This is a genomic window from Vibrio penaeicida (assembly GCF_030689305.1).
Classification (GTDB): Bacteria; Pseudomonadota; Gammaproteobacteria; order Enterobacterales; family Vibrionaceae; genus Vibrio; species Vibrio penaeicida_B.
Genome location: NZ_JAUYVM010000002.1, coordinates 576,716 through 634,386, shown reverse-complemented (window position 1 = coordinate 634,386; position 57,671 = coordinate 576,716). Strand labels below are relative to the sequence as shown.

Sequence of the window (57,671 nt, the reverse complement as noted above, 5' to 3'; positions counted from 1 at the left end):
CACATTTGAGCAACAATTTGTGCTCCGGAACAACCTTGTGCATCAACCACGGCGCCATATTCTGTATCCGAACAGTAGTCATCCGCATCTTCTATACCATCTTGATCTGAGTCCACAACTGGGAAGCTAGTATCATCAAGTGGATCTGAACCCGCCGAGACTTCTTCACCATCGGATACTCCATCTGCATCTGTATCTGGGTTTGTCGGTGAAGTACCAACCAAAATTTCCTCTTGATTAGACAATCCGTCACCATCATCATCCGAATAGGTTCTTCCAGTGTTGGTCTCTAGTTTGAACATTCCGCCAGCCAAACCCCCACCATCAAAAATGATGAAGTCTAAAGAATGTGTGCCGGAAAGCTGAACTGGATAGGTTAAGTTGTTAACATTCCAATAAGCTGATTGAAAGCCCACCAAGTTTCCATCGAGATACACCCAAGAACAATTGTCTGCAAGAAGAGAAAGGTCAAAATCACCTACTCCAGTAACCTCAAGAGTGTAGCGAGTCCAACTGTGTCCACCCGGGCCTTGAGAGCCTAAATTTGCCCATGCGTTGATCCATTGAGCATCTAACTGAACGCCTGGTTGCCATGGGTGAGCGTTAGTCCCAAATTGGTACGCGTTTCCGTTTGCTAGCCAGTTCGCATCTAACCCGATCGATGAATCAACGTTACATACGGAGTTAGTCCAATTTCCATCGGCGTATGCCGGATATATGGGCTGATAAGTACCAACAGTATTATCACTAGTGTAAACCACAACTTCACTGGCATTCGCAATATGCGAAAGCCCAAAGAAAATCGTTATTATAAAGCTCAAATATAACTTAGTTCGACCAAACATTTTCTGCCTCCAACAGTTTTTCACACCCCGATTACTGACTAAGGTGTCAGTAATATTGAAAGACTAGTACATGAGACAGGAATGTCGATTCCATAGAAAAAAGTACGTTGCAATTTGAGAATCATAATAAAACGCAACTGCAACACAATTAAGTACTTACATAATTAGCTCAAACACTAAAAATAACAGAGAACAATCTACTTAATTGAAATAGCAAAAATTTTAAAAAAATATTTTTTTTATTGTCAAACTCAACGTCTGTATTGGTACAACACCAAGATCATACCTAACCAGTGCTTTCTCCTTGTAAAGTAAGGGGCAATGCATAAGGTAAATCTAGAAATCAACAACTTATAATAACGGCAGCAACTAAACCTAATACCTAAACTGCCCAACGATCATTTCTAATCGCCCTGCGGCCTGACTGACCTCTCCACTGTTTTGGACTGACACATTCACAGCTTGCTTGGTATTGTTAGCCAAATCGGCGATGTGAGTAATGTTTCTGTCTATATCTGCCGAAACCATGGCTTGTTCTTCCGATGCCGTTGCAATTTGTGAGTTCATATCAAAAATGGCACTCACTTCTTCGACGATACGCTGAATCGCTTTAACTGCATTGATGGTTTGCTGATTAGTATCTCCGGCTTGCGACAAGCTTTCTTGCATTAAGTTTACGGTGTTTTTTACGCCTATTGATAAACCACTGATGGTTTCTTCGATGACTTTGGTGGAATCGGTGGTTCGTTTTGCCAGTTGCCTTACTTCATCTGCCACGACTGCAAAGCCTCGTCCGTTCTCACCGGCACGTGCAGCTTCAATCGCAGCATTTAACGCTAGTAGATTCGTTTGTTCAGTAATTTCGCTGATCACCGAGACAACGGATTGAATCTCCGTGCTTTGCTCTTCTAGCTGCAACACCAAGTTTTGTGAGTTGGTGATATTATCGGTGAGCCCTTGAATGCTGTCTCCAGCAATGTGGCTAAGACGCATACTTTCTTCTGCATCCATCTTCACTTTGTGGGCAGTACTTGCTGCATTTTCAATGTTCGATGCAATCTCATTCGTAGTCATCAACATCTGGTTGACGGCAGTGGCGATAGAAGAGGATTCTAACTGCTGCTGCTCCGCATTATCCATGCTCGTATTGGCGGCAACTTGGGAGGATTCGGCAGCGTGAGCAAGTTGTACAGTCACTGCTGCCATTTCGAGGATGCTGTCTTGAAGCTTACCAACAAATTGATCGAACGACTGGCTAAGCTGAGCGAGTTCATCTTTCCCATCATCATTCATGCGAACGGTTAAATCGCCTTCACCTTCCGCGATGTTGCGCATCATATTTCTTACGTTGATAAGGCGATTGGAAATCTGGAAACTTAACAAGATAAGCAATGACGAAATAAACAGCCCAATGCCAATACCGAAACTGCGAAGTTTGACTTTGGCTTCACCACGTAACTGATTGACCAGAGCGTCTATCTGAGCTTGCATTTTGTTTAAGCTGTCCTCTGTTCCGTGCACATTCTTTCGTAGCTCACCACGCATACCGTTATTGTGATCTAAGCCCAATGCTTTACAGGCTTCATAAAGTTCACCAAATGCTTCTCGATAATCGTTTGATGCCAAGCTGAGTGCATCAACCATTGCCGTTGATAATGGTTGAGCCTGAATTTTGCTGTGGAACGTTTGCCAATGCTTTTGAACCTGTAGGAATTGTTCGTGACGTTGCGTCAAGAAAAATCGATTTTGGCTGTCTACCAAGCGTAAGAAATCATTGGAGAGGCTAGGGCGGTCCGCAGATATTAGCAGGTTATTGAGCTTTACTTCTGTAGCATTGAGATCCCCAAGTAATCCAGAAGTTTCATCTAGCCCAATATAAGACATCTGGGTAGCCAGTCGATTGAACTGGTTTAGGTACTGCTCCAAAGTACGTTCAATATGGTCGAAATCGGTATTACTTTGGGTTGCGTATTGTGCCAGCTGGCTATCCAAGTTACTCACCCTAGAAAGTAGTGAATTGTAACTAGATTCAAATTTCTTAATGTATTTCGGGTCTTTACGTGCCAAGAAGTCTTTTTCATGTCGTCGGAGTAAGAGAAGCTCTGTTTCACTTTGTGCATTTTGCTCTGCTGCAAACTGAAGGCTTTCTAGCTCTTGGTTGACGCTGCTTTCATAAGCCGCATAGGCAACAATACAAACCAATAGCGATACAGTGACCGCCAGAAGCTTTGTTTTAATCTTAAATTGCGAAAGTGCACTTGCGCTGTTTTTTTTCAATGGCATACCTAGCTCCTTGACCCCAAAAGATGTCATTTACCGTATGCACTCGCACAGGTAAATTCGCTTTCATTGGTTGGACTGACGTTAAATAAAACGATACGGCATGATTCGTTAAATCAAATAAGCGACTGCCGGCTAAGATCAACCGATCTCAAATGTTACAGTTATATTTATTTTTTATGACAGGCAGTACTATTAACAGATAGCATGATATTTATAGAATGCAAGAAGGTGCTTATTAGTACCTTCTTAAATAGGAAGAAAGTTTATTTCCTGGTAGGGCTTTATTGATTTCCTTTTACATCAAACTCCATTTTTTCTGCCCCAGTAAACACTTGAAAACGCAATCCTTTTGCTCGTGCAATAGTCGTGATCCCAAATTTTCTGGCCAAATCTAACCCCATTTGGGTGACACCAGATCGTGATAGCAAAACAGGAATACCCATTTGAGCCACTTTAATGACCATCTCTGATGTCAATCGCCCCGTTGTATAGAAGATCTTGTCTTCTCCCGACTCCTGATTTAGCCACATCTCCCCAGCTAAGGTATCCACAGCATTGTGACGCCCGACATCTTCAACAAAAGAGAGAATGTCTTCTCGTCGGCACACTGCGCAACCATGAACACCGCCTGCTTTTTTATACGTGTCGTTGTGATGGGTTAGCGCTTCTAACGAGGCATAAATATCAGACTGTTTAGTCACTACGTTCGGAACTTGATAGTTTTCCAGCTTTTTCATTACATTGCCGTACATGGTGCCCTGACCACATCCCGACGTGACTGTTTTCTTCTTTAGCGCTTTTTCTAAGTGATCGATATTTTCTTTGGTGATCACCGCTGCCGTACCAGTTTCCCAATCAATAATGACAGACTCAATGGCCGACGGATCCTCAATAAAACTTTGATTTTTTAAGTAACCCAAAACCAGAGCTTCAGGTCGCGAGCCTAACGTCATCAAGGTTACGATTTCCTTCCAGTTCAGCATTACGGTGATAGGGCGTTCACATGCGATTTCTTTAACCATGCGCTCCCCATACTCATCAAACACCTCAACTTCTTGAGTTGGAGATGGGGTATTTCCGCTTTTTATTATTTTGGGTTGGTAAGACACAGAGATTCCTTAACAGAGTATTCTTTTTGAGTTCATTACAGCACAGCAATAACCCTGCCATTTTGTTTTGCCTTAATGCTCGTGCGTAGCTTTTGTTCATAGCGTTGGCGTAAGAATTGCTTCGACTGCTATGAGTATCAAAGTCTGAGTATAAGATGAGAATTGAAATGTCATTGGAAAAGAGTGAAAACCTTTGGACAATTGAATGCCAACTCGAGAGCCAGAACGTAGGAGAAGGGCGCTGGGTAACCCAACAATGGGAATGGAAAGGTGTGGATCTAAAGCCAACCGAACCAAACCCATTAACTCTGGCATTAGAGCTGTATAAAGATGAACGGACAGACTATCGGTTTAATCTAAGCTCGGTTCAACCCAAGCTATTCCTCGCTTTAGAAAACCTAGACACCTTAGAACCAGTGAAACTCACTGCATCTCAATCGGTTGCTGCCAGTTACCTTGATGGCGATTATTTAGTGCTTTCCATCGAAATGCCCTTGCCGATTCAAGCGTGGATGGAAGCGTTCATAGGGCGGCATGGTGAACTTTTAGAACAGAAACGTAAAAAACGTAAAGGGGCGGGCAGAGCCAGTGGCAAGTGATTTTTTAAAGCGTTGGTCGCAGCGCAAATTACAAGAAGACGACAAACAACAAACGTTGCTTACAAGCGAAGAAAACAGCCTTTTAGGCAAAGAAGACGAGGACATAGTCGATATCGCGGATACTGACGCCATTGAAAATACTGACGTTTACGAAAATGCGGGCGCTTGCGAAAGTAAAACGTCTACAGAACTTCCGCTAGAAGATGAAGATCCATCGGATGAGCCATCTGTAGCAAAGTTATTGAGCAAAGGAGCAGAAACAGCCGTTAAGAAAGCCGCATTAAGAAAGCTTTTCCTAAGTGGCAAATTCAGTGAGGTCGACGCCTTGAATGACTACGATCACGACTATTCGAAGGTAGGCAACCTCACCCAAGAAGCCGCTGAAAAGCTAAGAGGCTGGGTGAAAGAGCAGTTAGACGAAGAGACTGAAGAAGAAGAAAATAAAGAAATAGCTAAGAAAGACAGGGAATTAAAGGAAAATGAAAGTACAAGCTCTGAAGAATTATTACCGCAGTCAGAAGCGCTTGAAGCAAACTCTGGTGAACCAAAAATAGAAGAAAATAAGCCTCAAGCTGAAGAAATTGAGCCTAGTTCAGGAGTGAACGAGACAAAATATACCACATAGAAAGTAGGTACATTTTGACTCCTTGCTTATAAAACAACCTGCGACAAATTGTCACAACCATTTAACCTTGCGCACAAAACGCAAACATCAAATACACCATTCTTTCAATAGACTGCGGTTGGATCGCTAATTGCTTTACTGGTTCTTAAATGAGCGGAATACACGCTCACACATGGAACATAAAGCGATGTTAGAACCAAAAGCAATGTTAAAACAAAAAATTCAAAATGCTTCTAGCGTGAATGGACGAGCAAGAGCAGCAGCGTTAACCAACACTGTGGAGCTGACCAACCTAATTCCCCCAACGGTCAGCTACCACAGTGGGGGTCACACACTCGTGATTGGTCCATTTTCAATCCTTTCTGAGATAGAGGCGAAGCTCGATTCGCTTTCATCTCTTACACTGCTGTGTACCGAACAAGATGCAGATAGAAGCCAACTGATCAATCCATCTCGCCTCTATTTTGGGCAACAACCCAACGTTCAAGGTTTTCTTGGTGCCTTTAAGGTTACCGTGAACCATGATGGAACTAACGTGAATTTAGCTACTGCAGCTATTGGTCACGACTGCTTCGATATTGTGCTGGATATGACCCTAAACGGTATTATGAGCGAAGAAGTACCTGTACCCGGTTATTTCCCATGCGGACGTGGATACCCAACGTTACCTGAAGCCTTAGAGTCCATACCAGATCTTATGGGTACGTTTGATAAGCCTAAATACTTCCGATTAGATACCGACAAATGCGCCCACAGCTCGCGGGGTATTAAAGGGTGTGACCGCTGTGTAGATGCCTGCCCAGCAGGTGCACTTACGAGCGATGGTAATGATCAAATTGGGCATAAGATTCAGATAAACCCTTACTTATGCCAAGGCGTTGGAACTTGTGCAACAGCCTGTCCAACAGAAGCGATCCACTACGCAATTCCCGAACCCGTTCAAACCCAATCGTTCGTTGAAAAGCTGCTAGCCAATTATAAAGAGGCGAGTGGGGAGAACCCCATCATTTTGTTCTGTAGCAATCGACACGAAAGTTACAACGTCATGGCTTTAGATTCGCTACCAGACAACGTTATACCCGTTGAACTAGAGGAACTGCCTTCAGTAGGAATGGATACGTGGTTCGCAGCATTGGTCAATGGCGCATGTCAGGTAATGTTTGCTGCCAGTAAAAAAATGCCTCCGACAATTCTAAGAGTGTTAGGGCAAGAAGTAGAAACCGCCCAAACACTACTTAGCCAAATGAACTTAGATCCTTCTCGTATTCAAATTTTGTATTTAGAAGAGCTGAAAGGCGGTGAGCCTGTTTTGAGTGATTCTCACCTAACGCCTTCTCTATTAAGTACACCAATTGGTGTATTAAACGGTTCGAAAAGAGAGCGCCTTTTCTTGGCACTCGATTCATTATCGGTTAACCACATTCCCGTTCAAACCATAACCAACATTCCAACCAGTGCGCCTTTTGGCAATGTAAGTTGTGTCGGTAAAGATTGCACTTTATGCATGGGCTGCGTTGCCGTGTGTCCAACAGGGGCGCTTCATAATGACGGAGTCTCGCCACAGCTAAACTTCGTGGAGCAAGACTGCATTCAATGTGGAATGTGTGAAAAAGCCTGTCCAGAGAACGCGTTAACACTTACACCAAGGTTTAACTGGGACGCAACTCAGCGCAAACAGGTTCAAGTTATTCATCAAGAAAAAGCCGCGGAATGTTTACGATGTGGTAAACCGTTTGCCCCTCAATCTATGATCGACATGCTTCAAAATAAGTTACGCGGTCACTCGCATTTCTCTGACGAAGTAGCCATCAACAGGATTGCAATGTGCGAGGACTGCCGTGTCGTCGATATGTTTAATAGCTTGGCTGACCAGCCAGAAAAGCAGCTCAATGTGTAAGGGAAGCGAATGAACGACACTCACCCAGTCCAACCTCAAGTATCAGACCACTCACAAGAACCAGCGCATTCTCAAACCTCAATGCGTTCTGATATCTATGCGCTACTTGCCACTGTGTTTCGTGCTGCACCCAGCCAAGACGTGCTGGATTGGATAAAAGAGCTCGAAGTCAGCGAGCATGCTGATAGCCAAATGGCGACAGCATGGAACAACTTAAGAAACACAGCTGGTTTGTATACCCGCGAAGATATTCAACAGGAATACCAAGATCTGTTTATAGGAATTGGGCGAGGTGAAGTAATGCCTTTTGCCTCGTGGCACTTAACCGGTTCGTTAATGGAAAAACCACTTGCAGCGATTCGGCAAGATCTCATGCGAATGGGGTTCACTCGAAACGACGAAACGAAAGAACCGGAAGACCATTTTGCTGCACTGTGTGAAGTCATGTCCTTACTGGATTCTGAAACGGAGCAAAACGCGTTTTTTAACCGCCATATTCAACCTTGGTTTGAATCATTAGCTAGGCAAATTCGGAAAGCAGAAAGCGCCCGTTTTTACGCCGCTATGGCAACCGTATTACACCAATTCTTGCTTATCGAGCAGGTTCGCTTTGCGCGAGTACCTGTCCGAGAAGCCTAGATGATAACTAGAGATGCAGAGCATCCACTCAATGGGCACTGAATCATGGAGCACCCTATGAAAGATAAACAAGCCATCGATACACGCCGCCGAGATCTGCTTAAGGGATTAAGTACGGCAGCAGTAGCCGGCACGCTTGCCGCAGGGACATCTACGGCCGCTTCAGCAAACGAAGCTAAGCCAGAGGTGGAAGAAACAACCACTGGATATAAAGAAACTCAACATATCCGTGATTACTACGACACCCTATAAGGAGCAATGGAATGAAACTTACCAAGCGTTCCGATAGCGTAAACAAGGAAGAAAGCCAAATCGGATTGAGCCGTCGTTCTTTTATGAAGAACTCGACACTGGCAGCAGGGGGAGCCGCCGTCGGCGCTTCTATGTTTGCGCCGGGGATGATGCGCAAGGCAAACGCAAAAACCGTCGCCTCAAAGGTACCCACCGAAATTAAGCGCACCATCTGTTCACACTGTTCTGTAGGCTGCGGCATTTACGCCGAGGTACAAAATGGCGTGTGGACAGGGCAAGAACCTGCGTTTGATCACCCATTTAATGCGGGTGGGCACTGCGCCAAAGGTGCTGCTCTGCGTGAACACGGACATGGGGAAAGACGCCTCAAATACCCAATGAAGTTAGAAGGCGGTAAATGGAAGCAAATGAGCTGGGAAGATGCCATCGAAGAAATTGGCAATAAAACGCTCGAAATTCGCAAGGAGTCAGGCCCTGATTCTGTTTACTTCCTAGGCAGTGCAAAACACAGCAACGAACAGGCTTACATGTTCCGTAAGATGGCTTCTTTGTGGGGAACCAATAACGTCGACCACCAAGCGCGTATTTGCCACTCCACCACGGTAGCTGGCGTAGCGAACACTTGGGGTTACGGCGCGATGACCAACTCCTTTAACGACATGCATAATTGCAAGTCCATGTTGTTTATTGGGTCTAACCCAGCGGAAGCACACCCCGTTGCGATGCAGCATATTCTCATCGCAAAAGAAAAGAACAACTGTAAGATCGTGGTTGCGGATCCTCGCCGCACGCGTACCGCAGCTAAATCCGATCATTACGTATCCCTTCGTCCAGGCTCCGATGTCGCATTCATTTGGGGCATTTTATGGCATGTATTCAAAAACAATTGGGAAGACAAAGAGTTCATTCGCCAGCGCGTTTTTGGCATGGACGAAATCAAGAAAGAAGTCGCTCGCTGGACACCGGAAGAAGTTGAGCGCGTTGCTGGCGTAAGTGAAAAAGAAGTCTACAAAACAGCCAAGCTCCTTTCAGAGAACAGGCCCGGTTGCGTTGTATGGTGTATGGGCGGAACTCAACACACTACAGGTAACAACAATACTCGTGCTTACTGCGTGCTTGAATTGGCGTTGGGCAACATCGGTAAGAGTGGCGGTGGAGCGAATATCTTCCGCGGTCACGATAACGTACAAGGCGCGACAGACTTAGGCGTCCTTTCTCATACGCTACCTGGGTATTACGGGCTGTCGAATGGCGCTTGGAAACACTGGTCGAAAGTGTGGGATGTGGATTACGAGTGGGTACAAAAACGCTTCGATCAAGACGAATACCGCGGTAAAAAGCCAATGAACAACATGGGTATCCCTGTTTCTCGTTGGATAGATGGCGTGTTAGAAAACAAAGACGCCATCGAGCAGAAAGACAACATTCGCGCCATGTTCTATTGGGGGCACGCCGTAAACTCCCAAACTCGTGGTGTTGAAATGAAGAAAGCGATGGAACAGTTGGACATGATGGTGATTGTCGATCCGTATCCAACCGTTGCTGCTGTAATGAATGATCGTAAAGACGGTATCTACTTGTTGCCTGCCACCACACAATTCGAAACCTATGGCAGCGTAACGGCGTCGAACCGATCCTTGCAATGGCGAGACAAAGTGGTTGAGCCGTTGTTTGAATCGAAACCCGATCACGAAATTATGTATCTGCTTTCTAAAAAGCTCGGCTTTTCTGATCAGCTGTTCAAAAACATCAAAGTGAATAAGAACGAACCTTTGGTGGAGGACATCACCCGTGAGATCAACCGTGGAATGTGGACGATAGGCTATACAGGACAAAGCCCTGAGCGTTTGAAAGATCACCAGAAAAACTGGCACACCTTCCATAAAACATCGCTAGAAGCAGAAGGGGGACCATCTCATGGTGAAACCTACGGGCTACCTTGGCCTTGTTGGGGAACACCAGAAATGAAACACCCTGGCACTCACATCCTTTACAACACATCCAAACCCGTGGCTGAAGGTGGGGGTAATTTCCGCGCTCGATTCGGAGTGGAATTTGAGGGCAAAAATCTGCTCGCAGAAGACAGTTACTCGAAAGGCTGTGAACTGGAAGATGGGTTCCCAGAATTCAGCGACAAACTACTGAAGTCTCTAGGTTGGTGGAATGATCTTACCGAAGCGGAAAAAGCCGCAGCGGAAGGAAAAAACTGGAAAACCGATCTTTCTGGGGGCATTCAAAGAGTCGCAATAAGCCATGGGTGTATTCCTTTTGGTAACGCGAAGGCACGCGCCGTCGTTTGGACTTTCCCGGATAGAGTGCCACTGCATAGAGAACCCCTTTACACGCCGCGCCGTGATTTGGTTGCCGACTACCCAACGTGGGACGACAAAGAATCCATCTATCGCTTGCCGACGATGTACAAATCCATTCAGGACCAAGATAAGTCCGCGGAGTACCCAATCATCCTTACGTCTGGGCGTTTGGTTGAATACGAAGGAGGTGGCGAGGAAACACGTTCAAACCCTTGGCTAGCTGAACTTCAACAAGAAATGTTTGTTGAGGTGAATCCGAAAGACGCGAACGACTTAGGGTTCAGAGATGGCGATATGGTTTGGGTAGAAGGCGCCGAGAAAGGAAGAATTCACGTGAAAGCCATGGTTACGCGCAGAGTGAAACCAGGTATGGCGTTTGTTCCTTTCCACTTTGGTGGCAAGTTCCAGGGTAAGGACCTACGCGATAAGTACCCTGAAGGCACGGATCCATATGTTGTGGGTGAAGCAGCGAATACCGCGACCACCTACGGTTATGATCCCGTTACTCAAATGCAGGAGAGTAAGGTGACTCTCTGCAACATCAGTAAAGCGTAAGGAGTCATAAAATGGCTAAGATGAAATTCCTATGTGACACCAAGCGTTGTATTGAATGTAATGGTTGTGTCACCGCCTGTAAAAATGAAAACGATGATGCCCTTGAATGGGGCATTCAACGCCGCCGTGTTGTCACATTGAACGATGGGCAATCCGGTGAAAACTCCATTTCTGTCGCGTGTATGCACTGTACTGATGCACCTTGTATGGCGGTGTGCCCTACAGATTGCTTCAGCCAAACCGAAGATGGCATTGTTCTACACAATAAAGATCTTTGTATTGGTTGCGGCTATTGTCTGTTTGCCTGCCCGTTTGGTGCACCACAATTCCCTAGTACGTCGGCATTTGGCGAGCGCGGGAAAATGGACAAATGCACCTTCTGTGCTGGCGGTCCTGAGACAGAAAATGGCTCAACGGAGGAGCGTGCAAAATACGGTGCAAACCGCGTTGCTGAAGGGAAATTGCCAATGTGTGCAGAGCTTTGCTCGACGAAAGCCTTGTTGGCTGGCGATGCAAATACCGTTTCGGACATTTTCCGTCAGAGAATGGTTGAACGCGGCGGAAGAGGCGCGGGCTGGACTAATGGTGAAGATTTGGCATTTGACGCGACCAAAAGTTAGAGAGGCATAATGTTACATCGCATATTGATCGCTACTTTTGCGTTGTTTCTGGTGTTCGTCAGCAACCCTATATTTGCTGACGAATCCGCCAACGCGGAAAGAGAAATAGCCCAATTGGCGGGTGCCGATTACTGGCGACAAGTAAAAGATGGCGAAGAAGGGTACACCACATCCAAGGGATTGGAACACGGTATGCTCATCAATACGACTGGGCAACTGTGGCGTGAAATAAGAAATAAATGGATAACTCCCATTGGCGGCTACATGATCTTAGGTGCGTTTGGTGCACTGCTGGCCTTCTATCTCTGGGCGGGGCAAATCAAACTGTCTAAGGAACGGACTGGCAACAAAGTACTGCGCTGGACACCTTTTGAGCGTGCGCTGCATTGGTATACCGCTTCATTGTTTCTCATTTTGGCGTTATCTGGGCTTATGCTGATGTACGGAAAGTACATTATGATGCCCGTTGTGTCGTCTAGTGTTTGGGGATTTATCATTAGCGCGGCGAAGATTTCGCACAACTATTTAGGACCACTATTTGTATTTGGTTTGGTTGGCATGCTCATCAAATGGATGAAAAACAACCTCTTCAACAAAGTCGATCTTGAATGGTTTAGGCAAGGTGGAGGCATTCTGCCTAATGGTAAGCACCCTGAGGCCGATTTTTGTAACGGCGGTGAAAAGATATGGTTTTGGTTGCTTGCTACGGCAGGCGTGACCGTTTGTGTGACAGGGTTAATCATGGATTTCCCAATGTTCAACCAAACTCGCGAACTCATGCAGATCGTTAATGTGCTTCACGCCATATCGTCTCTAGGGCTGATAGCAGCTTCATTAGGGCATATTTACATCGGTACTGTCGGAACAGAAGGGGCACTAGAAGGCATGAAGACAGGCTATGTTGATGAAACATGGGCAAAACAGCACCACAACATCTGGTATAAAAAGGTGAAGAAACAAGAAGGTGAAAGCTAATATTTGGCTTGCGCGTTCCCACTTAAAAAACGGTCCTAAATTAGGGCCGTTTGTTTTTTTTGATGCATGCTGCTTTCCATGTCAAATCGTTCAAATTTACTACGCCAAGCAAAGCTACTTAAGACTTAACTGAACATCACTGGGCTTTGGGGATTTTCAGCGTCACGTTTGTGAATTCATTCTGTTCCGACTCGATTCGTATAGAGCCGTGTAATTTTTGCATTACAAATTGCGCGATCGTTAATCCTAGCCCTGATGCATTCTTCTTTCCGTTGTTGGTGTAGAAAGGGTCGAATACTTTGGTCAGGGTTTCTTCATCGATGCCCGTGCCGTTATCTTTTATCGACAACCGAACAAACTGGTTATCAGACGAAGTTGTCACCTCAATTTTCGCATTGTCTTGGGGACCCTTATTGTCGATCGACTCGATGGCATTCCTAAACACTACCTCAAGGACTTTGCGTACCATATTACGGTTGCCTACCACGACAAGTGATTCATCTATTTGCTTAATCACTTCAATGCCTTCTGGCTTCATGTAGAGGTCGTTGTCAGAAAAGACGCTCTGGAGCTTAAAGGGAGTCAGTTTTGCATCCAACGCTTTGTCTGCGAAAACTCGTAAACTAAGAAGTACGTCTTTTACGCGTAACAACCCAGCCTCAGAATCTTGAATCACCGCGTGTATGTCATCCAGTACTTCAGCGATATCCGTCTCTTCATAAAAAGTCGCGACAATCTCATGCTTTTGTTCATTATTTGGTTCAATAAACAACTGTTTGTGGAGGGCTAAAAGTGCAAGAATCGACTCGATGTATTGTTTTAGAGGCTCGAAATTCCCAAGAGTAGAGCTAATGGGGTTATTCATTTCGTGCAATAGACCAACGGCAATACTGCTTAAGGAATGCATTTTCTCTGATTGGATTTGATCTTCATTATCCGATTGAATGTGACTTAGTGAATCCTGTGCTTCTTGATATTTATGGCTTGTTTCCGTGATGGCATAGCGCCTTTCGAAGCTGGAATTCAACTGGGTGGACACTTGTTCCAGTATTTTTAAATTCGCAGTGTTGATCAGCTCTGGGTGTTGGTTATCGATAATACACATAATGGTGTACTTTAATTTCCCATACGTGCAAATAGGGAAGAGTAGCAAAGCCGCACCACTAAATAAGTCTTGTATTGCGTTAGACGGTTCTCTGTTTATCACGGGGTGCTGCAAGGTTCCATCTAATGGGATGTTTTTCGAAAGCATAACTTTTAAGGAGTCATCAAGCTCAGCGAGTATGCCTTGCTTCAGCCGATACACGTTGGGTGGTTGAGAATTTTCGGGTGCATCAAATAGAAAGGATATTTTAGCGTTACAGTACTGACCAATCGCACTCACAATATCAGCGACGAACAACGTATCATCGGAATGGGTTATGTCTGAACGTCCGACTCGCAGTAACATGGTGAGCCGGCTGTTTATGTTCGCCTGATTGTCATTAATGGCTTTATGCCTTTGCACTGCACGTTCGAAATGCATGTTTAGCTCATTCTCTGGCGTGTTTTTCAGACTGAACCCATGGTCAATGCATGGCAATGACGTGCTGGGCTTCATATCTTCATCAAAAACGACCCAAATCGTTGCCGAGAGTTTATTTAGAACATTTCGAACGTACTGAGTTAGCTCATAAATATCATCAAATGAATTGTCTGAGCAGTGAAGAACAATAATATCAGGGTCAAATGAACGAATTGAAGGCACGACTTGCTTAAGATCCGCAAATTCTGCGCTAATCTCTTTGCTTTTATACAACCTTTCAAATGGCTCTTTAAGCGTTTCTGACATTAAAATTTTGATAGGCATAAATTATCAAATTCATAGAGTTGGGCTACTTTTTAGAATAGTTCAACTTGATTCAGTGCGCCTAAAAGAAAAGGAAAAACATCCATTCTTACTTTGGTTAAACAAAATAGTGTGATTGGCGTCTGTTTATGTGGTTTGGTGAGAACCTGCTCATGAACACCTGCACCAATATGGAAAATCCAAATCAGTGCAATCTCACCATATTAGTGCAAGTGAGACATCCTTCATTCCCCCACAATTACTATAAACATAATTAACCTTTAAATAACAAAGTATTAAGTTTTGTGCTTTGTATTTTCAAGCCTTGGAACGATCTTTGCGTAATTAGCTCTTGTTCAATTCCCCAAAATTGGGAATGCAAAACTAATAGCACAGGAAGCGTGCAAGAAAATACAAAAGGAGTAATTAAAGATGAGTAATTCCGTTGCGGATGTGCAGGGCGCCGTTCACACACTCACTCAAAGTTCAGATACCTTGTTTCTTCTACTTGGTGCCATCATGGTTTTCCTCATGCATGCTGGCTTCGCCTTTCTCGAAGTAGGAACTGTGCGTAAGAAAAACCAAGTCAATGCGCTGGTGAAAATTCTCGCAGATTTCGGTGTTTCTGCTATCGCGTATTTCTTTATTGGGTATTGGGTCGCTTACGGAGCAAATTTCTTTGCTGATGCTGAAACACTTTCAGCAGGCAACGGGTACGAGCTGGTCAAATTCTTTTTCTTACTTACTTTTGCAGCGGCTATTCCCGCTATCGTGTCCGGTGGCATAGCGGAACGTGCACGTTTCTATCCTGTTCTTATTGCTACGTTTTTTACTGTGGGGCTGGTTTACCCATTATTCGAAGGGATCATTTGGAATGGCAACTACGGTTTGCAAGACTGGTTTGAATCCTCATTTGGTGCGGCATTCCACGATTTCGCTGGATCTGTTGTAGTGCACGGTGTTGGCGGGTGGATCGCGTTAGTTGCCGTCATTTTTCTGGGAATGCGTAACGGCCGTGTACGCGCTGGAAAACACACAAACTTCGCGCCTTCAAACATACCATTCTTGGCGTTAGGCGCATGGATCCTTTGTGTTGGGTGGTTCGGGTTTAACGTTATGTCGGCACAAACTTTAAATGGAATCAGCGGTCTTGTTGCAATGAACTCTTTAATGGCCATGACAGGGGGCATCCTTACAGCACTTGTTGCGGGCCGAAATGACCCAGGCTTCATCCACAATGGTCCCTTAGCTGGGCTGGTGGCTGTTTGTGCTGGCTCTGATCTTATGCATCCGATTGGCGCACTTATTACTGGCGGTGTTGCAGGAGCAGTGTTTGTTTACTTGTTCACGTACTTACAAAACAAAACCAAAATAGACGATGTATTGGGTGTGTGGCCTCTTCACGGTGTTTGTGGCGCTTGGGGTGGCATTGCTGCCGGTATCTTTGGTCAGAGTGCACTGGGTGGGCTAGGAGGCGTGAGCATAACGGTTCAAGTCTTGGGTACTGTTATTGGTATCGTAGTAGCTGTCGCTGGTGCCGCTGCGGTTTATGGCGTATTAAATCTCGTTACTGGGCTCAGACTTTCTGAAGAAGACGAATTCAATGGTGCGGATTTGGCGATCCATAAGATCAGCTCTACCAGCGAAGACTAAACCTTCTGCCCCATATTTACCTCATGATACTACGGTATCAATCTTTAGAAGAGCGACTTGAGTCGCTCTTTTTACGACTATGGTCTACCGCTAATCCCTTTCTACTACTGTGTCTTTAGTGCTAATGTTAACAACAGATAAATACAAGGATGCATGTCGTATGAACTTCCCTTACAGAAACATTGTTATTCTCACTGGAGCCGGAATATCCGCTGAGTCGGGCATTCAAACGTTTCGAGCGCAAGATGGTTTGTGGGAAAACCATAAAATTGAAGACGTCGCTACACCAGAAGGCTTTCAGCGTGATCCTGAGCTCGTCCAGGATTTCTATAACCAAAGACGTAGAAAGCTACAAGATCCGTCCATTGCACCTAACGCAGCACACCAAGCGTTAGGAAAGCTTGAAGAACTATTGGATGGAAAAGTCACCGTGATTACCCAAAATATTGATAACCTCCATGAGCGCGGTGGAACGCAAAATATCATTCACATGCATGGTGAGTTGCTTAAAGCACGCTGCAGCGAGTCTAACCAAGTTGTAGACTGCTCAGACGATATATTGGCGGGTGATTTATGCCATTGCTGTCAAATGCCTTCGCAAGTGCGTCCTCATATCGTTTGGTTTGGTGAAATGCCGCTGAAAATGGGTGAAATCTACGCGGCGTTGGAAGAGGCTGATTTATTTATCTCTATTGGCACTTCGGGTGTTGTATACCCAGCCGCTGGTTTTATTCATGATGCGAGAATGCACGGTGCACATACTATCGAAATTAACTTAGAGCCGAGCGCGGTAGAAAGTGAATTCGAAGAAAAGCGCTACGGAAAAGCAAGCTTAGAGGTGCCTAAGTTGGTAGAAGAATTGTTGAGTACTCCAGATGCAATGAGGGCTCAGGCTTAAGGTTTTCTTTATTGAGGCATCGTTACTCATGTAGCAAGAACTAAAAAAGCGGGACAATGCCCGCTTTTGCTTTTTCATGTGATGTTACTTAAACCCAAGTTCAGGTAATTACATGTTTACTTTCAGCTTTTGGAAGTACTCTTCGTAAAGCGTGCTCGCTTCACCAACTTCATCTTGCCATTCACCTTTTTCCATCACTTCTTGAGGTGGGAAAATACTTGGATCATTTGCAAACTCTTTAGGCAAAAGCGGATACGCTGTTTTCACAGGAGTAGGGTAGCCAATCTCAACCGCGATTTTCGCAGCATTCTCAGGACGAAGAAGGAAATCAATCATCTTATGAGCGGCTTCAACGTTCTTAGCGCCAGAAGGAATAGACAGGCTGTCCATCCAGAAGATGGTGCCTTTTTCTGGCCACACAATATCAATTGTCGCGCCTTCTTGGCGTGCTAAGTAAGCAGAGCCATTCCAAAGCATACCTAATGAGGTTTCACCTGCTAGGTATGGATTAGCAGGGAAATCTGAATTAAATACCAAAACATTTGGCATCAGTTTTTTCAGTTCTTCATACGCCGCTTTGATTTCGTCTGGGTTTGTTGTGTTAGCGGAATAACCCAGCTTGGTAAGGGCAATGTGGAACACTTCACGTGAGTCGTCCATCATCATCAACTGGCCTTCCCATTTCGGGTCCCAGAAATCTGCCCAGTTTTTGAATCTCGACTTGTCTAGCATGTCGGAATTGATGCCGATACCTGTCGCGCCCCAAATATAAGGAATAGAGTAGTCATTACTTGGGTCAAAAGACTTATCTAGGTAGTTAGGATCAAGATCTGCAAAGTGAGAAAGTTTCTGCTTGTCGATTTTTTGCAGCATCTTCTCTTTACGCATTTTGGAAACAAAATACGTTGAAGGCACAACCAAGTCGTAGCCAGCACCTTGAGTTTTTAACTTAGCGTACATGCTCTCGTTAGACTCGTAGGTAGAGTAGATAACTTTGATACCCGTTTCCTTGGTAAAGTCTTCTAGAACCTCACTTGGGATGTATTCGGACCAATTGTAGAAGTACAGTTCTTCGTCTGCAGCAAAAGCGTTGAAAGAAAGGATAGATGCAGCACTGATAAGACCAGCAAACAGTCTAGAGCAATTTTTCATTTTTTCCCTTTATCTGTTAGTGGGAGAGATTATTTCCAGCTCAACTTATTTGATCTGGATCTCACTCTCAGAGTTAAGTGGCAGAATTGTACTCCAGTTTTTAACGAATGAAAAAGGGCAATCGAAATTGCCCTTACAAATCGTGTTCAAACGATATTTTATTGACCAGCTTTAAGCTTCATAAAGTACTCTTCATACTTCACTGTCTTGTCGCCAACCGCAGCCTGCCATTCCACGCGATCTAAATCTTCTTGAGACGGAAAGAGTGGTGAGACATCTTTAAACTTCTCGTTGGATTCCTTTACTGCCGTTAAGTAACCCGCATTCTTTGAAATTTGCTCTGCGATTTCAGGGCGAAGTAGAAAATCGATCATCTTATGCGCAGCATCGACATTCGTTGCCCCTGAAGAGATTGCAAAATTGTCCACCCAGCCAATACCGCCTTCTTTTGGGAACACCAATTCCAACGGCAAGCCTTCTGCCTGTGCAGCGGCAGCAGAGCCATTCCAAAGCATACCCACGCCAACGTCCCCTAACAGGTAAGGGGATGCTGGGTTATCTGAGTTAAACACCAACACATTTGGCATGAGTTTTTGCAGTTCTGCATACGCTTCATCGATCTGTTTTTCATCGGTAGTGTTACCGGAATAGCCCAATTTGCGTAACGCGATGTGGAACACTTCACGAGTGTCATCCATCAACATCAGTTGACCGTCCAAATCGGAATTCCATAGATCGCCCCAGCTATTAAACTGACTTGCATCGTACATGTCCGTATTCACCGCTAAACCCGTAATCGCAACAACATGAGGAATAGAGTATTCGTTGTTTGGATCGTAGGGCTTGTTTAGATAATTGGTATCAAGCTTGGTGAAATTAGAAAGCTTCGACTTATCGATTTTTTGCAACATACCTTCGTCTCGCATCTTAGAAACGAAGTAGGTTGAAGGTACGACCAAATCATAACCTTTATTGTGTGTTTTCAGCTTGGCATACAAAGTTTCGTTTGACTCATACGTTGAGTAAATCACCTTGATACCCGTTTCATCGGTAAACTGCTTTAAGAGGTCGCTAGAAATGTACGGCCCCCAGTTCATGAATACCAATTCATCATTTTCGTTCGCTTGTACTGACTGAGTCAGTAAGGAAAGCGCACATGCACTACCAGCTAAAAAAGTAGCCCATTTTTTCATTAACGTTAGCTCCAAACTAATCGAGATAAGAAAACAGCGCAGTCCTATACTGCGCTGTCGAATAAATACAAACTGGTGTTATCACACTAATTTACTTTACTTTTTCTCTTGCTAGCAATTGTGAAATCACAACCAATACAAGAGATACCACCAACATCACAGTTGCCAATGCGTTCACCTCTGGCGAAATACCGACTTTCACCATTGAGTAAATCTTCAATGGCAGGATTTCATAAGTCGGTCCAGTAACAAATGAGCTGATGATGACGTCATCCAATGACAAGGTAAAGCTAAGCAACCAACCCGCTGCAACTGCCGGTTTGGCTAAGGGCAATATGATCTGCTTCAATATAACCCATTCACTTGCTCCCAAATCTTTTGCGGCTTCCAACATTTTCACATCGAATCCATTGAGACGTGAATACACTGTCACCACCACAAATGGTATACAGAAGGTAATATGAGCAAAGAAAAGGGTAAAGAAGCCCAATTGCACACCCAAAACCAAAAACAGTGCTAGTAAAGAAATTGCCATCACAATATCTGGCGACATCATTACGATGAACAACAAGCCATTCACCATACCTTTTCCTTTAAACCGATAACGGAAAAGGGCAACAGCCGTCAGGCTACCAATGATGGTGGCTGCGGTTGCTGAAAATACGGCAACGTTTAATGAGTGCCACGCTGCTTGCATTAAGCTGTCGTTGTTAACAAGCGCCTCGTACCATTTGGTAGTAAATCCACCCCATTTCATGCCAAATTTACTGGCATTGAAGGAATTGACGATCAGCACAATGATTGGCAAATACAAAAACGCGTACACTAATGCCATAAAGCTAAACTTAATTGACTTGCCCATCAGCTTAGCTCCACTTTTTTGTTCAACAATTTCCCAGCCCTATAGTAGGCGTACAACATGATCGCCATAGCGACAGTGAGCGCGATGCTGGTTGCTGCGCCAAATGGCCAATCACGAGCATTTAGTACCTGGCTCTTAATGACATTACCGATCAGCAAGTTTTTTGCGCCTCCCAGCAAGTCTGAAATATAGAACATGCCAAGCGCTGGTAACAACACCAACAAACAACCGCCAATGATGCCCGGCATCGTGAGTGGCAATACCACTTTGAGCAAAGTTTGCAGTTTGTTTGCCCCAAGATCTTTTGCCGCTTCCAAGTAGGTGTCATCCAATTTTTCAATGGCCGAATACAAGGGTAAAATCATGAATGGAAGCAAGATATACACTAATCCAATCATGACAGCCGACTCGCTGTACATTATCCGAATGGGTTTATCGATAATATCCAGCGCCAACAAGCTCTTATTTAAGATGCCTTGCGTACCTAACACAATTTTCAAACCGTAAGTGCGAATCAGTGAATTTGTCCAGAATGGTACAATCACCAAAAACAGCATAAACGGACGCCATTTCTCGGGCATTTTTGCCACGATGTAAGCAAACGGGTATCCAATCACCAAACACAGCAGTGTGGCGACAATCGCCATATAGAACGAATGCCACAATACTTTAAAGTAGAGTGGGTCCGCTAAACGGGCATAGTTATCAAGCGTGAACGTCATCTCAATAAGGTTTGCTTCGTCACGCGTTAAAAAGCTGGTTCCGATGATCATGACATTTGGAATCAGCACAAAAATGACCAACCATCCGACAATCAGACCGATGATCATTTTTTGTAGATTAAAAGCGCTATGCCATTTCAGTGAGTTTTGAAAATTAAACGTCTTGTTCATCTGCCAGTACCACTTCCCAGCTTTCAACCCAAGTTACGGCGACTTTTTGACCCAATGAATGATCAACATCTGGATCATCTTCATTGAAGAATTCGCTTACCATCACACGCATGCCCGATTCTAGTTCAACAACCGAATCCAATGTCATACCTTTGTAGGTACGGTCGGTCACATGGCCAACAATGCCCTTGGTTTCACTTTCTTTAATCTCTTCCAGTCTTAAGTCTTCAGGGCGAAGCAGTACTTGGAGTTTATCGCCAGTTGCTACTGCCTCATCGTAGTAAACAATGGACTCAACACCCTCTATTGTCGCTTTGATGCGTTTGCTATCGATACGCTCGATTACTTCTGCATCAAACACATTGATCTCGCCAATAAACTTGGCAACGAACAGGTTTTTTGGCTCTTCGTAAATCTCACGTGGTGAGCCATCTTGTTCAATCTTCCCATCTTTCATCACGATGATTCGGTCAGACATGGACAGCGCTTCTTCTTGATCGTGAGTAACAAAAACAAACGTAATACCCAATTGGCGCTGAAGCTGCTTTAACTCAACCTGCATTTGCTTACGCAGTTTGTAATCCAATGCAGACAAAGACTCGTCCAGTAGCAGCACTTTCGGCTTGTTTACTACTGCACGCGCAATCGCGATACGTTGCTGCTGTCCACCAGAAAGCTGGTGAGGTTTGCGTGCAGCCATGTGATCCAAACGAACCATTTTTAACGCTTCGATAACTCTTGGTTCAATATCCGAAGCTGGCACTTTCTGCATACGCAACCCAAAGGCAACGTTGTCAAATACCGTCATATGAGGGAACAGGGCATAACTTTGAAAAACCGTATTTACATGCCGCTGTTCGGCAGATACTACCGTGACGTCCACATCATCAATTTGGATGCTTCCTTGGTCACAGGTTTCAAAACCTGCAATCATCCTCAGAACCGTTGTTTTACCACAGCCTGAAGGACCTAAAATGGTCAGGAATTCACCGTGATTCACGATTAAGTTGAATCCATCAATGATTTTTTTACCATCGAAGCTTTTTTCAATGGACGCTAGCTGAACAACATGATTTGGCTTTTTCAATGTCTGTATTTCTCCTATTAAAAGCCAGTACTGGCACGACCAGAACGTTGGTGGAGTAGGGAGCGCATAATATGCCTCTATGTGAGGTTCTCAAAGCATTTTCTTACAAAAAACTAAAATTTTTTCGGCATTAAAATTAGCCATTTATCACACAACGATTTGTACTCTTTTCACACAGATTTCCGAACGCATAAAAACTGGAGTTTCATAGCCAAAACCTACGCTTTACCTAAAACGTGAACGCTGCGCGATCGACCCGTTAATGGCTTACCGCCACACATGGATTCACTGAGGTTATAGCCGGAATTTTCATGATTTGATGGAATCTGAATAAAAGAATGAATAAGAAAGTGCAATTATTAGGCAATTGATTCTAAAATTAAACAGATGTTGCAATCTTGCTTTTAAGACGGAGCAACTCCCACGTATAATCGCCGTATTTTTCAACGCTCACCATAGAGTGGGTGGTATGAATACTGAGAACGTTATTTGGTCACACTTTTGACCCGGAAGTACATATGAATAATGAAATAGTAAAAGATTTCAACTTAGGGGGGAGCATAGAACAGGCTCTTTCCGGACAATACGAACTGAAACCAGGCGAAGTGATTCAAGAAGCTTGGAAGTATACGATGAAAAACTTCTTTTCATTTTCCCCCGCGATCGTGGCTTTGATTGCGATACAAGCCTTAATCTTCTTTATTGCCTTAAAAATGCAACTTGGCGACCCAACCGTGTTGCTCACTTTGGTGCAAAACCCGCAAGAGGCTGACCCACAAATATTTCAGTCCATCTTTTATGCCAATTTTAGCTACGAGTTAATTAGCGCGCCGCTATATGCTGGCATTAGCTTGATGGCCATGAGCCACTCGGCAGGTTTGCGCACTAAGTCTCGTCACATGGCGAAAGGGCTTCAGTACACAATCCCGGTCATTCTCGCGACGGCGTTCAGTATCTTGTTACAAGGAATCGCGGGGCAGCTGCTTCCATTTCTATCAATCTATCTCACCATAGCATTTAGCCATTCTATTTTGCTTATCTGTGAGAAACGTATTCCTCCTATGCAATCTTTGCTGTTGTCTTTTAGAGCGGTAAATAAAAAAATATTCCCAATCTTTGGTATTTACTTTGTGGTTGGCTTGATGTTCTTTATCGCAACCATGCTTTACGGGATCGGATTGATTTTTGTGGTGCCTTTCTTCTTCCATGTGAAAGGCATTCTGTATCGCAACATGTTTGGCATCCAACTTAAAATTGTTGCTTCAGACATTCCAACTAAACCTCAACAAGGTTCGAATAACTCCGGTACATTTGATGCTTAAAACCCCTTTAAAACTTGTCGCTGCTGCGTTTTTCGCCGCAGCGTTTTTGTTTCCATTTTTGGAAAAAGAACCCCAAACCGAGCCTGCTGAAGAGGTGGTTTCTAAACCTTTGCCAAGCATGGGTAAGAAACCTGATTTCGCCGCGATAACAAACGTGAATGAAAAGAAATTGTCATTCTTTGGTTTTCTAAACCCTGCGATTGCGATAGAGAACCACCGCGTATTACAAGAACGCCAGTTTTTACTTTCGATGAAATCCAAAGGCAATAATTCTCGCAACGCAGAAAAACACCGGCAAAGCGCGGAAAAATTAGCGAAAGCCTATCAGTACGCTGTGCCTTCAGAAGGCATTACCGAAGATTGGCTCAACACGATGTTGTTGCGCGTCAATGTCCTTCCTCCTAGCCTTGTGTTGACACAAGCAGCGAACGAATCCGCTTGGGGAACGTCTCGCTTCGCAACCAAAGCGAACAATTTTTTTGGTCAATGGTGCTACAGAAAGGGCTGCGGTCTTGTACCACTAAGAAGAAATGAAGGAGCGACCCATGAAGTCGCAAAATTTGGTTCAGCACAAGATTCAGTTTCAGCGTACTTTATGAATGTAAATCGCAACCGAGCATATGCAAAACTTCGCACCATTCGTTCACAACTTGAACAATCTGGACAAGACCTACAGAGTGAGAAGACGGCGCTCGCATTGACACAAGGATTAAGTCACTATTCTGAGCGTGGTCAAGCGTATGTTGATGAATTACAAGCTATGATCCGCCACAACAATAAATATTGGACTGAGTTCGGAATTCAATAATGAAAATTACCCCTCTAATTGCTTTTGCTGTTTCGCTAGGCTTGGCACTGCCACTTCAAGCTCAAGAATACATGTTTACCTATTCGAAGTTGTACTCTCAAATGAAGAGCAACGCGAGTGAAGGGCACGACGATGTAAAAGTCGGTCTGTTCTTTGTAGACGCAGATTCTAAAAAGCTTTGCCTACTCGAAAAAGCATGGATGGAAAAAGGAGAACATTACGAAGAGTTTGATACCTCAGGCTACGAGCTAAAAGTGCCCATTGATCAGAATTTGAAATCGGCGAACCCTTTGGTTTTTGTGCGTACTGAAAAAAACAAAAGATGTGATTTCTCTTTGGTTGTGATGGCAAAAGAGCAGCTAAGTGGATCAGTAAAATACGAAGATATTGAAAAGCTACTGCCTCAAATGCAGGTGATGCTAGAAGACTTGGGCGGGATGTTTGCTAGTTGGTTCACTCCAGATGTGGAAGGCGTTACGCTGGAATTTGCCGATAGTCTTAATAGTGAAATTGCGCTTCCGAATGGAAAGTCAGTCGAGATCGTTAATGGCAGAGCATACTTTGCGCTGAACAACCTCAAGAAAGGCGAGAGCTTTACTTTGCCAGCACAAACCACAAGAGTCCTACCTTACCTTCCTAAAGCAGACTAGATTCAATACCTCTAGATTCAATACCCAGTGATTCACTCCAGCTTACGAGTTGGAGTGGAATCTCTGTCCTACAAGGCTTTGCTTCCTAAATGCTGCCGGCGAGATTCCTTCCTGTTTTTGAAAGGCATCATAAAACGCAGAAAGTGACCCAAACCCGCTGTCTAATGCGATTGCTACAATTTTTGTATCTGATTCCGCTAACAACATTTTAGCGTGATACATTCTGAGATCGGTAAGGTGCTCTTTAATGGTTTTACCCAGTAGTTTTCGAAACAAGGTCATTGCGTAACCCTTAGACACCCCGATATCTTGTGCGACGTCTTGCAAACCTATGGGTGATGAAAAATGCTCACTGATAAAACGCAACATAGATTCGAAATGAAGAATAGCTTTGCCTCCAACAATGGTTTCACTGTCGACTTTGTTACGATGTAACATCGTATTCCACCCTTCATTAGCAAGGCGCAGTAAGCGAGACTCGACTTCCAGCCCGTGTAGCCTACGCCAATTTGCATTTCGATTTTGTTCCTCTGCCCAGCGCTCCACTATCTGATGATCGAGCAGGTTGGATTCTTGTGTACACACCACAGCACCGCTTAACACTGCGTCTATAAACTCCGGAGGCAAAGACCATTGCAATAATTGCGACAGCGATATGTACACGTTTGTTATTCGAGTTGCGCCATCAACGGATACAACTCGATGGGGGTTTGCTCCCCAAAACAGAGTAAAACACCCACTTTTTAATTTGACCTCTTTTCCTGAAAAGGAATATGTCATCGCCCCATCATGTAGATAATTCATTTCAATAGAGGCATGGTGATGGTAATAAGACGCTTCAAAGGCTCTGGGTTTTATATCTTCCACCACAATCCCGCAATCTTTCGGGTAATCAGGATCTTCCACCCGATAGGTACTGGAATATTCATGAGAGGGGATCGACTGCTTCATTGTATAAAACCTATTATGTTGGGAATTAAAAATCACGTTTTAAAACTTGGGCACTCATTCACTTTGTCACTAAGAGAAGGTGTCAGCAAGAATAAGTTCACTTTCCGGAAGTTTTGTTTGTATTTTAGGAAGTATCTGTAAGTTTGTTAACCAATAATCAACGTATACCAGCATGAACAGGGATGACAAAAGTGAAAGATTACCCAAAAATCGCCTTTATTGGTGCCGGATCTACGGTGTTTATGAAAAACATTGTCGGTGATATTTTACAACGTGAACGCTTGCAAGGCGCTCATGTTGCATTAATGGATATCGATCAGAACCGTCTAGATGAATCAAAAGCGGTCGCCAAAAAAATGATTTCTACACTGAAGTGTGATGCGACTCTCTCAACTCATCTAGGTCAGAAAGACGCGTTAAAAGACGCTGATTTTGTGATTGTCGCTTTTCAAATCGGTGGTTATGAACCCTGCACAGTGACCGACTTTGAGATACCAAAAAAATTTGGTTTAGAGCAAACAATAGCAGATACACTTGGCGTTGGTGGCATCATGCGTGGGTTGCGCACCGTACCTCACTTATGGTCGGTATGCGAAGATATGCTTGAAGTGTGCCCTGAAGCGACACTTCTTCAATATGTAAACCCAATGGCAATCAATACTTGGGCAATTGCGGAAAAATTTCCCCAAATCAAACAAGTAGGGCTTTGTCATTCAGTTCAGCATACCTCTGAGAGCTTAGCTTCTGACCTGCAAATACCTATTGATAAAATTCGATTCCGTTGCGCGGGTATTAATCACATCGCATTTTTCTTGAATTTTGAAGAACGTTTAGAGAATGGTGAATACGCTGACTTATATCCGAAACTGCTTGAAGGCTATGAGTCAGGTGTTTACCCAAGACCCGAAAGCCAAGAAATGCCTCGCTGCAAAAATCTGGTTCGATACGAGATGCTTAAGCGTACTGGGTATTATGTAACCGAAAGTTCTGAGCATTTTGCAGAGTACACACCTTGGTTTATTAAATCGGGTAGGGATGATCTTATTCATAAATTTCAAATCCCACTAGATGAATACCCGAAGCGATGCGTAGAACAAATAGAGCAATGGCAAGAGCAATCCAAAAAGTTGTTATCGGAAGAAACCATCGATCTAGATAAAAGTAACGAATATGCCTCTGCAATCATCAATGCAGTATGGACAAACGTTCCTGAAGTCATCTATGGGAATGTGCCCAACAAAGGTCTCATTGATTCACTGCCTCAAGGTTGTGCTGTGGAAGTCCCTTGCTTGGTCGATGCCATGGGAATTCAGCCAACAAAAATAGGCAGTTTGCCCCCTCAGCTAAACGCAATAATTCAAAGTAGTGTGAACGTTCAGGTACTTGTTGTTGAAGCGTTGATGACGGAAAACCCAGAGCACATATACCATGCAGCAATGATGGATCCGCACACGGCAGCAGAATTGGATCTAGACCAAATATGGCAATTAGTAGACGAACTTAGAATCGCCCACGGCGATTGGTTACCTGAATGGGCAAGAAAATAATAATAAACATAAAAAAGGGGCTCTATACGAGCCCCTGTAATTTAGCTGTTCTTCAAATTATATATTTGTTACATCTAGCTGTAATTTCGGGTCAAACTCTACCGCATCTTCATCTGAGCTTTGAACCGCAGGCATGTCTTCTTTATCAAAGCCAATATCGCCTCCGTTGATCACACCTGAGTCGCGATTGATTGTTTTAAAATCAAAGAGTTCGAAATCAGCGAGATGGCTAGGGACAACATTCTGCATTGCAGTAAACATGGTTTCAATACGACCAGGGAATTGCTTATCCCACGTATTCAGCATGTGTTTAACGTTTTGACGTTGAAGGTTTGGCTGAGATCCACATAAGTTACATGGAATAATTGGGTATTCACGCATCTCAGAGTACTTGATGATGTCTTTCTCGCGGCAGTACGCCAGAGGACGAATTACGACGTGTTCGCCATTGTCAGACACCAGTTTAGGTGGCATACCTTTTATCTTTCCACCGTAGAACATGTTTAAGAACATGGTTTCAAGAATGTCGTCTCTATGGTGACCTAAAGCTATCTTTGTCGCTCCGAGCTCTTTGGCTGTGCGATACAAAATACCACGGCGAAGGCGAGAACAAAGCGAGCAAGTAGTTTTTCCCTCAGGTACTTTGTCTTTAACGATTGAGTAAGTATCTTCTTCAACAACCTTGTACTCAACACCTAAACCCTCTAAGTAGTCAGGTAAAATATGGTCGGGAAAACCCGGTTGTTTCTGATCGAGGTTAACAGCCACCAGTTCAAAGTTAACTGGTGCGCTTTTTTGCAAACTCATTAAAATGTCGAGCATCGTAAAACTGTCTTTACCACCTGACAAGCACACCATAATGCGGTCGCCTTCTTCAATCATATTGAAGTCTCTAATGGCATTTCCGGTGTTGCGACGAATGCGTTTTTGCAACTTATTGAAGTTGTATTGTTGAGCTTTTGTGCGCTCGTTACTTTGCTCAGTCATATCCAGTTTTTCTGTTGTTATCTCGACAATAATTTGAAGTGCGTATAATACGGATATCCAAGATAGATACCAGTATTTTAACTGCTATTCGCAGTAGCCGTTAAGCAACTTTCGCAAGTTCATCTTCATACAAACAAAATAGGCAAGCCAACGCTTGCCTATTTGCATGTTCAAACTACCTTGAAGCTTCTGAGGAAATTCAGGTTTCTAGGTGAAACTCACTGATTTGGATCAAGTGGACTAATATAGCCATTAGGCTTTAAAGCCAGAACATCGCAGTTAATTTTATCGATGACGTGTTCAGCAGTATTACCAATAAATACGGCTGATAAACCTGTTCTGCCCGTTGTTCCTAAGATCACAAGACCTGCATCAAGCTCGTCCACTATTTTAGGGATGACTTCTTCCGGTAAACCTTGCTCAACTCGAGTATCACTTTCATCAATACCATGCTTTTGACGTAACGCTTTCATTGCCGTCAAATGATGTCCACGCACTGCGTCGCTATAAGTTGTAGGATCAAATTCCGGTAACTCTATGGTGATATTGGCTGGCGTAACAGGGTAGGCATTGACCAATGCAAATTTGGCGTTTAAACGGCTACTAATGTCTTGTAGCTGCTCTACCATCGTATCGTTTAAATCTTGGTGGGTAGGGTTTTCTGAAGCAACATGTATTGAAGCCATCACGTTGCCATTCACTGGCCAGTCGTGATTTTTTACAAGAAGGACAGGGCAAGGGCACTTACGCAGAATGTGCCAATCTGTCGGTGTGAATATGACAGATTCAAGCACGTCATGCTTACGTGTCGCTTTCACTACTATTTCATGCGCGCCTGCAAACACTTCACCTATGATGGCTTCATATGGGCGATTGTGCCAAACCACTTTAATATCAAATTTCACTGAATCATTAAGATAGGGCTGGGCAACTTCTTCCATCCACGCTTCTCGCTGCTGAATAACGCCGCGTCTCATTGCATCTCTCTCGTCCATCGAAAGCATCGATGTCATTTCATAAGAGAAATCATAAATAGAAAGGAAAAATGTAATATGGCTTTCTGAACGACTGCTTTCGCTCAGCTGAATTGCTCTGGCTAGCGCTGGTTGCTGGTCATTATTGACATCTGCAACAACGAGAATCTTATTGTAAATACTCATAACAGCTCCTTAGAAACCAAAAGGTTAGAGGCTAATCTTAAGATAACTGTAGCTTAAATGAGTAAAAATATTTAGGGAAACTGGAAAATATACGAGAGAAATATGAAGTGGCTCAGAACTGAGCCACTTAGATGAAACTATGATCCAACTATAGAATTAATCGCTTGATACGCCAGCAAGTTCTTGCATCGCATCATGATCTAAAATCGTAATATACTTGCCTTTCACGCTAAGCATATCGGCTTTTTGGAAGCGACCTAACAAACGGCTGATGGTTTCAACGGTTAAGCCCAAGTAGTTGCCGATATCACCACGTGTCATGGTTAAGCGAAACTCTCGAGGACTGAATCCACGCTGAGAAAAGCGAGTAGAAAGGTTGTATAAAAATGCGGCAAGCCTTTCTTCAGCATTCTTCTTAGAAAGAAGTAGGATCATCTCCTGGTCGCCTTTGATTTCATTACTCATCAAACGCATAATTTGCTGGCGAAGCTTAGGCATTTTGCCAGATAAATCGTCTAAAATTTCGTATGGAATTTCACACACCATCGATGTTTCAAGTGCCTGAGCAAAGCTGGGGTGAGAATTATCATTAATGGCATCGAAACCAACCAAATCACCCGCAAGGTGGAATGCAGTGATCTGCTCATCGCCTTGTTCAGTAATGGTGTAGCTTTTGATGGTTCCAGAGCGTATTGCATACAGTGATTTTAGTTCATCACCTGCTTTGAATATCTCTTGACCTTTCTGAATCGGCTTCTTTCTTTCAATGATTTCATCTAGTTGATCGAGCTCAGATTCATTGAGAGTGAAAGGAATACAGAGTTGGCTAATACTACAATCTTGACAGTGAATGGCACATCCACCGGACTGAACTCTATTTGTTGCTGGCTTATTTGAAATCATAACACCCAAACGCTATTTTGATATACATCAATATTTTACCACTTCCTAATACTAAAGGGTAGTGAAAAAAAAGGCATAGAAACATAGAGATGTGACAAATTATGAAAGTAATGAGATTGCATCATAGGCGGTGTAGCTCCCATACGCTAATAAGAGAAGAGCCCCGCACTGGCGAAAAATTTCGTTTCTTTGCCACTTTTGAAACTTAACGGCACTTAAACCAACCAATAACATGGCAGGTAGGGTACCTAAGCCAAATGCAAACATAATAAGTGCACCATCTAAAGCACTACCGGAAACCGCCGCCCACGTTAAGGTTGAGTAAACCAATCCACAAGGCAACCATCCCCATACAAAACCGAATGGAAATGCGTGAAGTGGCGAACGTAGCGGAAGAAGCTTTTTCCCCACAGGCGAAACAAATTTCCATACACCTTGGCCCAGCTTCTCTATTACCAACAAGCCTTGCCACCACTTTGCGATATACAAGGCGAGTAAAATCATGAATGCGGCGGAAACTAACCGTAGATAGGTCAGTGCCAGATTGAAGTCAGAAAACTGAGCGATAGATGAAATGGCACCGCCAATAATTGCTCCGGTAAAGGCATAAGATGATAGGCGACCTAAGTTATAAAACAGCGTGATGAGCAGTGTTCGAGAGGCGTTGGGGTTTCCTACAGCAACGGCAGAAGCAATGCCCCCACACATTCCCATGCAGTGCCCCGCACCAAGAATTCCTATCAACAATGCCCCTAACCAATCTGCCATTTAAGAATTACTCTGGGTCGGTGTTGTGTGGCTTCGGCTTGGCTTTTTCATGCATTTCATCTTCGTCGAACAAAATGTTGTGCCCTTGACGTTCCAAATCTTCAAACTGTTCGCTTTTTACTGCCCATAAGAAAACCGCAACAGCTAGGCATACAAGCAGTATTGCGATGGGGATAAGAATATAAAGACTAGCCATTTTCTTTAAGCAACCTGAGTGAGTTGGTAACAACGATGATTGAACTGGCAGACATTCCGACAACTGCGATATAAGGTGCCACTAGTCCAGCTACTGCTAAAGGCAATATCAATAAGTTATATCCTAGCGACCACGCAAGGTTTTCCCTAATAATTTTGCGTGTTTTGAGGGCAAGTAGACGTGCTTCAATCAATTTATCGAGTTTATCCCCCAGTAACACCATATCAGCAGAAGACTTAGCCACATCGGCACCGCCTCCCATTGCCACTGAAAGGTGAGCACCAGCAAGGGTTGGGGCGTCGTTAATACCATCACCTATCATCAGAGAAACTTCATGATCCTTAAGTGTTGACAAGAACTCCAATTTCTCTTGTGGGCTGGCGCTGGCGACGACCGATTCTATCCCCATTGCGTTAGCAACAGGTTGTGCATTATTCAAAGAATCGCCCGTAAGGAGGGTCGTTTTAATTCCCGCCTCTGCTAATTTTGAAATCAACGCTTGGCTTTGCTCACGGATAGGATCGTGATAGTAGAAAGTAGCCACGTGAGAATCATTGACAGATAGATACACACACGGTTGTTTCGACTCGGTTTCTTGTCCCAATACAAAATTCGCACTTCCGATTTTGCAAGGTTGCCCCTTGTATAAACCAACAATGCCGAAGCCAATTTTATTTTCGACTTGATCCACTTCGATTGCTGTATCTGCAAACGCTTTAAATGCCTTAGCAATAGGGTGGTTTGCATGATTCTCTAGTGAAGCCGAAATCGCTAGACATTCCTCTTCAGAGAAATGGTTACTAACGACTTCGGTGCGATCTATCTGAATATTACCTTCTGTTAGGGTGCCTGTTTTATCAACAACCAAATGATTGACTTTACACAGAGTTTCAAACACATGACCCTTACGAAGAAGAATCCCTAAATTTCCCATACGAGAGGTTGCACATGTGATCGCAGTAGGGGTGGCAAGTGAAAGCGCACAAGGGCAAGTTGCAACAAGTACTGCCAGCATGATCCAGAAAGCGTCCTCTGGTTTTGTTTGATGCCAATAAGCCCATGTACAAGCCGCGACAATCAGAATGACGGCAACAAAGTATCGAGCGACGACATCCGCAACTTGCGCAATCTTAGGCTTAGACATTTGAGCTTCATCTTGCAGCCTGACTATGTTGGAGATCATCGAGTTTGCTTTACTGGTGTTCACTTCCAATTCAAACGACTCTTCGCCGTTTAACGTACCTGCGAACACCGTGTCGCCTTGCTTCTTCACTACTGGAATGGATTCACCGGTTAACATGGATTCGTCAATATGTACGCGACCTTTTAAGATAATGCCATCTGCGGGAACGTGCTCTCCGGGCAACACTCTCACTTGATCGCCGATCGTTAACGTTTTAACTGGGACTTGGGTGCCATCCAACTTCGTTGCCATTGAGGGAATAAGTTTCAGTAAATTTGCACTGGCCGCGGCTGCTTTTCTTCTTGCTCGCATTTCCAAAAAACGCCCGAGTAGCAAGAAGAAGGTAAACATAGTGATTGATTCAAAAAAGACTTCACCTTGCTCTGTCACCGTCGCTACCAAACTTGCCACATAGGCAAAGATAAGGGCGATAGAGACTGGAACATCCATACCCAGCGTTCGCCCTTTTAAGCTGCGCCACGCATTTAAGTAAAACGGAAGTGCAGAATAAAGCAGAACGGGAGTAGCAAATATCAAGCTCACTACACGGAAGTACTGTTTGAATTCTGCGTCTAAATCACCGAACACTTCCAAATACAGTGCCACGGCCAGCATCATTACCTGCATGGTGGCTAAGCCAGCAATGCCAAGCCGGTAAAGATACTGTTTCATCGCACGGTGATAAGACGCTTCTTGTTGGTCCGCTTCAAATGGCGCTGCTTTGTACCCTAATTGGTGTACAGTTGCCAACAAATCACTCAGCTTAGCTTGAGTCTTATCCCACGCTAAAATGGCACGGTTCGTGGTGGTGTTCACTCGAATAGAGAGTACACCGGATTGATTAACTAGCTGTTTTTCAATGAGCCATGCACAAGCGGCGCAAGACACGCCCTCGAGTGACAATGTCACCTCTGATTGATGTTCTGACTGACGAACAAATTCAGATTGAACTTCTTCGTTGTCATAGTGGATGAGGTTTCTAAGCTGCTCTGGAACCAGATCGGCTTTTTCGGCTGGTGCCGTTCTATATTGGTAGTAAGAAACGAGCCCGCTTTCAACAATGGTTTGAGCAACAGATTCGCAACCTGGGCAGCACATTTCACGTTCTTGCCCTAAAATTTCGACTTTAAAATCAGTGTTGGCTGGTACATCTTCACCGCAGTGATAACACTCTTTTGTCATTAATTTAATTACCCAATTGCGTCGGTGATTGTGATGGGAAAGTCACTTTGCCTTGAATTAGCCACTCTTTATTGTGTGGTTCTACTTCAACAAACCAAGGGCCTTCAATCTCGTTGTCTAAATTGATTGCATACTGGCCTAAGGCATTAGCCGATAATGTTTGAGAAAAGTCTCGGTCTGCGAGCGTTCGGTGCGAAAATGTCACCACCAAAGCAGGGAAGTGCTCAAGCTCACCTTTATCAAAACCGATAACAATACGATTGGAACTGGTAGAGACATTAGCCGATAAGCTGAGATCCCGAGCAGCGTTCTGCTTTGAGATATCAATGTTGATGCCTTTGCCTTTTTTATAGTAATCCTCGGCAACCAGCGAAACGGAGTTTTTGGAAAAAATACCAAGCGTGACAAAACTTGCCACAACGACGGTAGCTGGAAGCGCGATCAGAAACCACGGCCAAAATTGTTTATACCAAGGCTGTACCATAGAAAAGTTCTCAATAACGGAATTTAGAATTAACTTATAGAAAAGACAGCCCCTTGGGTAGGGGCTGTATAGAATTGTACTATTTGCCTGAGTTACTCAAGCTCCAAACGTAAGCGGAAACAAGTTGAACCTTATCTTCACCTAGAATGTCTTTCCATGCAGGCATCACACCTTGACGACCGTACATAACCGTCTCTGTGATGTCAGCACGCGTTTCACCAAACAGCCAAACTTGGTCTGTTAGGTCTGGCGCACCAAACGCAGGGTTTCCTTTACCGTCTGTACCATGGCAGGCCGCACATGCAGCAAAGCGAGCTTTACCTGCCGCCGCTTCACGTGCGTTAACTTTACGACCAGAAAGACTCAACGTATAAGTTACCACTTCACGTACGCCTTGCTCGCCAAAAGATTCGCCCCATGCAGGCATAGCACCAATACGACCATTCATAACCGTATTTACGATGGCTACAGGCTCACCGCCATACAACCAAGCGTTATCCGTAAGGTTAGGAAAACCTTTTAGACCACGGGCATCAGAACCATGACATTGCGAACAGTTTTGCAAAAACAAACGCTGACCAACTTTAATCGCTTCTTCATTTTTAGCGATTTCAGTAATGTCGCTGAGTTCACCCGCTTCATTGTATGCAAGCTTACGGAATGCTTCACCAAAATAAGCGTCTGCATCGTCCAGTTCTTTGGCATATTGATCCAAGCGCTTTTCTTCTTGCGCTTTAGCAATTCGCTCACGAGACTGCTGAACAGTGGTCACCGTTTGATCGGAGCTTTGCCACCCCAATAGTCCTTTGAAGCTACCCAAACCTGGAAATAGCGCCAAGTAAATCGCAGCAAACACAAAGGTGCTAATAAACAAATATGTCCACCATTTTGGAAGAGGGTTATTCAGTTCACGAATACCATCGTATTCGTGCCCCATGTCCACACCTTCTTCTACACCCATCTTATCTTTAACACACCAGTAAAGAAGGGCTGCACAGCCTAGCAAGGTACCTACGGTAATGATAATTACCCAGAGACTCCAAAAAGTACTCATTATTTGGTCACTCCTTCTTTCTCTTCAGAGGGCTCTTGCTCGTCAGCGAATACTAGATTAGCGGCTTCGTCGAAGCGTGCTTTACGGCTTTTACCGTAAGCCCACCACACGACACCAAGAAAGCTAACGAACAACACTATGGTCCATATACTATGAATAGTACCGATATCCATATATCCCCCTTACTTCATTGCGTGACCAAGAGATTGAAGGTAAGCAATGATGGCATCCATCTCTGTTTTACCTTCTACTTCTTGTTTTGCATTTGCGATCTGATCATCCGTGTAAGGAACGCCAAATTGATCGCGGAAAATGGTCAGTTTCTTCTGAGTCAGCTTGCCGTCTAAAACATTTTCTTCCAACCAAGGGAAGCCAGGCATGTTGGACTCAGGGACGAGCTCTCGCGGATCAATTAAGTGAACGCGATGCCACTCATCGGAGTAACGACCACCGACACGAGCCAAATCTGGTCCCGTACGTTTTGAACCCCAAAGGAATGGGTGCTCCCAAACACTTTCACCCGCTACGGAATAGTGACCGTAACGCTCGGTTTCTGCGCGGAATGGACGAATCATCTGGCTATGACATACGTTACAACCTTCGCGGATGTAGATATCACGACCTTCCATTTCCAACGCTGTATATGGACGCAAGTTTTGAACTGGCTTAGTCGTCTGATCTTGGAAAATCAGTGGTGTAATTTCTACCAAAGCCCCAAGGCTGATTGCAAATACGATCAAAATGGCAAGAAGACCTACGTTCTTCTCTACAATTTCATGACGGTTATTTGAATTCGAACTCATTAGTCAATCTCCTTATGCCGGTTGAGCAACAGCTTTTAAGCTGTCTTTAGGGGCAGTGATTGTCTTATAAGCGTTGTATGCCATTAGGAACATACCAGCCAAGAAGATGAAACCACCAAGGAAACGAACAAAGTAGAACGGATAAGACTGCTCTACAGATTCAACGAAACTGTAAGTCAGCGTACCGTCGGAGTTAACTGCACGCCACATCAGACCTTGCATAACACCAGAAATCCACATCGCTACGATATAGAGAACCGTACCAATTGTTGCCAACCAGAAATGCGTGTTGATCAAGCTAACAGAGTACATACGCTCTTGACCGAACAGCTTAGGGATTAGGTGATAAACGGAACCAATAGATACCATTGCAACCCAACCTAATGCACCGGAGTGTACGTGACCGATTGTCCAATCGGTGTAGTGAGACAATGCATTGACCGTTTTGATTGACATCATCGGTCCTTCGAACGTTGACATGCCGTAGAAAGACAATGAAACAATCAAGAATCGAAGAATAGGGTCATGACGGAGTTTATGCCATGCACCAGAAAGCGTCATGATACCGTTGATCATGCCACCCCAAGACGGAGCAAACAAAACCAAAGACATCACCATACCTAAAGACTGAGTCCAGTCAGGTAGGGCAGTGTAATGCAAGTGGTGAGGACCAGCCCAGATATAAAGGGAAACTAACGCCCAGAAGTGAACGATAGATAAACGGTATGAATAAACTGGTCTCTCAGCTTGTTTAGGAACAAAATAATACATCATTCCCAAGAAGCCAGCAGTAAGAAGGAACCCTACCGCATTGTGACCGTACCACCATTGAACCATGGCATCGACGGCACCGGAGTAAATAGAATACGATTTACCCATGGAAACTGGGATAACCATACTATTTACAATGTGAAGAACCGCAACGGTAATGATAAAGGCACCGAAGAACCAGTTCGCCACATAAATGTGAGAGGTCTTTCGCTTTATAAGCGTACCGAAGAAGACCACCGCATAAGCTACCCAAACTAGGGCAATTGCGATGTCGATAGGCCATTCTAGCTCTGCGTATTCTTTACCTGAGGTGTAACCCAAAGGTAAGGTAATTGCAGCGGCTAAAATAATTGCCTGCCATCCCCAAAAGGTGAAGGCGACAAGAGGACCACCAAATAAACGAGTTTGACACGTACGCTGCACAACGTAATAAGACGTTGCAAACAGTGCACTGGTACCAAACGCAAAAATAACCGCATTAGTATGCAGGGGACGTAAGCGACTGTACGTCAACCACGGCGTATCAAAGTTTAGCTGTGGCCAGACTAATTGAGCGGCAATCAAAACACCAACAGCCATTCCGACAATTCCCCAAAGTATGGTAACTAAGGTAAACTGACGCACGACTGTATAGTTGTAGTTTTGTTCTAGCTGCTTTTCTTGGCTCATTTGCATGCTTCCAAATTTTTTTAATTAACTACACTTTTACTTCCAACACGACATATGTCGTAATGCCACCAAATCGGTCGAGGAATTGTCGTTTTTTCATACTGTTAATTCCTTTTAACGATTTTAATAAAAAGCGGCATTTTCAATGTGCCACTATACTGGAACTAACAATTCAATGACAGGAAATTAACCTCACTTACACTCCGGTCATTCAACTAATTGTTAAAAATTTGAAGTTTGTTACATAGAGGAAACTTTCAATGCCTGCGCAAAAATTAACGCCAGCCCGAATCGCCCAAATTGTCGTCATGTTATTGATTTTAATAGCAGCATTTACCTGGCGCACACTTGATCAAGATCAAGGTAACATTGTTAAATGTATGATTAAGACCTGTCACTTTTCATTAAACAATCAGGCGTTCGAAATACACTTCACCGAACACAACAACTATATTGTAGGCGACTCTGAACAGTTTCGCGTCTCAATTAATAACACTATTATTAATCCGGATATAAATACAAAAAACTGGTCATTTAACGAACACGATAAATACGATCACATCTTAATTACAAATAAACAGAATGGAGATTATGTGAAGGTCATTCACAAAGAAAAATAGGGGGCACACTTTATTGAGCAAATGGTAATAAATAGATGCGGTGAGTGATTTATTAATGTATAAAACAACTTAAAACTAGTCACTTGTTTCATACTCCAAAAAATGAAGTTGATTACCGCTTTTTCCCACCAAGAAGACGTATCAGAAGCGATTCAAGATTTGAACTCACAAATCCCGCCAGAGTTCAATACATCTCTGGCACTTTGTTATTTCACTGAAGAGTACTCAGCCGAAACATTACGAGTCGCGTTATCGGCACGATTCCCAAACACACCTATTCAAGGTTGCACATCTTGTAAAGGGATTCTTACTGAAGAAGGGTTCCATCGAGGTCCGGTTGTGGGGCTAATGTTGATTGAAGACAGCGCTTCTATCTCAGCTTACGGTACGGCTATTACCGAGACTACCGTTGAGAACGCGGTAAGTAGTACGCAAGCCACACTTAGAAAGGCCATTGGGAGCAGTGGCAGAGTAGGTGAGCTGCCTAGCTTAATTATTCTGCACGCGACACCAGGCTTTGAAGAATCGGTTATAGATGCTATCTATCAAGAGTTTGGTACTCTGGTTCCTTTGATTGGAGGAAGTGCTGCAGACAATACACTTAAAGGGAATTGGCAAATATTCACATCCCAAGGCACCTCTCATCAAGGCGTATCCATTTCAGTCCTTTATCCCTCTTCACCATGTGAGACTGGTTTTCATACCGGGTACTCCACAACAGGCATTAGCGGCGAGGTGACCAAAGTAGAACACCGGTCTATTCTTGAAATTGACGACCAACCAGCATTGGATATTTATCAAAGTTGGTGCTCTACACTTGGCAGCCATATTGTTGATGAAACAAGCCTATTTGCTACAACAAACCTCTACCCATTAGGTAGAATTGTAGGAAGCGTAGACTACCAACCTATCTACAAACTCTCGCACCCTGTTAAACGGTCTGCAAATGGCGAAGGTATCGAACTATTTACAGAAATAGCAAAAGGTGAGCGTATTCACTTAATGACAGGCTCTAAAGAACGCTTAATTAACAGGCCTGGGCGTGTCATTCAGCTTACTGGCGACTCGTGTATTGACATGGGTGAGCCACTTGGCGCAATTAACATACTCTGTGCTGGATCTATGTTGCACATAGAAAGCGCAATGGACACCGTTTGCGAGCAAGTGCACTTAGCTTTGAATAAACAACCATTTATATGCCCATTTACTTATGGCGAACAAGGTCGATTCGAAAACGACATTAATGCTCACGGAAATTTAATGATTTCTTCGGTTGTATTCCATGAAAACAAGAGATTCTGATGAACGCATTTGATAAAGAGCAACTGCAGGAAGCTCTTTTTGAACTTCAAAAAAGCAAAGAAAAAGAACAAAAGTTGCTTGATGAGAATAGAGCTATCCTCGCATCACTCTCTTCAATGACAGGTGCAAGTAATAAGCATCAAATCTTCAATGGGCTATTAAGCGTACTTAGAAAGTACATCAAATTTGAAGACGCCATCGTACTCTCTAGAAACTTGGGTGAGTCCAACTTCCAAACCTTGTTAAGTACCAACAAGGTCTTTAAAGATAAGGTTTGGTCTAACGACGACAAATTTAGCCGCGCGATCTTTGGTGAGAGCATCATTGTCTACCAACCGGAATCACTCCGGCAATTTGGTCAATTCAATTCGATACTAAAAGATCAAATTCAATCGGTTTTGCTCACAGGAGTAGAGTCTGAGGCTAGCCAGTCGGTCATTTTATTCATTGGCAAACAAAAAGGGCAGTTTTGTATAAACTGTAAAGCGATTCTCGCACGCTTGTTACCGCTAATAGAACGAGCCGTCATAGACATTGATTACAAGGAGAAGCTACAAACCCTTGTTGCAACACGTACCAATGAACTAAAACAGAACCGAGAACGCTTTCGAGATTTTGCTAGTAGTGTAGGGGATTGCTTATGGGAAACAGACGTCAATTACCAGCTTACTTATGTCTCAAAAATCGACGCCATCAAAACAGACTTCCATAACAAGAAGATCCACGAGCTCGTTCAAGGCAATGCCGCACTCAATCATTTAATCTCGGCAATGGACACACGATCACCGATTCGAGACCTTGAATGGTGTTACGACCTTGGAAAAGGCGTTTGGCTAAGTATTAGTGGCGCACCTTTATTCGATCTTGAAGGCGAGTTTTTTGGTTACAGAGGCACGATAAAAGACATATCGCAAAGCAAGCAGAGATATTTAGAGTTAAAACGCGCTCGCATGGAATCCGAAAAAGCTAACATCGCTAAATCTCAGTTTCTAGCAATGATGAGCCATGAAATAAGAACGCCTCTAAATGCCATTTTAGGTCTTATCGATGTCCAGCTTTCCAAATGTTCCGATAAAGATAATGCCGTTGTTTTAAAGATGATGGAATCATCAGCAGAGTTGCTTCTCGCCATTATCAGCGACGTATTGGATCTATCTAAAATAGAGTCGGGGAGTTTCGACTTAGATACTAAGAACGTCAAAATACGTGACATTGTCACTAGAAATCTTCAACATTACCAAGAGCTTGCGAATCAAAAATCTCTCTCGCTAAAAATAATCTTAGGTGATGACTTGCCGGAAGAAATTCACACAGATGCAACCAGGCTATCCCAAATCATGTTTAACCTAGTTGGGAATGCCGTGAAGTTCACCGATTCCGGTGAAATAAATGTGGAAGTAACCACTAAAGATAGCCAAGCGTTGGTCATTAAAGTCTCGGACACCGGTATAGGTATGGACGATACAGCCATTGAAAAGCTGTTCAAACCATTCGTTCAAGCCGACAGTTCCATCACTCGCAAATTTGGCGGCACAGGCCTTGGCTTGGCCATTTCAAAACAATTAGCTTTGCTTTTGGGTGGCGACATAAAAGTTTCGAGTACACCCAATAAGGGGAGTACGTTTACTGTCACACTGCCGATCGGTAGTATAAAAACTGATAAAAATATCGATAACAAACACAGTCATAGCAAAGTACCACAAAAAAATTTGGAAGTGATGGTCGCCGAAGACAGCCCAGCAAACCAAATGGTCATAAAATTGATGTTATCGAATCTAGGGCATAAAGTGCACATCGTACCGAACGGTGTAAAAGCCATAGAGTTTGTTGAAGCAAATCAAGAAGAGCTCGACGTTATATTCATGGACATCTCAATGCCAGAAATGGACGGTCTAGCGGCAACCAAAATATTGCGAGCAAAGGGCGTAACGCTACCAATCATTGCACTCACTGCTCACGCAATGACGACAGACAAAGACAAATGTCTAGCCGCTGGCATGGACAAATTTGTTGCAAAACCCATCCGAGCTAAAGACATACAAGAAATTTTAAAAGCATACTCGTAAAGTCATTAGGTGGATTTAACTCCAGATACTATATGCTTGTATTTGTCCGGCAGAATACTCCTAGGAGGTACCAATGAAAGCGTTTCATATCAGTTACATGGCGTTAGCCTTAACAAGTAGCCATCAAGTATTCGCAAATACAGATCTTGTTCGTGCTGAAATCCCTAATTGTAATTACACAAAGCTTGTCGTTAATGCACCTTCGACACTTAAACTGATCGCGCAGGGACAACCGTCAGGCAGTGTCCAAGGTACAGACAAAGAACTGGGGTATCTCAAATACAAATGCTCAAAAGGCACGTTAGAGATCGATACAAAAAGAAATGCTTCGATCAGAAAAGGCTTTAACTTTGACTTAACCAATGGATCCATTAAAACAGTCATTCTAAACGGTTCTCAACAAGCGAGGATAAGTGAACTAGCAACGAAAGAGTTCAGCCTTGCAAGTTATGGCTCAACCAAATCAGTCATTTCTGGAAAAGTAGAATATTTTAATGTCACGGCAGATGGCGAAGCTAATGTGGATTCGTCGACTTTAGAATCACAAAAAGGAAAGATAGGGCTTAATGGTTCTGGGTCAGTGAAAATTAACTCATCTGAAGAATTAAGTGCAGACGTAAATGGTTCTGGGCAAATTGAGTACATAGGCACACCAAAGCAACTAGATGTATCTTTTAATGGAACAGGATCCATTTCGAAAATTAACTAAGTCGCGAAATACGAGTTTATCGTAACGCTAATAATCATGTCTTAATCTTTGATTAAAGTAATGATTATTAGCTATTTTATGGTAAATAGGATTATGGTTAAATAGCTCAAATTTTGGTGGGATAGGACAAAGGAAAAGCATAGTTCTTACGTAGCTTAATATCTTATTTAACATAATATACATAATGCGCACTAAGAGCCGATTCGTTTAAGATCGTCCAAAGCATCAAGATAAACAGAAACAGCCTTTTCATTGAGATTCAGCTTACGTCTAAGCTGTTCATTCTTATAGCGCTCCTTCAAATACAAATCTCGATACTCCAAAGCATCATAACCACCTTTGATTAGCGCTTTACTCATTGTTGATGTATCAGTTTGCTTTTTTAAGTCCGAAAGCATTTGTTCATGCTCTGTTGTGTCTCGGATTGTAATTGCCATCATTTCCCCTTAATACCGGTTTGTCCTGGTTTAATTATGATAGCAAAGAACGTTTATCGTGTTCCAGTGGGATGACCCGCCTTTGGGTGCGTTGAGTCTCTGGAAGGCAGGCTTAGCAGGAAGGAAGGTTTTCAGGGTTAACTGGAGTCAGCACCGCTTCGCGGGTATCGGGCAACAGACCACGACGACCATGTTGAGTGCTCGTCGTGCCCTTATCCCTGTCGGGGTGGAATCAATTGCGAATTACGATAAATCAAAAGCGAGTTTTGATTATTAGTTTCGAGCATCGATGGCGCTGGACTGGCGGCGTATGGCATCTAAGTAATCCGACTTATCCTGATAAAGACGGGTTTGGAACAAGCACAACTTACGAACATGGCTTTCGTCCGCTTCAAACTTGCGTGCTATCTCTCGATACGTTAAACCAAGGTCATTAAGTTCTCGCATCATTTCGACGTCACTGGACGTCAAATTGCAAACGGGTGAATCCTCCCCAATCTTCATGTAGCTAACCCCAAGCTTACGGGCTTTTTCTTTAACAGATTCACGAGAGCGCCCCAAACGAGAAGCGACTTGCAGAAGTGATAGCCGATTCTGGTTATCGATAATAAAACGCTCTTCCACCTCAGAGTAAGGATTGCTGTAACGTGATGGTTGATGGCTCAACACGCCAGACTTAACCAGCTTAGTGATTTTAGTCTTCACTGACGTTGTTGACCGCCCTAACCTCTTAGCTATCGCTGGAAAGCTAAGCTGACCATAAGACGCACACACGAAAGCCAATTCATCCTTAGAGTAAGGGTGATACCCAGCAATGATAGCGCCCCGACGCCCGTTCCTGACGCGCTCCTCATGAGTAAAAGTAGGAATAAGAAATGTGTTATGAGGCTTCATAGTGAGCCGCCGCTTTCATCAAAGAATCAACAGACACACGAAGAAAAGGCAGTTCCTGACCATCATCCAAGAACACCAATAAGTGAACCTCATCCCCTCGTTTAACAAAACGCGTTTTCCCCGTTGGACGGGTTAATTGCATCAAGCGAGACGTACTCAAGTGGTGAGTAGACGCGGTATCCGGTGTGTAATATTGAACAGCTGACATGGTGATATCCTTCTAAGCCAAGTTACGTTTTGAGTATTTCACTGACCAGCCGCCCGTAAACGTCAGGCAAATCAAATCGGTTGCCCCCTCGATGGAGTAGCCCCATGACCTGGTCTAGTCGACCGCCGTGAAATTTAATTAAAGAGTTCAGTGTTGGACCGTATTGGCGCTTGAGCCAATACGCTTTAGAAAGCAAATCCAAAGCCGCTCGCTTGCTGGCTTTAGGCTTGGTGTCAAACGCCTCAGAAGTGGCAATGGATGCCGAGAAGTCATTGATGGCAGCGAACGCGCCAGCAGGATTAAGCAATGCGTCAATGTCCCACTTCTTAAGCTCAACCTCAGAGCGATACCATATAAGCCCCGTCTCTGATAAGTTCTGTTCAAGTGCTTTGTTGTAGATTCGCCAGTACACACGAGATGTCCGAGAGCCAATTAAAAGCTGCTCCTTGCTATAGCGTTTCTCACCCGTACTAAAATCAATCGAGAATTTATTATCAGGCTCCACACTCGGAGAGCGACCACGAACCGCAGTTCTGAATGCATCGTCATAAACCGCTTTCATGGCATAGTCACAGTCAAAGACCCCGTCAAAATCATCATAAGCAAGGTCGATACGTGACAACGCCTTTACACCCAGCACATTAGACAGCCAATCGTGAATTACAAAAGCAGGTGAACGGTTGAACATGTGCTTACACCCTGTCGCGTTAATCTGGAGGTGCACGGTTTCTTGATTTCCGCCGATACCCAGCTTGCCACAGTAATCCGCCCCATCTGGAGACAGAAGGTTCATAGAGTCTTCATAGAATTGAAAGCCCAATCCCCTAGGAGCGGAAAGCGAAAGCCCAAGAACCTGATTAACGAAAATACGAAGGCATTGCTCATAATAATCGTGATTCACCCGACGATAGAAATCATTAACAGAATCAATGTCATTGGGAGAATTAGCCGTAATGGGATTGAGTTGCGGAGGCGATGGAAACTGAGGTGACGTCCAAGTGCGCTTAAGTAAAGATTTACGTGAAGGCGTGAACTTGTTCTCGGGCGACCTGTCGCCAATCGCATAAAAGCAGTGACGGAGATCCTTTAATTTAAAGGTAAAGCACAGGTAATCGATGTGAATGCCATCGTTTGATTTAGGCGAGTACTTTTCAAGAAGCTTAGAGGCTGTAGTCATCGAACACCCCCAAGTCTATGCGTTGTTGATACGTCGTGTTGGTAATGTCGACCAACTGATATTCATGGTAATGAGAATCACAGTATTGCGTTAGGTTGATATACGATTTAAACAAATCCCACTCCCCGTCCAGCAGGACGGAAACGGAATGGTCGGGCATCATGTCGTAAAAAACCTTAGTCATCGATTTAGATATACTTGCATACAATGTTATTTTGATAGAAAAATACAACACAAGAATGCATGCAAGAATGCACTCATCTATTTGTTACATGCATACTAAAATACATGAACGCAATCACACATTAGGGATAAACATGACCAAAAAATACACGTCACTAAGAGTCAGTGAAGCGACAAAAATGAAGCTTGAAAGAATCGCTATAGATGTAAGCTACGAGACAAAAGAATCCGTGAGATGGACTGATGTTGCCAACTTCCTATTTGAGAAGTACCTACAAGAAGCAAAGGCTGACATGATCCATAAAAAAACAGACTCTAACCGTTAAAAAAGAAGGCAAGTCACTGATGAAGAAGTCTTTAATTGAAAGTGTACGTATCAAAACCAGTGAAGCGGAAGCATTGAAAGAGCGCTCTTTCGAATTAACGATGAAAAAAAAGGATTTTGTTCGAGAGCCTGACATCATCCATTTTCTATTAGGGGAATTTGCAAAAGGAAACATAAAGGTAGACTTGGATGAAGGCGGAAATTTAACTGTAGTAAAAACCTAACTACATACGAGCACTTAAAGCACTAAGAACCGCGAAGGCTGATAGTTAGGTGGAATTTACCCCCGTAATACAGGACGGGGGTTCCGCCCCTCTCCGCGCACGCTGCTCAGTCTCCGCGACTTAGCGCGGAGAGGCACGGTAAGCCGAAAAACAAAAAAGCCAGTATGTGGTTAACATACTGGCTTTCTCTTCTTGCCTGATAGCCTTAGTGACGCATTATGCGCGTTATGTGTAAATGCGCCCTTGGCGGTCGCCAGTGCTGGCGCTAAGGTACTGACGACTAAACATTCAACATAACGTCACATCCATAATACGCACTTAGAGTGTAAACCCAAAGCGATAATGTCCTAATATTTCCAAGTGAATCTGTCCTATGCTTGCTTGGAGGTATTTAGGATGTTAGTTACGATGAATTGCAACGTTTCTCCATTATCCAAGATGTGTTAAACAATAAGTTAAAGCGCCGAGATGCCACATTCATTCTTGGAAACGCTTCGCCAATGGATGATCGCTGATGCCCTTTGGGTTTCACATTCCAAAAGAAAACCTCGAGTTTATCAACCTCGTTATCGCAGAGACTGCTTAGGTGAACTGATCCAATTTGATGGCTCTCATCACGACTGGTTTCAAGGGTGCGGTTTAGCGTCTATCAAAATTCACTAAACCATTAGAAATCATTCGCGAATGGGCAACTGCCATTTCTGAGTTTTGCGTCGAGTCCAGCGACAACCAAGACGAAGCCAGCCGAACAATCAGTAATCTCGAAACCGAAGTCCAGGACCTGGAGCAACGCCTGGCTCAACCTGAGCAAACCTATGTCGATAAACTCCGCGATTTTGTGGAGGCGATCCAATGAAGAAACCCAAGTGTCAGAACCCTAAATCCTCTCCTACCTTCAGTTAAAGGTAGTTGCTCTAAGCGCTAACTGGTCATCAGTGCTTGTAGGTCTCTGATACTTTTGTCTATTTAAACCCTTCTCAGTAAGCTCAAATTCGTTTGAACCTTATCTCATTCCAAATTAATGATTCTTTCTCTCTATATAAACGCATTTCATAATCGTGAGTCAAAACAACTACTCAGGCTAGGTTTATGACAATACTCCAACTAACTCTTCTGGTTTTTTTATTTATTATCGTTTTATCTTTTAAGCTCGCCGCTGGTAAAAACCGAAAAGGCGCTTCTAAATCAACAAATAAGTATCAGTATCAACCTAGAAAGTACCTTACGACAAAAGCAGAACTCTCCTTCTTTCATGCACTTGATAATGCGATTGGTAGCAAATACCGTGTGTTTAGCAAAGTTCGTATCGCTGATGTCATTTCTCCAAAGAAAGGTTTATACAAAAAAAAGGAATGGCGTATCGCTTTTAACCAGATCAGTGCGAAACATTTCGACTACGTGTTGTGTTGCCCAAAGACGCTAGAGATTCTATTTACAGTTGAACTAGACGACGCCTCACATCAAAAAGTGTCTCGTATTAAACGTGACGAACTAGTTGAACATGCTTGCGAAAGTGCTGGTATCAAACTTATACGGGTTCCTGTTCAATCAAGTTACAAGCTAGAAGAGATTGCAGAGCTTTTTGATGTACCCCCTACTCCTCCTGTCACTACCAACGCTGTACCGGTATAAAACAAAAAAGGTCTAGACACCGTCTAGACCTTACTTTTGAGTGTTGGGTTGCTACCTAAGCTCAACCTTATTCACCATAATGTTCTTTTCGTCGGTTACAAGAATAGAATGCACGTCTTCAATGTTGTTAAACCCAAACTGAGTAACACGAGCTGAGATTTCGCCATTATCTCCAATTAAGATAACTTGCAGTGTATTCGCGCTGGTATCGAAAACTAATAAATCTTTTTCTGTATTCGCATCGATATTCACATGCTCAATCGTATATTTGCTCTCATGTAGGTCAACACCTAATTCCAGTAACGTTTGATAGTGAAGGTTTAGTGGCTCAGATATTTTGCTAAAGCGAGCGACGCTTTCAAAAGAAACTGTGGATCGGCTTTTAGGTCTTGGTACGAATAATGATTTCTTAGCCGACTTAGAACCTTTTTTACACGTCAATTCAAACCTTTGGCCTCCGAAAGGAACGCTTACCGGATAGCCCACAGGGTTAGATTTTAATACATTACTTTCAATACTTCCCTTTCGCAGTTTACAGCTATCTACGTTTCGAGTTCCCCAATAAAGCTTAGTATTTCCATTAATCACGTTGCCGTTTAAAAATGAAGTGATTTTAGGGTCGGTATTACTTGGTCCCTTTTTCAGTACACTGAGATTATGTGTTTTTGTCGATGCCCCTCCATCCCCAGAACACTCAACCCTTATGACATATTTCGTAGGGCTTTGATTGTTTCTAAGGAGATAAGTCAGATTATCTTTTTTGAAACTTGTTCCAAAGGATTCAGGAGAAGAAATATTTTCGTGGTACCAAAGTTTGCACTGTTTAGCGTATTTGGTTGTTACTTTTAAATCATGGTAATCCCCACTGTATATTCCTTGTGGGTAGTGAATCGTTATTTCTGGTTTAGGCGTAACTTTAGGCTTAACCACTTTAAACGAGCTTCTTGTTAATACCCATCCGTCACATTCTAGCTCAACATTTTTAGTGCCCAGCTTATTGAACGTGAAATTTTGACCAAAATAGACTTCCAGTTCCGAAAGAAATGGCATTACGTGAGCAGTAAAACTTCCTTTGTCTGTCACCTTTACACTGCAAGACCTCGTAAGTCCGTGAACTTGCATAGATGCACTGATATGTACTGATTTGCCTTGCGTTACTGTTTTAGGGACAGAGATATACGCGAGCGCGTTATGGCTACTAAGTACTAGAAATACAATTAAAAAAATCGCTTTAGGATACATATTACTTCATTTCACCTTATGAAATTTCGTTGACGATTCTATAACCTAATATGCATCAACATGAGTTGTAATGAGAATTATTATCAATTGTTATCAGTGTGGGATTACTTTCAAACACCCAGCGCAATTGATGGTCGTATTGCAACAAGAAAACAGAGCATTTTCTCTCTTTACTGATTCACTAAACACCCTATCTGTTCTATTTAATCATCTAACAGCTCACAGCCCTTTCGCTTGTAATAATGCCATCAAACTTTTTGGAGTATTGGTATGAAAAGCATAGCGTTAGCATTAGCAACAAGCTTCGTTTCACTGTGGGCAGCTGCGGACACTAAAATTCTGCACTCTGGAGGATCTTTGATTCGAACTGGTGACAAAATTTACTCTGTCGGGACCATCACTGTTCATTATGTCGAGCAGCACAAATTTGATCGCATTAAAGCGAAACGTGGGGATTCATATTCCGGTTTCATCTCTGCATTAGATAGTTGGGAAGAAATGGAATCCAATAGCTATTGGGAGGCTGCAGGGAATTTTAATACGGTAATGGGCGTTCTGCCGGACAAAATGAATACCATTGATATTCGAATTGCGAAAAACGAAAACAACCCCATTTTCGACTTGCATATTAATGATACAAAAGTGGTCTCAAAAATCGATTCCAGAATTAAAAATGTGCGTATTGCATCTACTGGATTCCAGTCAAATCTTAATTACGTTTATGTCAATTTCGTGCCTCACTCTTCTACGAGTAATAACAAGATTAACATTGATAGTATTACCATTAAATCAAATATAAGGTATTGATGTAATTGACTTATATGGTGGTTTCAAATTTGTTTAAAATTGGTGCCATATTCTAGTTAAGAGTATATTAATCGGTAAAAAAATTCACAATGTTTTGTTAGGTTACGGGCAATTTTTATTTGGCTACCTCTCCCCTTGATACATAAGGGGTAAGACTGTTTTACCTTGCTGACTTAAGAGTAAATAATTTAAGCACAAGGGTGTCTATGAGGAGCATTTTTATTCGCCTGTTTTCAATGGAACCGATTCAGATATGGATGCTTCAATTCATCACCAAAAACTCTCTGCCAAAAGTGGTCATGTGGCTCTGCCATGGTTACAACAATTCGAACTGATTACTCGTCAGTTTCCAAACCACCAAGCTATTTTAAACCCTTCCGGCGACTCTTTTAGTTATCAAGAGTTGGAGAGTAAAGCTAATCAACTTGCAAACTACTTACGTGATGCGCTTGGTCGATTGCCCGCGGGACACACGGGTCAAGTTGTCGCTGTATGTTTTTCTCGGGTGAATGTCGAAGTCGCAACTGCGTTTTTGGCTGTTCTAAAACTGGGGGCTGCCATTCATTTCGTTGAGCCTAAGCTTGGGATCGAAGTGAATAACAAACGTTTGAGAAAAATCTCGCCTGATCTTGTCCTCCTTGACGAAGATAATGCTCATCTATCCCGCGATATTGAAAAGTTTGAAACGCTGGTACTGAGCGAGCATCAACATCAAATAGATCATGCCGCTGAAACAAGTATTGTGACTGTAGGATCACGTAACAGTGCTTGTGTATTCTGCAGTTCAGGGACAACAGGTGAGCCAAAAGTGATAACAATGCCAATGCTTCCACTTTCCAACCTAACTCGTTCTGCAAGCGAAGAGCTCCACCTATGCCCTGAAAGTCGCCTGATACAACTTGCTCGCCGTAATTTTGATGCGGTAGTGCACGAGCTGGCGATTTCCTTAGGCAATGGAGCATGCTTAGTATTGGTAGACGAACAAACGATGTTTTGCCATCAAGGGTTTGTCGAGTTCATAGAAGAACAGCGAGTGTCACACATGAGCATTACGCCTTCGCATATTAGCCATTTACTGAAAACACACGAAGGCAATCCTTCACGCATTTTTGAGCCTTTGAACACTGTTATGCTGGTTGGAGAAGCTTTTAGTGATGACCTCCCTCCCCGTCTTGCAAAGGCTGGTGTATCTCGCGTGGTTAATGGATATGGCCCATCTGAAGCCGGTATTTGGGTGATGAGCTCCGTGCTATTTGATTCAGGGTTATCTACAGAAATTATGCCTACAACACTAGGCAAGCCCGTTCGTGGCGTTGATGTTCGTGTTATGAGGCAGTGTGATTTAACACATACCTGGCAATTATGTGAAGCGGGTGAAAAAGGTGAACTACTGGTCAGTAACCGCCTTCAAAACGTTTATAAAGATCAGAAAAACAATCAGAGTCGATACCTGTATATCCCAGACCCTATCACCGATAACATCGAGTGCTTTTACCGAACGGGTGACATTGTCGAAATTTCAAACCAAAACGAACTGATCTTTGTGGGTAGGCAGGATAATCAAATCAAGCTCGCTGGACAGCTTGTTGTAACAGACGAAGTGGCAAATCAATTAAAAGAAGCATGTGTCACTCTCTTTAAAGCTCGCAACATCGATATATACATAGATGTAGAGCGAAATTCTCAGGGTACGCCGGTATCTTTAACTGCCTACCATACCGCAGAAACACCTCAAGATGCCGACAACATTGCTTGCGAGATCAGTCGTTATCTAACTAATCAGATCCCCTCTTACATGCTTCCGAAACGTTATGCTTGGCTGGAACGTTTTCCTATCAAAGTAGGAGGAAAATTAGATACGGTTTCAATCCAATCAAATGCTCAGGACTCTAAACGCATTCAGGCTCCGCAAACATTGCCTCAAACTGTCACTCAATTAGGTATCGCTAGTATTTGGCAGCATATCCTTTCGATGAGTGATTCCATTTATCTTGAGCATAGCTTTACGGACTTAGGCGGGACATCTCTGCAACTATTGTCTATGTTGTCAGAAGTGAATCGAGAGTTTGGCATCCATATAAAATCAGACTCATTGATGCATAACGACACACTATTAAACCTATCCGTAGCCGTTGAAAGTGCCATAAACTGCCCTCAATCAGAAGCTTTACTGCCTCCTTCTGAGATCAATTCTTTGATTGAAATGAAATCCTCAGAACACAATAAATATCTGTTCTTGGTGCACCCTGGGGATGGTCATGTTCAGGTGTATCAAAAAATGATGCCTTTACTGCCAGATACTCTGAATGTTTATGGGTTACGCGCACCTGGTGCCGAGGCTGGCGAAGAAATCGTCCCGTTTTCAGTACTCGAATACGCGCAGCGTTACACCAACCTAATAATGAAGCAGCAACCTCACGGAGACGTCTTCATTATGGGGTATTGCGCTGGAGCCCCTATTTCCATAGAAATTGCCCGCCTCTTAGAACAATCCAATAGGAAAATTGCAATGCTTGCACTTGTAGATCTGCCCAATGGATATCACCTGCGAGAAAATACGGATATTGCACAAGGGCTGGCTACCTTTTTTGAGCAAATGTACGGTGTGGATGTTTCTGCAAAGCAACTAAGAGAGCACGCAGACTCAGAAACGCAATTCGAGCACTTATTCGAGCTTGCCCTACAACAAGGAAAGGTCGCTCACAACGAAAAAGATCAACTTCGTAATGCGCTCAATGGCGTTATGTATGAACCTGAGCAAGAAGACTCCGTTGAAACACTGCACCTTTTCTTCAAATACGCCTTTAAATTAGATATACCTGCCCAAAAACTACGTAACCTTAGTAACGAAATGGACAGACTCAACTACATCGTGAATAAAGGGCGAGCAAAAGGCGTTTTTCCTGCTGCTCTAACCAGCGATTATTTCTCTCGATTATTGGCAATGGAAAACACAACAAAAGAGGCAGTCCATGGATACGTGCCAGCTCCCTTAAGTATTCAAGGAAAAATTCTCTACTTACATGCGCAGCCAAGCATTGAGAACCCTATGGCCTGGTACCCTAACCCACAAACTTGGGTTCCCTACCTTAACGAGATGGAAGTACAACAACTGAAGGGCGACCACTACTCGATTGTTAGAGAAGATCAGGATATGAAAGATCTCATTCGATGTTTAGCACCTCACATCACCGTTTCCTAAAAACGTCCTGATAAGAAAAAACATTTAAAAAAAGACGATGGTTCAAGCATCGTCTTTTAAATTGAATATAAGGTTATTTAACACTGAAAAATTCTTGTCTAAATTCGGTCACTTGTTGGTGGTAATACGATTCCCACTCGCGGTCATTTAAATGCGATTTCTCTCGTGTTCGTTGGTCGGCTAATCGACTTTTCAACTTACGGAGTTCCAACTGATAGTCGTTTACTTCTTTTTCTTGCGCGTTAACTTGGTTTTCTCGCGCCTCTAACTCACGAATATCTTCACTTTCCAAGTGATGTAACTGCAACATTTTTCTAATATCACGCTTATTCTCGTGGCTATAATGAATTGGGATCAGTGATAGACCATACTCGTATTGTTCTGTATTTGTTGATACGTTTAAGCCCTGAACACTGGTGTTCCATTGTGAAATGAGAGATTGATAAGCCTCAAAGAACATGTCTGGCTCTACGTGCGTTATTTCTTCACTTGCTAAACGAAAATCCAACAGTGTGAATTGATCTGAAAGTATGACACTCGCCATATCACCCCATACTTGATGCGCACCCTCTTTAAAAAGTTGTACACGTTCTTTTAAGTTTCCAGCATTCTCCAAAGGTATTTTAGCTTGTTGAAGATTCCACTCATCACTGAGAGAAGGAAAACGGGATAGCAATTGGTACCATCGCTCATCCATATTAAGTAAAGCTTTATCCAATTGGCTTGTGCAATCTCCAATAGCTCGGCATTTTTCCCAAAAGCTTTCCAGTGCTGAATACAAGAGCACTCCTTTTAAGTCATCGAAATGATTCTCCTTTGTCTCTGGTATGCTTTTCGGGTCATCTGCTACGATCTTGGTTTGACCTCTAATCTCTTGAGCCTTTGATTGCTGCTCGGTAGCGTTAGATAAAACCGTGCTGCTTGGGGCTATGCCTGCCGTTCGTTCGTTAGCTGTATCGGAAGACAAGCCAAGGTATGTAGCGCCCGCGAGTACAACGGGCACAAGAAAGGACAATACCTTTGTCATCATTTGATTACAGCCGAAACTGGGAAGTGATCGGATAAGTTATAATGCTTCCATAATCTCTCATCGGTGCTTCTTGGTACATCAACACGATTACTATTTTGGTTTTTAACGGCATATTCAGCGCTTACCATGATGTAATCTAAGTACTCAACATTTTCGCCGCCAGAAAGTGCCTCGCCTGCAAAATTGTTTATACGAGGATCAAATGTCGATTCCGTGTAACCCGAATAAGTGGGCTCAATTGCATTTAGATTTGCGATCATCTGTTGATAGTCACCAGGAAACTTCCTTTTATTAACGTTAAAGTCGCCACTGTAAATCACAGTTTCATTCGTTGGGATGTTCAGAGACTGCGCCATCTCGCGCATCTGTCGGAATTGTTTCTGGCGATATTCGCGAGCAGTATCCGTGTCAAATGACGCAGTATGAGTCGCAAAGACATGATACGCCTGGCCATTTTTTATGACCTCAGCATAATTCACACCCTTATCCGCAAAACAATCTGTGCCGCTGCAGTCTGGGAAAACATATTGTGCCTGATTAACAATCGGGTATCGGCTAACAATAGTCACACCACCATCGTGTATATTAAAACCACTTTTATCTAACATTTTGGTCTGGTATGGGTACTCTTTCGCTAATGCTCTAAGAAAATCATTTCTGCCATTTGAAAAGACTTCCTGAAGTGCCAACACATCGTAACCTTTCACATACTCTGGGATGATGTCGAGTCGATCGCTAATGTGCGAAGCAATCGCTGGTAATGCCCAAACATTATAAGTCATCACTTTCAGCGTCGTTGAAGTTGAATCCGGCGATTCGCTTTGTTTTTTTGGCGTAATTGTGTAGTAGAGATCATCATAGCGCCCAGTTGCGTCAGATTTGAACGCCAGTTCGACTTCTCGCTGACCAAAAACTTGAGATTGATAACGGTGCACGCTTCGATCTTCCTTCAAATTAAGCTCAACATCAGATGAACTAACGCCATATGTCATAGCGGAGTTGTACCAATATCCATTCATTTTTTGGTGTAAGCGAATGCTTTCCCCGTTAGGATTTGAAGCAACGGTTTCAAACTCGTAAGTATGACCTGCCTTAACACCTTCCCAACGGTTAAAACTCATTACTGATTTCGTTTCCCAAGGCTTAAGCTCTTGAATATGCTGAAACCATTCACTCCCATATTGCAGAAGATCTGACCCTGTATGCTTAACTTGTATTGTTAAAGGTTTATCTGAGTTGTTCGTAAGGTAAACATCTGTATCCGCGAGTGAACTTGTCGAAGTAAGTGCTATAGCAACAAGTAGTTTCCACTGTGTATTTCTCATTTTATTTCCTTATTTTTGGAGAGCAAAATGAAAATTAGAGTAAATACGTTACATTTGTTTTATAAATTAATTATAAATATATTTATTTGTGGGGAAAATCATAATCTATTATCAGTGCCTGCATTATTATCATATATTTCAGTGATATATATCACAATAAGATCTCATGGCTGTAACTTGATGAAACCCATAAATTTTCGTGAGATCAATATCAAAGATTGGCTAATAATGATTTACAAACAAATGTAATCGATTGCATTATTACCTCGACCTCACACCTTTGCTTGCTGCGCTGGGGTTAAGGAGCCTTTTTTAAGGCTCCTTTTTGCTATTTGTAGAACAAAGAAATGGCTATATAGACGCTACGCCCATGAATAGCCATATGTTAGTTAAGTAGAAATTTGTTGATTTATAGCGATATAAACATTTAGTTATAGTGCGTTATTGATTCTTGATTTAGAACCACTAGATCTTCAAATCGATGCCTTACCTGAAAGCCAGCTAAATCTCGCTGAACATGGCATCTTGAGGTTACTTGGGTATATTTGAGCTAAAGAAGAGACAGATACATATCACTCTGATACGTGAATCCTAATTAGTTTCTCCGGAACATGGTATTTGAAACGCATCCCTTTCTTAACGCCACGGCTCCCAACTTTACAAATCTTTTTATCTCCTGCATGTCGGACTCTTTTTATGTAGGCGTATTTGCCTTTGTGTTCCATTTCGATCATGTAGTTGCAATAACCTTGCAATGGTTTCTTATGCTTCCGTATTGCCCTTTCTATTTTTGCTTTTATTTTCGCAGCTACTTTATTGGTTTGCGAATCGTCCGCATGAGCAGGCGCGACAAGGCAGCCTATTAGCAATAATATTCTCAGATTCATCAATCTCACTCCTTTACCATCGGACGAAAATTAACGCTGAATATGGTTATTGACCTAATAATTAGAACGGCTTTTACGACCTATATCTAACTGTATTTTATGGCATTGCAGAATTGCGGTGAAGGTTTTGAACCAAGCCAAAATGACTTGGTTCATGGGTTATGAGGTTTGCAAAGCTTACGCAGATTTTTTTGACGAGTCGTTTTTAAAGCCCTGATGAGGAAATACATTTCTGATTCGTTGCTGAACTTTACTCGGTATGCTTTTGCTAAAAGTGAGTCTTGCACCATTACGTGTTGGATATACTTTAACAACACCAGAAAATGGGGTCTTGTGACCAATTTCAAGGCAGTTGTGTTTAAAACCAGCGGGGAAATGACCTTTAAATGTAGCCAGCTCGCCGTCTCTAAACTCAGCCTTGAGCTTCGGGCGGTCGACGCCAATTAACCAAAATATAGCAATGGCAGCGACCAATAAAAGCCACAACATGTTTATCTCCTTGGATTTAATCTGACAATAACTTACTTAAGTCTTCTTTTAGGCTATTTACCGTTTTGCTTGCTTTCTCACTGCGAGATGCTTCACTGAGCAAATATTCAATGGCATCAGATAACGTACAGCCTAATTCATTAGCACGCCCAGACAGCTTTTCCCACACACGGTAATCCAGATCGATGGACTTCTTTTTGGTGTGAACTTGTTCTGCATTGAAGTGGCGCTTTCGCTTTGCTCGTATTGCCTGCTTCATCTTATTATCGAGCTCAGGAGACATGTGCCGATCGATCCATTCCAGCACAAATGTTGGTTCATGTTCTATGCGTTTTAATTGCTCAACGGCTTGATCTGCCTCACTGGAATCGAGATGTTTTGTGATCGCTTCACCATCTTTCCATTTTTTGATGAGATACTGCCACTTCCAACCACATTCAAGGTTATCAAGCTGTTGATATTTCATGAACCTGTCCTTAACTTAAACCTGTGTTACAGCGTAACCCAGTTCCTTAAAAATTACAATCTTCTAGCGATCACACTTTATTGATTTGAATTGGCAATCTTATGTATCTCAAGATGGGGAATTTTTATATACTTTGGCTCTTTTAAAATTTATGAAAAGCAGAAAATGCAGCAAACTTGGCAGAACGTCACCCCTCAATACGAAGATTATAATTCGCTGTTCAAACAGTTCGAGACATTAGACTCACAATCTTTCTTAACAATGCAGCCTCGCTTCTCTTCTGCTTTAGCCCGCTTCGATAAACTTAGCAACTTAACTCGCGTCCTACTAGTTAATGGACCAGACAACGCGATTTATCGCCAAATAATGCTCCACTCGTTTCAAGAATTACAGCAGTCAGGGGATTTGGATAACAAACCGGTGGTCAAAACAGAAACGGTTGATCCAAGAGATATTTTTGGTTCGTTCGAATCTGAAAATGGAGAAGTCACTCGATTAAACGAAGGTTTACTACACCAAGCCAATGGCGGTTACCTGTTAGTTTCTGCAAACCTGATTTTAGCTAACCCGTCCAGTTGGCTCAAGTTGAAGTCAGCGCTATTGGGAGAAGCTTTCAGCTTACTTTCAACATCTTCCAAGCAATTACCGAACGAAACCCCACATCGAATTGTGGACGTCAAACTCATTGTCCTAGGTGACAGAACACAAATGGGCGACTTGGATTATATGGA

General features: G+C 43.2%; 56 protein-coding genes and 1 pseudogene (2 of these 57 running past the window's edge). 25 read left to right on the top strand and 32 right to left on the bottom strand.

All coding sequences use genetic code 11. The features are described from left to right. The 3 genes from Q8W40_RS05930 to Q8W40_RS05920 form a co-directional block, all read right to left on the bottom strand. Positions 1 to 845: the 5' portion of a thrombospondin type 3 repeat-containing protein gene (locus Q8W40_RS05930; RefSeq protein WP_305396288.1), read on the bottom strand. It extends 169 nt beyond the left edge of the window; only the first 845 of its 1,014 coding nucleotides appear in the window; its start codon is at positions 843 to 845; the stop codon falls past the left edge of the window. A gap of 375 nt (positions 846 to 1,220) precedes the next feature. Then, on the bottom strand, positions 1,221 to 3,128 hold the full coding sequence (locus Q8W40_RS05925) for a methyl-accepting chemotaxis protein (protein ID WP_305396287.1): 1,908 nt from the start codon (positions 3,126 to 3,128) through the stop codon (positions 1,221 to 1,223). A gap of 281 nt (positions 3,129 to 3,409) precedes the next feature. Beyond that, positions 3,410 to 4,237, bottom strand: a complete 828-nt coding sequence (locus Q8W40_RS05920; protein ID WP_305396286.1) for a formate dehydrogenase accessory sulfurtransferase FdhD — start codon at positions 4,235 to 4,237, stop codon at positions 3,410 to 3,412. A gap of 167 nt (positions 4,238 to 4,404) precedes the next feature. On the opposite strand from Q8W40_RS05920, the gene Q8W40_RS05915 reads away from it, so the two are divergent. The 8 genes from Q8W40_RS05915 to Q8W40_RS05880 all read left to right on the top strand — a co-directional run bounded on the left by Q8W40_RS05915 (position 4,405) and on the right by Q8W40_RS05880 (position 12,711). Continuing rightward, positions 4,405 to 4,836 carry a DUF3305 domain-containing protein gene (locus Q8W40_RS05915; protein ID WP_126607096.1) on the top strand — a complete coding sequence of 144 codons (432 nt, stop codon included), beginning with the start codon at positions 4,405 to 4,407 and terminating at the stop codon, positions 4,834 to 4,836. Then, a complete protein-coding gene (locus Q8W40_RS05910) occupies positions 4,826 to 5,461 on the top strand; it encodes a DUF3306 domain-containing protein (protein WP_305396285.1) in 636 nt (211 codons plus the stop codon). The genes Q8W40_RS05915 and Q8W40_RS05910 overlap by 11 nt, the downstream gene beginning before the upstream one ends. Before the next feature lie 205 nt (positions 5,462 to 5,666). Further along, positions 5,667 to 7,358: a 4Fe-4S dicluster domain-containing protein gene (locus Q8W40_RS05905; RefSeq protein WP_305396318.1), complete on the top strand. Its 1,692-nt coding sequence runs from the start codon at positions 5,667 to 5,669 to the stop codon at positions 7,356 to 7,358. Positions 7,359 to 7,367: 9 nt separating this feature from the next. Continuing rightward, positions 7,368 to 7,997 carry a TorD/DmsD family molecular chaperone gene (locus Q8W40_RS05900; RefSeq protein WP_305396284.1) on the top strand — a complete coding sequence of 210 codons (630 nt, stop codon included), beginning with the start codon at positions 7,368 to 7,370 and terminating at the stop codon, positions 7,995 to 7,997. Positions 7,998 to 8,054: 57 nt separating this feature from the next. Next, positions 8,055 to 8,249: a transcriptional initiation protein Tat gene (locus Q8W40_RS05895; RefSeq protein ID WP_101113828.1), complete on the top strand. Its 195-nt coding sequence runs from the start codon at positions 8,055 to 8,057 to the stop codon at positions 8,247 to 8,249. A gap of 11 nt (positions 8,250 to 8,260) precedes the next feature. Continuing rightward, on the top strand, positions 8,261 to 11,116 hold the full coding sequence (locus Q8W40_RS05890; protein ID WP_305396283.1) for a formate dehydrogenase subunit alpha: 2,856 nt from the start codon (positions 8,261 to 8,263) through the stop codon (positions 11,114 to 11,116). An 11-nt stretch (positions 11,117 to 11,127) separates the two neighbouring features. Then, complete coding sequence (gene fdh3B / locus Q8W40_RS05885) at positions 11,128 to 11,736, top strand: formate dehydrogenase FDH3 subunit beta (protein WP_101113830.1); 609 nt, start codon at positions 11,128 to 11,130, stop codon at positions 11,734 to 11,736. A gap of 9 nt (positions 11,737 to 11,745) precedes the next feature. Then, complete coding sequence (locus Q8W40_RS05880; protein ID WP_126607092.1) at positions 11,746 to 12,711, top strand: formate dehydrogenase subunit gamma; 966 nt, start codon at positions 11,746 to 11,748, stop codon at positions 12,709 to 12,711. A 136-nt stretch (positions 12,712 to 12,847) separates the two neighbouring features. On the opposite strand, the gene Q8W40_RS05875 is transcribed toward Q8W40_RS05880, so the two are convergent. Then, positions 12,848 to 14,560: a sensor histidine kinase gene (locus Q8W40_RS05875; protein WP_305396282.1), complete on the bottom strand. Its 1,713-nt coding sequence runs from the start codon at positions 14,558 to 14,560 to the stop codon at positions 12,848 to 12,850. Positions 14,561 to 14,971: 411 nt separating this feature from the next. Here Q8W40_RS05875 and Q8W40_RS05870 point away from each other — a divergent pair, with 411 nt between their 5' ends. Beyond that, complete coding sequence (locus tag Q8W40_RS05870; RefSeq protein WP_305396281.1) at positions 14,972 to 16,192, top strand: ammonium transporter; 1,221 nt, start codon at positions 14,972 to 14,974, stop codon at positions 16,190 to 16,192. Between the two features lie 160 nt (positions 16,193 to 16,352). Then, complete coding sequence (gene cobB, locus Q8W40_RS05865; RefSeq protein ID WP_305396280.1) at positions 16,353 to 17,090, top strand: Sir2 family NAD+-dependent deacetylase; 738 nt, start codon at positions 16,353 to 16,355, stop codon at positions 17,088 to 17,090. A gap of 108 nt (positions 17,091 to 17,198) precedes the next feature. Here cobB and Q8W40_RS05860 read toward each other — a convergent pair whose 3' ends face one another. From Q8W40_RS05860 to potA, 5 genes are all read right to left on the bottom strand, one after another. Further along, positions 17,199 to 18,242 carry an extracellular solute-binding protein gene (locus tag Q8W40_RS05860; RefSeq protein WP_305396279.1) on the bottom strand — a complete coding sequence of 348 codons (1,044 nt, stop codon included), beginning with the start codon at positions 18,240 to 18,242 and terminating at the stop codon, positions 17,199 to 17,201. Positions 18,243 to 18,400: 158 nt separating this feature from the next. After that, positions 18,401 to 19,435, bottom strand: coding sequence for an extracellular solute-binding protein (locus Q8W40_RS05855; protein ID WP_305396278.1), 1,035 nt, complete (start codon positions 19,433 to 19,435; stop codon positions 18,401 to 18,403). A 91-nt stretch (positions 19,436 to 19,526) separates the two neighbouring features. Beyond that, positions 19,527 to 20,297 (bottom strand): spermidine/putrescine ABC transporter permease PotC, encoded by a 771-nt coding sequence (gene potC, locus Q8W40_RS05850; RefSeq protein ID WP_305396277.1) that lies wholly within the window; start codon positions 20,295 to 20,297, stop codon positions 19,527 to 19,529. Next, a complete protein-coding gene (gene potB / locus Q8W40_RS05845) occupies positions 20,297 to 21,190 on the bottom strand; it encodes a spermidine/putrescine ABC transporter permease PotB (RefSeq protein WP_104399770.1) in 894 nt (297 codons plus the stop codon). Before potB ends, potC begins: the two co-directional genes overlap by 1 nt. Next, positions 21,174 to 22,295 (bottom strand): spermidine/putrescine ABC transporter ATP-binding protein PotA, encoded by a 1,122-nt coding sequence (potA, locus tag Q8W40_RS05840; protein ID WP_370693365.1) that lies wholly within the window; start codon positions 22,293 to 22,295, stop codon positions 21,174 to 21,176. The genes potB and potA overlap by 17 nt, the downstream gene beginning before the upstream one ends. 500 nt (positions 22,296 to 22,795) lie before the next feature. On the opposite strand from potA, the gene Q8W40_RS05835 reads away from it, so the two are divergent. The 3 genes from Q8W40_RS05835 to Q8W40_RS05825 are packed head-to-tail and all read left to right on the top strand — an operon-like array spanning position 22,796 to position 25,057. Further along, complete coding sequence (locus tag Q8W40_RS05835; RefSeq protein WP_305396275.1) at positions 22,796 to 23,599, top strand: hypothetical protein; 804 nt, start codon at positions 22,796 to 22,798, stop codon at positions 23,597 to 23,599. Continuing rightward, entirely contained in the window at positions 23,592 to 24,407 is an 816-nt protein-coding gene (locus tag Q8W40_RS05830) for a glucosaminidase domain-containing protein (protein ID WP_305396274.1), read from the top strand. The genes Q8W40_RS05835 and Q8W40_RS05830 overlap by 8 nt, the downstream gene beginning before the upstream one ends. Further along, complete coding sequence (locus Q8W40_RS05825; protein ID WP_305396273.1) at positions 24,407 to 25,057, top strand: DUF2987 domain-containing protein; 651 nt, start codon at positions 24,407 to 24,409, stop codon at positions 25,055 to 25,057. The genes Q8W40_RS05830 and Q8W40_RS05825 overlap by 1 nt, the downstream gene beginning before the upstream one ends. Positions 25,058 to 25,099: 42 nt before the next feature. Here Q8W40_RS05825 and Q8W40_RS05820 read toward each other — a convergent pair whose 3' ends face one another. Beyond that, positions 25,100 to 26,008: a helix-turn-helix domain-containing protein gene (locus Q8W40_RS05820; protein WP_305396272.1), complete on the bottom strand. Its 909-nt coding sequence runs from the start codon at positions 26,006 to 26,008 to the stop codon at positions 25,100 to 25,102. Between the two features lie 182 nt (positions 26,009 to 26,190). Between Q8W40_RS05820 and Q8W40_RS05815 the strand changes: the two genes are divergently transcribed. Beyond that, positions 26,191 to 27,555 (top strand): alpha-glucosidase/alpha-galactosidase, encoded by a 1,365-nt coding sequence (locus Q8W40_RS05815; RefSeq protein WP_305396271.1) that lies wholly within the window; start codon positions 26,191 to 26,193, stop codon positions 27,553 to 27,555. Positions 27,556 to 27,612: 57 nt separating this feature from the next. On the opposite strand, the gene ttcA is transcribed toward Q8W40_RS05815, so the two are convergent. The 11 genes from ttcA to ccoN form a co-directional block, all read right to left on the bottom strand. Beyond that, positions 27,613 to 28,542: a tRNA 2-thiocytidine(32) synthetase TtcA gene (gene ttcA, locus Q8W40_RS05810; RefSeq protein WP_305396270.1), complete on the bottom strand. Its 930-nt coding sequence runs from the start codon at positions 28,540 to 28,542 to the stop codon at positions 27,613 to 27,615. A 218-nt stretch (positions 28,543 to 28,760) separates the two neighbouring features. Further along, the gene (gene uspE, locus Q8W40_RS05805; protein WP_101113846.1) at positions 28,761 to 29,702 is read right to left on the bottom strand and encodes a universal stress protein UspE; all 942 of its coding nucleotides are present in this window, start codon (positions 29,700 to 29,702) and stop codon (positions 28,761 to 28,763) included. A gap of 156 nt (positions 29,703 to 29,858) precedes the next feature. After that, entirely contained in the window at positions 29,859 to 30,605 is a 747-nt protein-coding gene (locus tag Q8W40_RS05800; protein ID WP_101113907.1) for an FNR family transcription factor, read from the bottom strand. Between the two features lie 99 nt (positions 30,606 to 30,704). Beyond that, on the bottom strand, positions 30,705 to 31,373 hold the full coding sequence (locus Q8W40_RS05795; protein ID WP_305396269.1) for a sulfite exporter TauE/SafE family protein: 669 nt from the start codon (positions 31,371 to 31,373) through the stop codon (positions 30,705 to 30,707). 7 nt (positions 31,374 to 31,380) lie between these two features. Continuing rightward, positions 31,381 to 31,569 carry a cbb3-type cytochrome oxidase assembly protein CcoS gene (gene ccoS, locus Q8W40_RS05790; RefSeq protein ID WP_370693361.1) on the bottom strand — a complete coding sequence of 63 codons (189 nt, stop codon included), beginning with the start codon at positions 31,567 to 31,569 and terminating at the stop codon, positions 31,381 to 31,383. Then, complete coding sequence (locus tag Q8W40_RS05785) at positions 31,562 to 33,934, bottom strand: heavy metal translocating P-type ATPase (protein ID WP_305396268.1); 2,373 nt, start codon at positions 33,932 to 33,934, stop codon at positions 31,562 to 31,564. Before Q8W40_RS05785 ends, ccoS begins: the two co-directional genes overlap by 8 nt. 4 nt (positions 33,935 to 33,938) lie before the next feature. Continuing rightward, a complete protein-coding gene (locus Q8W40_RS05780; RefSeq protein ID WP_305396267.1) occupies positions 33,939 to 34,418 on the bottom strand; it encodes a FixH family protein in 480 nt (159 codons plus the stop codon). 79 nt (positions 34,419 to 34,497) lie between these two features. Then, on the bottom strand, positions 34,498 to 35,472 hold the full coding sequence (gene ccoP / locus Q8W40_RS05775) for a cytochrome-c oxidase, cbb3-type subunit III (RefSeq protein WP_101113851.1): 975 nt from the start codon (positions 35,470 to 35,472) through the stop codon (positions 34,498 to 34,500). Continuing rightward, positions 35,472 to 35,645, bottom strand: a complete 174-nt coding sequence (locus Q8W40_RS05770) for a cbb3-type cytochrome oxidase subunit 3 (protein ID WP_101113852.1) — start codon at positions 35,643 to 35,645, stop codon at positions 35,472 to 35,474. Before Q8W40_RS05770 ends, ccoP begins: the two co-directional genes overlap by 1 nt. A 9-nt stretch (positions 35,646 to 35,654) precedes the next feature. Beyond that, on the bottom strand, positions 35,655 to 36,275 hold the full coding sequence (gene ccoO, locus Q8W40_RS05765) for a cytochrome-c oxidase, cbb3-type subunit II (protein WP_101113853.1): 621 nt from the start codon (positions 36,273 to 36,275) through the stop codon (positions 35,655 to 35,657). Positions 36,276 to 36,287: 12 nt separating this feature from the next. Further along, positions 36,288 to 37,715, bottom strand: coding sequence for a cytochrome-c oxidase, cbb3-type subunit I (gene ccoN / locus Q8W40_RS05760; RefSeq protein WP_167404747.1), 1,428 nt, complete (start codon positions 37,713 to 37,715; stop codon positions 36,288 to 36,290). A gap of 260 nt (positions 37,716 to 37,975) precedes the next feature. On the opposite strand from ccoN, the gene Q8W40_RS05755 reads away from it, so the two are divergent. The 4 genes from Q8W40_RS05755 to Q8W40_RS05740 all read left to right on the top strand — a co-directional run bounded on the left by Q8W40_RS05755 (position 37,976) and on the right by Q8W40_RS05740 (position 42,412). Then, positions 37,976 to 38,335 carry a hypothetical protein gene (locus Q8W40_RS05755; protein WP_305396266.1) on the top strand — a complete coding sequence of 120 codons (360 nt, stop codon included), beginning with the start codon at positions 37,976 to 37,978 and terminating at the stop codon, positions 38,333 to 38,335. A 102-nt stretch (positions 38,336 to 38,437) separates the two neighbouring features. After that, the gene (locus Q8W40_RS05750) at positions 38,438 to 39,637 is read left to right on the top strand and encodes an FIST signal transduction protein (RefSeq protein WP_305396265.1); all 1,200 of its coding nucleotides are present in this window, start codon (positions 38,438 to 38,440) and stop codon (positions 39,635 to 39,637) included. Further along, positions 39,637 to 41,703, top strand: a complete 2,067-nt coding sequence (locus Q8W40_RS05745) for a PAS domain-containing hybrid sensor histidine kinase/response regulator (RefSeq protein WP_305396264.1) — start codon at positions 39,637 to 39,639, stop codon at positions 41,701 to 41,703. Before Q8W40_RS05750 ends, Q8W40_RS05745 begins: the two co-directional genes overlap by 1 nt. Positions 41,704 to 41,776: 73 nt before the next feature. Beyond that, complete coding sequence (locus Q8W40_RS05740; RefSeq protein ID WP_305396263.1) at positions 41,777 to 42,412, top strand: GIN domain-containing protein; 636 nt, start codon at positions 41,777 to 41,779, stop codon at positions 42,410 to 42,412. A gap of 191 nt (positions 42,413 to 42,603) precedes the next feature. Here the strand turns inward: Q8W40_RS05740 and Q8W40_RS05735 are convergent, their stop codons facing one another. The 5 genes from Q8W40_RS05735 to Q8W40_RS05715 form a co-directional block, all read right to left on the bottom strand. Continuing rightward, complete coding sequence (locus Q8W40_RS05735; RefSeq protein ID WP_305396262.1) at positions 42,604 to 42,849, bottom strand: hypothetical protein; 246 nt, start codon at positions 42,847 to 42,849, stop codon at positions 42,604 to 42,606. A gap of 273 nt (positions 42,850 to 43,122) precedes the next feature. Further along, positions 43,123 to 43,743, bottom strand: coding sequence for a DNA-binding protein (locus tag Q8W40_RS05730; protein ID WP_305396261.1), 621 nt, complete (start codon positions 43,741 to 43,743; stop codon positions 43,123 to 43,125). Next, positions 43,730 to 43,951, bottom strand: a complete 222-nt coding sequence (locus Q8W40_RS05725) for a hypothetical protein (RefSeq protein WP_305396260.1) — start codon at positions 43,949 to 43,951, stop codon at positions 43,730 to 43,732. The genes Q8W40_RS05730 and Q8W40_RS05725 overlap by 14 nt, the downstream gene beginning before the upstream one ends. Positions 43,952 to 43,973: 22 nt before the next feature. Then, complete coding sequence (locus Q8W40_RS05720) at positions 43,974 to 45,128, bottom strand: replication initiation factor domain-containing protein (RefSeq protein ID WP_305396259.1); 1,155 nt, start codon at positions 45,126 to 45,128, stop codon at positions 43,974 to 43,976. Beyond that, positions 45,112 to 45,312, bottom strand: coding sequence for a hypothetical protein (locus Q8W40_RS05715; protein WP_305396258.1), 201 nt, complete (start codon positions 45,310 to 45,312; stop codon positions 45,112 to 45,114). Before Q8W40_RS05715 ends, Q8W40_RS05720 begins: the two co-directional genes overlap by 17 nt. A gap of 133 nt (positions 45,313 to 45,445) precedes the next feature. Here Q8W40_RS05715 and Q8W40_RS05710 point away from each other — a divergent pair, with 133 nt between their 5' ends. The 4 genes and pseudogenes from Q8W40_RS05710 (at position 45,446) to Q8W40_RS05695 (ending at position 47,492) form a co-directional block, all read left to right on the top strand. Then, complete coding sequence (locus Q8W40_RS05710) at positions 45,446 to 45,637, top strand: hypothetical protein (RefSeq protein ID WP_305396257.1); 192 nt, start codon at positions 45,446 to 45,448, stop codon at positions 45,635 to 45,637. Between the two features lie 19 nt (positions 45,638 to 45,656). Then, positions 45,657 to 45,860 carry a hypothetical protein gene (locus tag Q8W40_RS05705; protein WP_305396256.1) on the top strand — a complete coding sequence of 68 codons (204 nt, stop codon included), beginning with the start codon at positions 45,657 to 45,659 and terminating at the stop codon, positions 45,858 to 45,860. 483 nt (positions 45,861 to 46,343) lie between these two features. Further along, positions 46,344 to 46,493 (top strand): annotated as a pseudogene (locus tag Q8W40_RS05700) (ISNCY family transposase); the annotation flags it as partial. Between the two features lie 456 nt (positions 46,494 to 46,949). Beyond that, positions 46,950 to 47,492 (top strand): DUF2726 domain-containing protein, encoded by a 543-nt coding sequence (locus tag Q8W40_RS05695; protein ID WP_305396255.1) that lies wholly within the window; start codon positions 46,950 to 46,952, stop codon positions 47,490 to 47,492. Between the two features lie 51 nt (positions 47,493 to 47,543). Here the strand turns inward: Q8W40_RS05695 and Q8W40_RS05690 are convergent, their stop codons facing one another. Further along, complete coding sequence (locus tag Q8W40_RS05690; RefSeq protein WP_305396254.1) at positions 47,544 to 48,734, bottom strand: hypothetical protein; 1,191 nt, start codon at positions 48,732 to 48,734, stop codon at positions 47,544 to 47,546. A gap of 270 nt (positions 48,735 to 49,004) precedes the next feature. On the opposite strand from Q8W40_RS05690, the gene Q8W40_RS05685 reads away from it, so the two are divergent. After that, positions 49,005 to 49,541 (top strand): hypothetical protein, encoded by a 537-nt coding sequence (locus tag Q8W40_RS05685; RefSeq protein ID WP_305396253.1) that lies wholly within the window; start codon positions 49,005 to 49,007, stop codon positions 49,539 to 49,541. A 253-nt stretch (positions 49,542 to 49,794) separates the two neighbouring features. Further along, positions 49,795 to 52,743, top strand: a complete 2,949-nt coding sequence (locus Q8W40_RS05680) for a non-ribosomal peptide synthetase (protein ID WP_305396252.1) — start codon at positions 49,795 to 49,797, stop codon at positions 52,741 to 52,743. Positions 52,744 to 52,816: 73 nt separating this feature from the next. Here Q8W40_RS05680 and Q8W40_RS05675 read toward each other — a convergent pair whose 3' ends face one another. The 5 genes from Q8W40_RS05675 to matP form a co-directional block, all read right to left on the bottom strand. Continuing rightward, positions 52,817 to 53,773, bottom strand: a complete 957-nt coding sequence (locus tag Q8W40_RS05675) for a chromosome partitioning protein ParA (protein ID WP_305396251.1) — start codon at positions 53,771 to 53,773, stop codon at positions 52,817 to 52,819. Continuing rightward, positions 53,770 to 55,098, bottom strand: a complete 1,329-nt coding sequence (locus Q8W40_RS05670; protein ID WP_305396250.1) for a sphingomyelin phosphodiesterase — start codon at positions 55,096 to 55,098, stop codon at positions 53,770 to 53,772. The genes Q8W40_RS05675 and Q8W40_RS05670 overlap by 4 nt, the downstream gene beginning before the upstream one ends. 572 nt (positions 55,099 to 55,670) lie before the next feature. After that, complete coding sequence (locus Q8W40_RS05665; RefSeq protein WP_305396249.1) at positions 55,671 to 55,985, bottom strand: hypothetical protein; 315 nt, start codon at positions 55,983 to 55,985, stop codon at positions 55,671 to 55,673. A 177-nt stretch (positions 55,986 to 56,162) separates the two neighbouring features. Next, complete coding sequence (locus Q8W40_RS05660) at positions 56,163 to 56,474, bottom strand: DUF3634 family protein (RefSeq protein WP_305396248.1); 312 nt, start codon at positions 56,472 to 56,474, stop codon at positions 56,163 to 56,165. A 16-nt stretch (positions 56,475 to 56,490) separates the two neighbouring features. Further along, entirely contained in the window at positions 56,491 to 56,940 is a 450-nt protein-coding gene (gene matP / locus Q8W40_RS05655) for a macrodomain Ter protein MatP (protein WP_104399796.1), read from the bottom strand. Positions 56,941 to 57,105: 165 nt separating this feature from the next. Here matP and Q8W40_RS05650 point away from each other — a divergent pair, with 165 nt between their 5' ends. Beyond that, positions 57,106 to 57,671 carry the beginning of a Lon protease family protein gene (locus tag Q8W40_RS05650; RefSeq protein ID WP_305396247.1) on the top strand. It continues 1,096 nt past the right edge of the window, so the window shows 566 of its 1,662 coding nt (coding positions 1-566); its start codon is at positions 57,106 to 57,108; its stop codon lies off the right edge, out of view.

Coding starts and splice junctions, on each gene's coding strand:
- Q8W40_RS05925 (WP_305396287.1), bottom strand. CDS start 3,128: ATGCCATTGAAAAAAAACAGCGCAAGTGCACTTTCGCAATTTAAGATT.
- Q8W40_RS05915 (WP_126607096.1), top strand. CDS start 4,405: ATGTCATTGGAAAAGAGTGAAAACCTTTGGACAATTGAATGCCAACTC.
- Q8W40_RS05905 (WP_305396318.1), top strand. CDS start 5,667: ATGTTAAAACAAAAAATTCAAAATGCTTCTAGCGTGAATGGACGAGCA.
- Q8W40_RS05900 (WP_305396284.1), top strand. CDS start 7,368: ATGAACGACACTCACCCAGTCCAACCTCAAGTATCAGACCACTCACAA.
- Q8W40_RS05895 (WP_101113828.1), top strand. CDS start 8,055: ATGAAAGATAAACAAGCCATCGATACACGCCGCCGAGATCTGCTTAAG.
- Q8W40_RS05890 (WP_305396283.1), top strand. CDS start 8,261: ATGAAACTTACCAAGCGTTCCGATAGCGTAAACAAGGAAGAAAGCCAA.
- fdh3B (WP_101113830.1), top strand. CDS start 11,128: ATGGCTAAGATGAAATTCCTATGTGACACCAAGCGTTGTATTGAATGT.
- Q8W40_RS05880 (WP_126607092.1), top strand. CDS start 11,746: ATGTTACATCGCATATTGATCGCTACTTTTGCGTTGTTTCTGGTGTTC.
- Q8W40_RS05875 (WP_305396282.1), bottom strand. CDS start 14,560: ATGCCTATCAAAATTTTAATGTCAGAAACGCTTAAAGAGCCATTTGAA.
- Q8W40_RS05870 (WP_305396281.1), top strand. CDS start 14,972: ATGAGTAATTCCGTTGCGGATGTGCAGGGCGCCGTTCACACACTCACT.
- cobB (WP_305396280.1), top strand. CDS start 16,353: ATGAACTTCCCTTACAGAAACATTGTTATTCTCACTGGAGCCGGAATA.
- Q8W40_RS05860 (WP_305396279.1), bottom strand. CDS start 18,242: ATGAAAAATTGCTCTAGACTGTTTGCTGGTCTTATCAGTGCTGCATCT.
- Q8W40_RS05855 (WP_305396278.1), bottom strand. CDS start 19,435: ATGAAAAAATGGGCTACTTTTTTAGCTGGTAGTGCATGTGCGCTTTCC.
- potC (WP_305396277.1), bottom strand. CDS start 20,297: ATGGGCAAGTCAATTAAGTTTAGCTTTATGGCATTAGTGTACGCGTTT.
- potB (WP_104399770.1), bottom strand. CDS start 21,190: ATGAACAAGACGTTTAATTTTCAAAACTCACTGAAATGGCATAGCGCT.
- Q8W40_RS05835 (WP_305396275.1), top strand. CDS start 22,796: ATGAATAATGAAATAGTAAAAGATTTCAACTTAGGGGGGAGCATAGAA.
- Q8W40_RS05830 (WP_305396274.1), top strand. CDS start 23,592: ATGCTTAAAACCCCTTTAAAACTTGTCGCTGCTGCGTTTTTCGCCGCA.
- Q8W40_RS05825 (WP_305396273.1), top strand. CDS start 24,407: ATGAAAATTACCCCTCTAATTGCTTTTGCTGTTTCGCTAGGCTTGGCA.
- Q8W40_RS05820 (WP_305396272.1), bottom strand. CDS start 26,008: ATGAAGCAGTCGATCCCCTCTCATGAATATTCCAGTACCTATCGGGTG.
- Q8W40_RS05815 (WP_305396271.1), top strand. CDS start 26,191: ATGACAAAAGTGAAAGATTACCCAAAAATCGCCTTTATTGGTGCCGGA.
- ttcA (WP_305396270.1), bottom strand. CDS start 28,542: ATGACTGAGCAAAGTAACGAGCGCACAAAAGCTCAACAATACAACTTC.
- uspE (WP_101113846.1), bottom strand. CDS start 29,702: ATGAGTATTTACAATAAGATTCTCGTTGTTGCAGATGTCAATAATGAC.
- Q8W40_RS05800 (WP_101113907.1), bottom strand. CDS start 30,605: ATGATTTCAAATAAGCCAGCAACAAATAGAGTTCAGTCCGGTGGATGT.
- Q8W40_RS05795 (WP_305396269.1), bottom strand. CDS start 31,373: ATGGCAGATTGGTTAGGGGCATTGTTGATAGGAATTCTTGGTGCGGGG.
- ccoS (WP_370693361.1), bottom strand. CDS start 31,569: ATGGCTAGTCTTTATATTCTTATCCCCATCGCAATACTGCTTGTATGC.
- Q8W40_RS05785 (WP_305396268.1), bottom strand. CDS start 33,934: ATGACAAAAGAGTGTTATCACTGCGGTGAAGATGTACCAGCCAACACT.
- Q8W40_RS05780 (WP_305396267.1), bottom strand. CDS start 34,418: ATGGTACAGCCTTGGTATAAACAATTTTGGCCGTGGTTTCTGATCGCG.
- ccoP (WP_101113851.1), bottom strand. CDS start 35,472: ATGAGTACTTTTTGGAGTCTCTGGGTAATTATCATTACCGTAGGTACC.
- Q8W40_RS05770 (WP_101113852.1), bottom strand. CDS start 35,645: ATGGATATCGGTACTATTCATAGTATATGGACCATAGTGTTGTTCGTT.
- ccoO (WP_101113853.1), bottom strand. CDS start 36,275: ATGAGTTCGAATTCAAATAACCGTCATGAAATTGTAGAGAAGAACGTA.
- ccoN (WP_167404747.1), bottom strand. CDS start 37,715: ATGAGCCAAGAAAAGCAGCTAGAACAAAACTACAACTATACAGTCGTG.
- Q8W40_RS05755 (WP_305396266.1), top strand. CDS start 37,976: ATGCCTGCGCAAAAATTAACGCCAGCCCGAATCGCCCAAATTGTCGTC.
- Q8W40_RS05750 (WP_305396265.1), top strand. CDS start 38,438: ATGAAGTTGATTACCGCTTTTTCCCACCAAGAAGACGTATCAGAAGCG.
- Q8W40_RS05745 (WP_305396264.1), top strand. CDS start 39,637: ATGAACGCATTTGATAAAGAGCAACTGCAGGAAGCTCTTTTTGAACTT.
- Q8W40_RS05740 (WP_305396263.1), top strand. CDS start 41,777: ATGAAAGCGTTTCATATCAGTTACATGGCGTTAGCCTTAACAAGTAGC.
- Q8W40_RS05735 (WP_305396262.1), bottom strand. CDS start 42,849: ATGGCAATTACAATCCGAGACACAACAGAGCATGAACAAATGCTTTCG.
- Q8W40_RS05730 (WP_305396261.1), bottom strand. CDS start 43,743: ATGAAGCCTCATAACACATTTCTTATTCCTACTTTTACTCATGAGGAG.
- Q8W40_RS05725 (WP_305396260.1), bottom strand. CDS start 43,951: ATGTCAGCTGTTCAATATTACACACCGGATACCGCGTCTACTCACCAC.
- Q8W40_RS05720 (WP_305396259.1), bottom strand. CDS start 45,128: ATGACTACAGCCTCTAAGCTTCTTGAAAAGTACTCGCCTAAATCAAAC.
- Q8W40_RS05715 (WP_305396258.1), bottom strand. CDS start 45,312: ATGACTAAGGTTTTTTACGACATGATGCCCGACCATTCCGTTTCCGTC.
- Q8W40_RS05710 (WP_305396257.1), top strand. CDS start 45,446: ATGACCAAAAAATACACGTCACTAAGAGTCAGTGAAGCGACAAAAATG.
- Q8W40_RS05705 (WP_305396256.1), top strand. CDS start 45,657: ATGAAGAAGTCTTTAATTGAAAGTGTACGTATCAAAACCAGTGAAGCG.
- Q8W40_RS05695 (WP_305396255.1), top strand. CDS start 46,950: ATGACAATACTCCAACTAACTCTTCTGGTTTTTTTATTTATTATCGTT.
- Q8W40_RS05690 (WP_305396254.1), bottom strand. CDS start 48,734: ATGTATCCTAAAGCGATTTTTTTAATTGTATTTCTAGTACTTAGTAGC.
- Q8W40_RS05685 (WP_305396253.1), top strand. CDS start 49,005: ATGAAAAGCATAGCGTTAGCATTAGCAACAAGCTTCGTTTCACTGTGG.
- Q8W40_RS05680 (WP_305396252.1), top strand. CDS start 49,795: ATGGATGCTTCAATTCATCACCAAAAACTCTCTGCCAAAAGTGGTCAT.
- Q8W40_RS05675 (WP_305396251.1), bottom strand. CDS start 53,773: ATGATGACAAAGGTATTGTCCTTTCTTGTGCCCGTTGTACTCGCGGGC.
- Q8W40_RS05670 (WP_305396250.1), bottom strand. CDS start 55,098: ATGAGAAATACACAGTGGAAACTACTTGTTGCTATAGCACTTACTTCG.
- Q8W40_RS05665 (WP_305396249.1), bottom strand. CDS start 55,985: ATGAATCTGAGAATATTATTGCTAATAGGCTGCCTTGTCGCGCCTGCT.
- Q8W40_RS05660 (WP_305396248.1), bottom strand. CDS start 56,474: ATGTTGTGGCTTTTATTGGTCGCTGCCATTGCTATATTTTGGTTAATT.
- matP (WP_104399796.1), bottom strand. CDS start 56,940: ATGAAATATCAACAGCTTGATAACCTTGAATGTGGTTGGAAGTGGCAG.